At 55.0% G+C, this 54,362-nt stretch carries 63 protein-coding genes, 1 pseudogene and 1 riboswitch (1 of these 65 running past the window's edge); of the genes and pseudogenes, 16 read left to right on the top strand and 48 right to left on the bottom strand.

All coding sequences use genetic code 11. From position 1 onward, the window contains the following. A partial coding sequence (locus tag PFRI_RS08905; RefSeq protein ID WP_139292109.1) for an integrase core domain-containing protein occupies positions 1-357 on the top strand: 357 nt, incomplete at its 5' end. 217 nt (positions 358-574) lie between these two features. On the opposite strand, the gene PFRI_RS08910 is transcribed toward PFRI_RS08905, so the two are convergent. From PFRI_RS08910 to PFRI_RS08935, 6 genes are all read right to left on the bottom strand, one after another. Further along, positions 575-1,525, bottom strand: a complete 951-nt coding sequence (locus PFRI_RS08910; RefSeq protein WP_072630355.1) for an MBL fold metallo-hydrolase — start codon at positions 1,523-1,525, stop codon at positions 575-577. 12 nt (positions 1,526-1,537) lie between these two features. Next, positions 1,538-2,794, bottom strand: a complete 1,257-nt coding sequence (gene fahA / locus PFRI_RS08915; protein ID WP_072630356.1) for a fumarylacetoacetase — start codon at positions 2,792-2,794, stop codon at positions 1,538-1,540. A gap of 101 nt (positions 2,795-2,895) precedes the next feature. After that, positions 2,896-4,257: a homogentisate 1,2-dioxygenase gene (gene hmgA, locus PFRI_RS08920; protein ID WP_072630357.1), complete on the bottom strand. Its 1,362-nt coding sequence runs from the start codon at positions 4,255-4,257 to the stop codon at positions 2,896-2,898. A gap of 106 nt (positions 4,258-4,363) precedes the next feature. Continuing rightward, positions 4,364-5,173, bottom strand: a complete 810-nt coding sequence (locus tag PFRI_RS08925) for a division plane positioning ATPase MipZ (RefSeq protein ID WP_072630358.1) — start codon at positions 5,171-5,173, stop codon at positions 4,364-4,366. A 104-nt stretch (positions 5,174-5,277) separates the two neighbouring features. Beyond that, positions 5,278-5,943 carry a DUF1045 domain-containing protein gene (locus tag PFRI_RS08930; protein ID WP_072630359.1) on the bottom strand — a complete coding sequence of 222 codons (666 nt, stop codon included), beginning with the start codon at positions 5,941-5,943 and terminating at the stop codon, positions 5,278-5,280. After that, positions 5,936-6,817, bottom strand: a complete 882-nt coding sequence (locus PFRI_RS08935) for a DMT family transporter (protein WP_072630360.1) — start codon at positions 6,815-6,817, stop codon at positions 5,936-5,938. The genes PFRI_RS08930 and PFRI_RS08935 overlap by 8 nt, the downstream gene beginning before the upstream one ends. Before the next feature lie 144 nt (positions 6,818-6,961). On the opposite strand from PFRI_RS08935, the gene PFRI_RS08940 reads away from it, so the two are divergent. The 4 genes and pseudogenes from PFRI_RS08940 to PFRI_RS08955 all read left to right on the top strand — a co-directional run bounded on the left by PFRI_RS08940 (position 6,962) and on the right by PFRI_RS08955 (position 9,986). Then, the gene (locus PFRI_RS08940; protein WP_072630361.1) at positions 6,962-7,453 is read left to right on the top strand and encodes an NYN domain-containing protein; all 492 of its coding nucleotides are present in this window, start codon (positions 6,962-6,964) and stop codon (positions 7,451-7,453) included. A gap of 129 nt (positions 7,454-7,582) precedes the next feature. Next, positions 7,583-8,071: pseudogene (locus PFRI_RS08945) on the top strand (twin-arginine translocation pathway signal). A 3-nt stretch (positions 8,072-8,074) separates the two neighbouring features. Further along, complete coding sequence (locus PFRI_RS08950) at positions 8,075-8,686, top strand: ferric reductase-like transmembrane domain-containing protein (protein WP_072630362.1); 612 nt, start codon at positions 8,075-8,077, stop codon at positions 8,684-8,686. 115 nt (positions 8,687-8,801) lie between these two features. Further along, the gene (locus PFRI_RS08955; RefSeq protein ID WP_072630363.1) at positions 8,802-9,986 is read left to right on the top strand and encodes an MFS transporter; all 1,185 of its coding nucleotides are present in this window, start codon (positions 8,802-8,804) and stop codon (positions 9,984-9,986) included. Positions 9,987-10,137: 151 nt separating this feature from the next. Here the strand turns inward: PFRI_RS08955 and rpmE are convergent, their stop codons facing one another. The 14 genes from rpmE to PFRI_RS09025 all read right to left on the bottom strand — a co-directional run bounded on the left by rpmE (position 10,138) and on the right by PFRI_RS09025 (position 18,123). After that, positions 10,138-10,359, bottom strand: a complete 222-nt coding sequence (rpmE, locus tag PFRI_RS08960; RefSeq protein WP_072630364.1) for a 50S ribosomal protein L31 — start codon at positions 10,357-10,359, stop codon at positions 10,138-10,140. 11 nt (positions 10,360-10,370) lie between these two features. Next, complete coding sequence (gene rplS, locus PFRI_RS08965) at positions 10,371-10,745, bottom strand: 50S ribosomal protein L19 (RefSeq protein ID WP_072630365.1); 375 nt, start codon at positions 10,743-10,745, stop codon at positions 10,371-10,373. 51 nt (positions 10,746-10,796) lie between these two features. Beyond that, positions 10,797-11,618, bottom strand: coding sequence for a tRNA (guanosine(37)-N1)-methyltransferase TrmD (trmD, locus tag PFRI_RS08970; RefSeq protein ID WP_072630366.1), 822 nt, complete (start codon positions 11,616-11,618; stop codon positions 10,797-10,799). A gap of 1 nt (position 11,619) precedes the next feature. Further along, positions 11,620-12,303 (bottom strand): pentapeptide repeat-containing protein, encoded by a 684-nt coding sequence (locus PFRI_RS08975; protein ID WP_072630367.1) that lies wholly within the window; start codon positions 12,301-12,303, stop codon positions 11,620-11,622. After that, entirely contained in the window at positions 12,304-12,810 is a 507-nt protein-coding gene (gene rimM / locus PFRI_RS08980) for a ribosome maturation factor RimM (RefSeq protein WP_072630368.1), read from the bottom strand. Between the two features lie 219 nt (positions 12,811-13,029). Further along, positions 13,030-13,431 carry a 30S ribosomal protein S16 gene (rpsP, locus tag PFRI_RS08985; protein ID WP_072630369.1) on the bottom strand — a complete coding sequence of 134 codons (402 nt, stop codon included), beginning with the start codon at positions 13,429-13,431 and terminating at the stop codon, positions 13,030-13,032. A 51-nt stretch (positions 13,432-13,482) separates the two neighbouring features. Next, positions 13,483-13,779 carry a chorismate mutase gene (locus tag PFRI_RS08990; protein WP_072630370.1) on the bottom strand — a complete coding sequence of 99 codons (297 nt, stop codon included), beginning with the start codon at positions 13,777-13,779 and terminating at the stop codon, positions 13,483-13,485. Further along, the gene (locus PFRI_RS08995; RefSeq protein ID WP_072630371.1) at positions 13,776-14,306 is read right to left on the bottom strand and encodes a GNAT family N-acetyltransferase; all 531 of its coding nucleotides are present in this window, start codon (positions 14,304-14,306) and stop codon (positions 13,776-13,778) included. Before PFRI_RS08995 ends, PFRI_RS08990 begins: the two co-directional genes overlap by 4 nt. Continuing rightward, complete coding sequence (locus tag PFRI_RS09000) at positions 14,303-14,863, bottom strand: GNAT family N-acetyltransferase (protein ID WP_072630372.1); 561 nt, start codon at positions 14,861-14,863, stop codon at positions 14,303-14,305. The genes PFRI_RS08995 and PFRI_RS09000 overlap by 4 nt, the downstream gene beginning before the upstream one ends. After that, complete coding sequence (locus PFRI_RS09005; protein ID WP_072630373.1) at positions 14,860-15,387, bottom strand: GNAT family N-acetyltransferase; 528 nt, start codon at positions 15,385-15,387, stop codon at positions 14,860-14,862. Before PFRI_RS09005 ends, PFRI_RS09000 begins: the two co-directional genes overlap by 4 nt. Then, on the bottom strand, positions 15,384-15,899 hold the full coding sequence (locus PFRI_RS09010) for a GNAT family N-acetyltransferase (protein WP_111445371.1): 516 nt from the start codon (positions 15,897-15,899) through the stop codon (positions 15,384-15,386). Before PFRI_RS09010 ends, PFRI_RS09005 begins: the two co-directional genes overlap by 4 nt. Positions 15,900-15,901: 2 nt before the next feature. Then, positions 15,902-17,413 (bottom strand): signal recognition particle protein, encoded by a 1,512-nt coding sequence (gene ffh / locus PFRI_RS09015; protein WP_072630374.1) that lies wholly within the window; start codon positions 17,411-17,413, stop codon positions 15,902-15,904. Between the two features lie 161 nt (positions 17,414-17,574). Next, positions 17,575-17,805, bottom strand: a complete 231-nt coding sequence (locus PFRI_RS09020; RefSeq protein WP_072630375.1) for a hypothetical protein — start codon at positions 17,803-17,805, stop codon at positions 17,575-17,577. Between the two features lie 75 nt (positions 17,806-17,880). After that, positions 17,881-18,123, bottom strand: coding sequence for a hypothetical protein (locus tag PFRI_RS09025; RefSeq protein ID WP_072630376.1), 243 nt, complete (start codon positions 18,121-18,123; stop codon positions 17,881-17,883). 62 nt (positions 18,124-18,185) lie between these two features. On the opposite strand from PFRI_RS09025, the gene PFRI_RS09030 reads away from it, so the two are divergent. Genes PFRI_RS09030 through PFRI_RS09040 form a run of 3 tightly spaced genes read left to right on the top strand, consistent with a single transcriptional unit; the run spans position 18,186 to position 20,879 of the window. Then, positions 18,186-19,067: a LysR family transcriptional regulator gene (locus PFRI_RS09030; protein ID WP_072630377.1), complete on the top strand. Its 882-nt coding sequence runs from the start codon at positions 18,186-18,188 to the stop codon at positions 19,065-19,067. Further along, complete coding sequence (locus tag PFRI_RS09035) at positions 19,064-19,981, top strand: DMT family transporter (protein WP_072630378.1); 918 nt, start codon at positions 19,064-19,066, stop codon at positions 19,979-19,981. Before PFRI_RS09030 ends, PFRI_RS09035 begins: the two co-directional genes overlap by 4 nt. Continuing rightward, on the top strand, positions 19,956-20,879 hold the full coding sequence (locus PFRI_RS09040; protein WP_072630379.1) for an alpha/beta hydrolase: 924 nt from the start codon (positions 19,956-19,958) through the stop codon (positions 20,877-20,879). Before PFRI_RS09035 ends, PFRI_RS09040 begins: the two co-directional genes overlap by 26 nt. A 34-nt stretch (positions 20,880-20,913) precedes the next feature. Here PFRI_RS09040 and PFRI_RS09045 read toward each other — a convergent pair whose 3' ends face one another. The 11 genes from PFRI_RS09045 to PFRI_RS09095 form a co-directional block, all read right to left on the bottom strand. Continuing rightward, positions 20,914-21,753, bottom strand: coding sequence for an alkaline phosphatase family protein (locus PFRI_RS09045; protein ID WP_072630380.1), 840 nt, complete (start codon positions 21,751-21,753; stop codon positions 20,914-20,916). A gap of 54 nt (positions 21,754-21,807) precedes the next feature. Further along, complete coding sequence (locus PFRI_RS09050; protein WP_072630381.1) at positions 21,808-23,442, bottom strand: ABC transporter ATP-binding protein; 1,635 nt, start codon at positions 23,440-23,442, stop codon at positions 21,808-21,810. Next, a complete protein-coding gene (locus PFRI_RS09055) occupies positions 23,442-24,260 on the bottom strand; it encodes an ABC transporter permease (RefSeq protein ID WP_072630382.1) in 819 nt (272 codons plus the stop codon). Before PFRI_RS09055 ends, PFRI_RS09050 begins: the two co-directional genes overlap by 1 nt. Positions 24,261-24,271: 11 nt before the next feature. Further along, positions 24,272-25,228 carry an ABC transporter permease gene (locus PFRI_RS09060; protein WP_072630383.1) on the bottom strand — a complete coding sequence of 319 codons (957 nt, stop codon included), beginning with the start codon at positions 25,226-25,228 and terminating at the stop codon, positions 24,272-24,274. A 14-nt stretch (positions 25,229-25,242) separates the two neighbouring features. Then, positions 25,243-26,826, bottom strand: coding sequence for an ABC transporter substrate-binding protein (locus tag PFRI_RS09065; protein WP_072630384.1), 1,584 nt, complete (start codon positions 26,824-26,826; stop codon positions 25,243-25,245). Positions 26,827-26,956: 130 nt separating this feature from the next. Further along, on the bottom strand, positions 26,957-28,948 hold the full coding sequence (locus tag PFRI_RS09070) for a CocE/NonD family hydrolase (protein ID WP_072630385.1): 1,992 nt from the start codon (positions 28,946-28,948) through the stop codon (positions 26,957-26,959). A gap of 172 nt (positions 28,949-29,120) precedes the next feature. Continuing rightward, positions 29,121-29,681, bottom strand: coding sequence for a F0F1 ATP synthase subunit B (locus PFRI_RS09075; protein ID WP_072630386.1), 561 nt, complete (start codon positions 29,679-29,681; stop codon positions 29,121-29,123). A 3-nt stretch (positions 29,682-29,684) separates the two neighbouring features. Next, the gene (locus tag PFRI_RS09080; protein WP_072630387.1) at positions 29,685-30,230 is read right to left on the bottom strand and encodes a F0F1 ATP synthase subunit B'; all 546 of its coding nucleotides are present in this window, start codon (positions 30,228-30,230) and stop codon (positions 29,685-29,687) included. A gap of 85 nt (positions 30,231-30,315) precedes the next feature. Then, positions 30,316-30,540, bottom strand: a complete 225-nt coding sequence (locus tag PFRI_RS09085) for a F0F1 ATP synthase subunit C (RefSeq protein ID WP_072630388.1) — start codon at positions 30,538-30,540, stop codon at positions 30,316-30,318. Between the two features lie 69 nt (positions 30,541-30,609). Next, positions 30,610-31,353 carry a F0F1 ATP synthase subunit A gene (locus PFRI_RS09090; protein ID WP_072630389.1) on the bottom strand — a complete coding sequence of 248 codons (744 nt, stop codon included), beginning with the start codon at positions 31,351-31,353 and terminating at the stop codon, positions 30,610-30,612. A 3-nt stretch (positions 31,354-31,356) separates the two neighbouring features. Then, positions 31,357-31,686: an AtpZ/AtpI family protein gene (locus PFRI_RS09095; protein WP_072630390.1), complete on the bottom strand. Its 330-nt coding sequence runs from the start codon at positions 31,684-31,686 to the stop codon at positions 31,357-31,359. 220 nt (positions 31,687-31,906) lie between these two features. Between PFRI_RS09095 and PFRI_RS09100 the strand changes: the two genes are divergently transcribed. Further along, positions 31,907-32,230, top strand: coding sequence for an ArsR/SmtB family transcription factor (locus PFRI_RS09100; protein ID WP_072630391.1), 324 nt, complete (start codon positions 31,907-31,909; stop codon positions 32,228-32,230). Positions 32,231-32,250: 20 nt separating this feature from the next. On the opposite strand, the gene PFRI_RS09105 is transcribed toward PFRI_RS09100, so the two are convergent. Further along, positions 32,251-32,859, bottom strand: coding sequence for a hypothetical protein (locus PFRI_RS09105; RefSeq protein ID WP_072630392.1), 609 nt, complete (start codon positions 32,857-32,859; stop codon positions 32,251-32,253). A 12-nt stretch (positions 32,860-32,871) separates the two neighbouring features. Next, entirely contained in the window at positions 32,872-34,182 is a 1,311-nt protein-coding gene (locus PFRI_RS20940; protein WP_170124822.1) for a PIG-L family deacetylase, read from the bottom strand. A 205-nt stretch (positions 34,183-34,387) separates the two neighbouring features. On the opposite strand from PFRI_RS20940, the gene PFRI_RS09120 reads away from it, so the two are divergent. Then, positions 34,388-34,861, top strand: a complete 474-nt coding sequence (locus tag PFRI_RS09120; RefSeq protein WP_072630393.1) for a tRNA (cytidine(34)-2'-O)-methyltransferase — start codon at positions 34,388-34,390, stop codon at positions 34,859-34,861. An 8-nt stretch (positions 34,862-34,869) separates the two neighbouring features. Here PFRI_RS09120 and PFRI_RS09125 read toward each other — a convergent pair whose 3' ends face one another. The 6 genes from PFRI_RS09125 to PFRI_RS09150 form a co-directional block, all read right to left on the bottom strand. Further along, a complete protein-coding gene (locus PFRI_RS09125) occupies positions 34,870-35,364 on the bottom strand; it encodes a GNAT family N-acetyltransferase (RefSeq protein WP_072630394.1) in 495 nt (164 codons plus the stop codon). Beyond that, a complete protein-coding gene (locus tag PFRI_RS09130; RefSeq protein WP_072630395.1) occupies positions 35,361-36,107 on the bottom strand; it encodes an SDR family NAD(P)-dependent oxidoreductase in 747 nt (248 codons plus the stop codon). Before PFRI_RS09130 ends, PFRI_RS09125 begins: the two co-directional genes overlap by 4 nt. Continuing rightward, the gene (locus tag PFRI_RS09135) at positions 36,104-36,880 is read right to left on the bottom strand and encodes a FadR/GntR family transcriptional regulator (RefSeq protein ID WP_072630396.1); all 777 of its coding nucleotides are present in this window, start codon (positions 36,878-36,880) and stop codon (positions 36,104-36,106) included. Before PFRI_RS09135 ends, PFRI_RS09130 begins: the two co-directional genes overlap by 4 nt. A gap of 110 nt (positions 36,881-36,990) precedes the next feature. Beyond that, positions 36,991-37,335: a Lin0512 family protein gene (locus tag PFRI_RS09140; protein WP_072630397.1), complete on the bottom strand. Its 345-nt coding sequence runs from the start codon at positions 37,333-37,335 to the stop codon at positions 36,991-36,993. Further along, on the bottom strand, positions 37,332-37,676 hold the full coding sequence (locus PFRI_RS09145; protein WP_072630398.1) for a Lin0512 family protein: 345 nt from the start codon (positions 37,674-37,676) through the stop codon (positions 37,332-37,334). The genes PFRI_RS09140 and PFRI_RS09145 overlap by 4 nt, the downstream gene beginning before the upstream one ends. Before the next feature lie 14 nt (positions 37,677-37,690). Next, entirely contained in the window at positions 37,691-38,644 is a 954-nt protein-coding gene (locus tag PFRI_RS09150) for a zinc transporter ZntB (RefSeq protein WP_072630399.1), read from the bottom strand. Between the two features lie 73 nt (positions 38,645-38,717). On the opposite strand from PFRI_RS09150, the gene PFRI_RS09155 reads away from it, so the two are divergent. Then, on the top strand, positions 38,718-39,629 hold the full coding sequence (locus PFRI_RS09155) for a DUF4062 domain-containing protein (RefSeq protein ID WP_072630400.1): 912 nt from the start codon (positions 38,718-38,720) through the stop codon (positions 39,627-39,629). Here the strand turns inward: PFRI_RS09155 and cobO are convergent. The 3 genes from cobO to cobN are packed head-to-tail and all read right to left on the bottom strand — an operon-like array spanning position 39,626 to position 44,935. Next, entirely contained in the window at positions 39,626-40,234 is a 609-nt protein-coding gene (gene cobO / locus PFRI_RS09160) for a cob(I)yrinic acid a,c-diamide adenosyltransferase (protein WP_072630401.1), read from the bottom strand. The genes PFRI_RS09155 and cobO overlap by 4 nt on opposite strands. A 27-nt stretch (positions 40,235-40,261) precedes the next feature. Next, positions 40,262-41,173 (bottom strand): endonuclease/exonuclease/phosphatase family protein, encoded by a 912-nt coding sequence (locus PFRI_RS09165; protein ID WP_072630402.1) that lies wholly within the window; start codon positions 41,171-41,173, stop codon positions 40,262-40,264. A 51-nt stretch (positions 41,174-41,224) separates the two neighbouring features. Continuing rightward, positions 41,225-44,935: a cobaltochelatase subunit CobN gene (gene cobN / locus PFRI_RS09170; RefSeq protein ID WP_072630403.1), complete on the bottom strand. Its 3,711-nt coding sequence runs from the start codon at positions 44,933-44,935 to the stop codon at positions 41,225-41,227. 69 nt (positions 44,936-45,004) lie between these two features. Here cobN and PFRI_RS21365 point away from each other — a divergent pair, with 69 nt between their 5' ends. After that, positions 45,005-45,175 (top strand): hypothetical protein, encoded by a 171-nt coding sequence (locus tag PFRI_RS21365; RefSeq protein WP_170124823.1) that lies wholly within the window; start codon positions 45,005-45,007, stop codon positions 45,173-45,175. Positions 45,176-45,177: 2 nt separating this feature from the next. On the opposite strand, the gene PFRI_RS09180 is transcribed toward PFRI_RS21365, so the two are convergent. Beyond that, the gene (locus tag PFRI_RS09180) at positions 45,178-45,642 is read right to left on the bottom strand and encodes a GNAT family N-acetyltransferase (RefSeq protein WP_072630405.1); all 465 of its coding nucleotides are present in this window, start codon (positions 45,640-45,642) and stop codon (positions 45,178-45,180) included. Next, the gene (gene cobW, locus PFRI_RS09185) at positions 45,642-46,721 is read right to left on the bottom strand and encodes a cobalamin biosynthesis protein CobW (protein WP_072630406.1); all 1,080 of its coding nucleotides are present in this window, start codon (positions 46,719-46,721) and stop codon (positions 45,642-45,644) included. Before cobW ends, PFRI_RS09180 begins: the two co-directional genes overlap by 1 nt. 13 nt (positions 46,722-46,734) lie before the next feature. Between cobW and PFRI_RS09190 the strand changes: the two genes are divergently transcribed. Then, the gene (locus PFRI_RS09190) at positions 46,735-47,085 is read left to right on the top strand and encodes a DUF1636 family protein (RefSeq protein ID WP_245812331.1); all 351 of its coding nucleotides are present in this window, start codon (positions 46,735-46,737) and stop codon (positions 47,083-47,085) included. Between the two features lie 4 nt (positions 47,086-47,089). Here PFRI_RS09190 and PFRI_RS09195 read toward each other — a convergent pair whose 3' ends face one another. Together PFRI_RS09195 and PFRI_RS09200 are read right to left on the bottom strand one after the other, a co-directional pair. Beyond that, positions 47,090-47,773 carry a CbtA family protein gene (locus tag PFRI_RS09195; RefSeq protein WP_072630407.1) on the bottom strand — a complete coding sequence of 228 codons (684 nt, stop codon included), beginning with the start codon at positions 47,771-47,773 and terminating at the stop codon, positions 47,090-47,092. A gap of 21 nt (positions 47,774-47,794) precedes the next feature. After that, entirely contained in the window at positions 47,795-47,965 is a 171-nt protein-coding gene (locus PFRI_RS09200; protein WP_072630408.1) for a CbtB domain-containing protein, read from the bottom strand. 42 nt (positions 47,966-48,007) lie between these two features. Beyond that, positions 48,008-48,230: riboswitch (cobalamin riboswitch) on the bottom strand. 205 nt (positions 48,231-48,435) lie between these two features. On the opposite strand from PFRI_RS09200, the gene smc reads away from it, so the two are divergent. Then, complete coding sequence (gene smc / locus PFRI_RS09205; RefSeq protein WP_072630409.1) at positions 48,436-51,891, top strand: chromosome segregation protein SMC; 3,456 nt, start codon at positions 48,436-48,438, stop codon at positions 51,889-51,891. 103 nt (positions 51,892-51,994) lie between these two features. Here smc and PFRI_RS09210 read toward each other — a convergent pair whose 3' ends face one another. Together PFRI_RS09210 and PFRI_RS09215 are read right to left on the bottom strand one after the other, a co-directional pair. Beyond that, positions 51,995-52,321, bottom strand: a complete 327-nt coding sequence (locus tag PFRI_RS09210) for a branched-chain amino acid transport AzlD family protein (RefSeq protein WP_072630410.1) — start codon at positions 52,319-52,321, stop codon at positions 51,995-51,997. Continuing rightward, complete coding sequence (locus tag PFRI_RS09215; RefSeq protein WP_072630411.1) at positions 52,318-53,028, bottom strand: AzlC family ABC transporter permease; 711 nt, start codon at positions 53,026-53,028, stop codon at positions 52,318-52,320. Before PFRI_RS09215 ends, PFRI_RS09210 begins: the two co-directional genes overlap by 4 nt. Before the next feature lie 83 nt (positions 53,029-53,111). On the opposite strand from PFRI_RS09215, the gene PFRI_RS09220 reads away from it, so the two are divergent. Both PFRI_RS09220 and PFRI_RS09225 read left to right on the top strand, forming a co-directional pair. Beyond that, positions 53,112-53,984 (top strand): formate dehydrogenase accessory sulfurtransferase FdhD, encoded by an 873-nt coding sequence (locus tag PFRI_RS09220; RefSeq protein ID WP_072630455.1) that lies wholly within the window; start codon positions 53,112-53,114, stop codon positions 53,982-53,984. 96 nt (positions 53,985-54,080) lie between these two features. Continuing rightward, a protein-coding gene (locus PFRI_RS09225) for a hypothetical protein (protein ID WP_170124824.1) crosses the window boundary here: on the top strand, positions 54,081-54,362 show its 5' portion. Its footprint extends 282 nt past the window's final position; 282 of the gene's 564 nt are visible here — the first part of the coding sequence; the start codon lies at positions 54,081-54,083; its stop codon lies off the right edge, out of view.

Raw genomic sequence — 54,362 nt, forward strand, 5'->3', positions numbered from 1 at the left:
TGTGTAGAGGCCTTGAAAGAGGCCATCGCAAAATACGGCAAGCCCAAGATCATGAATACGGACCAAGGATCGCAATTCACTGGGTCAGCCTGGATCACAACCTTGACCGAGGCTGACGTCAAAATCTCGATGGACGGACGGGGCCGGTATCTCGACAACATATTCATCGAACGGCTGTGGCGGTCGCTCAAACAGGAAGCCGTCTATCTGCACGAATTGCAGGACGGGTTCCAAGCTAAACGCGTGATCAAAGACTGGATTGGGTTCTACAACTCTGAGCGGCCCCACACGGCTCTCGACAAACGATCCCCTGATGACGCATTCTTCGACACAGCACGAACCCAGAAGGCGGCATGAAACCAACCCGATTACATCTTAGCTGAGCCACAAACCTGTCCGAATTAGTAGGACCACTTCAGTATCAGCTTTTTCGGTTTGTGGGCCAAATACAGGTTAAGCCAGAGCATCAAAGCGAAATTGAAGCTCTAAAGCCTACAGAGTGTTTGAAACATCAAAAATGCCCATATCGCGAAAATCACCGCTTGCACGGTCAGCAATATGAGCATCCACAAGGTCACCCTTGAAGGGCGTCCCACATTTCCAGATCGCGTTTGTCGGTCCAGATGCGGGGATGCAAAATGCCACGCGCTTCATCATAAGCCCGCGCGACGTTGAACGGCAGGCAGTGCTCATAAATCGCGTAATCCTTGAACTTGGGATCGCATTCTGCGCGCACAGCGTCCCACGCTTCCTTGAGTGAACCACCACGCGCCGCAACACGCGCCGCTGGGGCATAAGTGGAGTCAACGAAGTCACGTGTGCTCTCAATCGCGCTGGCAACCGCGTCTTTACCCACAAGCGCGCCGCCACGACCGGGCGCAATCGCGTCCACGTCATATGCGATGATATTGTCGAGCGTCTCACCCCAATCACCGAAATATCCGTCACCGCAATAGCAAGCAGAGTGATCTTCGACGATATCGCCCGTGAACATTACATTCTCGTCCGGTACATGGATCACAGCATCGCCAGCGGTATGCGCACGGCCGATTTGCTTGATATCAACGCGCCGCTTGCCAAGGTAAACAGTCATGCTGTCGCTGAAGGTGGTGGTAGGATATGTAAGGCCCGGAATGGATTCAAACCCTTCAAATAAACGCGGGAAGCGTTGGAATTCACTGTCCCAATCTTCTTGGCCGCGCTCCTCGACCATGCCGCGTGCGACGTCGGACATGATGATTTGATCTACGCCGTAAGCAGACGCACCAAGCACGCGCACAGCATGGTAATGTGTCAGCACAAGGTGGCTAATGGGCTTATCCGTAACAGAACGCACCTTTTCGATGACTTTCTCTGCCAGACGCGGTGTCGCCTGTGCTTCAACGATCATCACCGACTCGTCGCCAATGATGACACCCGAGTTTGGATCACCCTCTGCGGTGAACGCCCAAAGGTCGCGACCCACCTCGTCAAAGGTGATCTTCTTTTCGCTCATGTCGCCTTGCGATGCGAATGCTTTTGCCATGGTATCAGTCCTTTAAGCGGGGAATTTGGGGGAAGGTGTGATCGTGCCCATGCAGGACCCAAAGCCGATACGATAGCCATCGCCAATCGCGGCACCGTGCAGACCAAGCGTGTCACCATCTTGAATAAACGTGCGTGTCTCACCGCCCAGATCCATCGGGTTCTTGCCACCCCATGTCATCTCCAGAAGGGAGCCGTAGCTGTCCGGCGTGGCACCAGAAATAGTTCCAGACCCAAGCAAATCACCCGCCGTCATCGCACAACCGGACGAGCTGTGATGCGAAAGCTGTTGCGCCGCAGAATAATACATCTGCGTGTAGTTGGTGTTCGAGATCGTGTGGACCTCGTCGCTGCCAGCTGTTTGCATGGTGACGCTGAGATCAATGTTGAAAAGGCCCGGTTTGTCCTCTGCAAGGTAGGGCAGCAGTTCTTTCTCTCGCTCGGGCGTGCTCTCGCGGAACGGCTCAAGGGCGGCTTTGGTGACGATCCAAGGGCTGATGGACGTCGCAAACGCTTTGGCTTGGAAAGGTCCAAGCGGTTGGTATTCCCACGCCTGAATGTCGCGCGCGGACCAGTCGTTCAAAAGCACATAGCCAAAGATCATCTCTTCCGCTTCGGCCACGCTTACAGGGCGGCCCATGTGCGAGCCAGAACCGACGATTGCGCCCATTTCCAACTCGATGTCGAGACGCTTGCAAGGGCCAAAGCTGGGCATGTCAGCATCCGGTGCTTTGGTTTGGCCGTTGGGCCGAATGATATCTGTGCCGCTGACAACAACCGTGCTCGCGCGACCGTTGTATCCAATCGGGATGTGCAGCCAATTCGGCGGCAGCGCGTTTTCAGCGCCGCGGAACATTGTTCCAACGTTCACGGCGTGCTGTTTGCCTGCGTAGAAATCAGTGTATTCTGCAACAAGGAACGGCATGTGCAATTCCGCATCCACTTGCGCGACGAGGCAGCTCTCTGCGACGGCTTGGTCGTCAAAGCCTTCGCTTAGAATGTCTATGAGACGGCGGCGCAAAGTGGTCCAAACCTGTGAACCCGCTTCCATCACTTCGTTCCAGAATGGCACATCGAATAAGGGATCGTCTGTGATGTCGAGGAGGCCTGCTTCTTCAGCGGCGGCGCAATCAAATATCATATCGCCAATCGCCACACCGCAGCGTGGCTCGAGCGTCTCGGTCGAGAACACGCCGTAAGGCAGGTTGTTCAGCGGGAAGTCTGTCTCGGCGGAATTGGCGGAGGCCACCCAAGAGGTTTGCAGTGTCATTATGGATCCTTTTGGCGGAGGGTGCGCGCACAAGCACGGCACCTTACGGGAATGCGTCAAGTAAGGTGTCGTGCTCTCGCACGCACCCATCGAGGGTTGGTTTACTTCTTACCGGGTGTGCCGTCGAACTTCTTTTCGATATCGTCCCAGCAATCAATGTAGTCGTCCTGAAGCGGCGCTTCATTCGCAGCGAAGCCGGTCAAATGCTGCGGGAAGCGCGTCTCGAACATGAACGACATCGTATTGTCGAGTTTCTGCGGCTGCAAATCAGCATTCGAGGCCCCTTCAAACGCGTTCTTATCCGGCCCATGTGGCAACATCATATTGTGCAGGCTCATACCGCCGGGAATAAATCCTTTGGGTTTCGCGTCGTATTGTCCGTAAATATTGCCCATCAGCTCGGACATGATGTTTTTGTGATACCAAGGCGGGCGGAATGTATCCTCTGCCACCATCCAACGCTCACGGAATAGAACAAAATCGATGTTCGCGGTGCCCTCAACCCCGGAAGGGGCTGTAAGCACAGTGAAAATCGAAGGATCAGGGTGATCGAACAAGATTGACCCAACAGGGCAATAAGTGGTGAGATCATATTTGCAGGGCGCGTAATTACCGTGCCACGCAACCACGTCCAAAGGTGAATGTCCGATCTTTGTCTCGTGAAACTGCCCGCACCATTTGATCGTGACGGTTGAAGACGTTTCGCGGTCCTCGAACGCCGCAACAGGCGTTTTGAAGTCGCGACGGTTCGCCATGCAGTTCGCGCCAATCGGGCCACGGCCCGGCAAATCAAACTTCTGACCGTAATTCTCGCAGACGAAACCGCGTGCTGGACCGCTCAGAACTTCGACGCGATACAGCAAACCACGTGGGATTATTGCGATCTCTTGCGGGGCAACGTCGATTACGCCCAGCTCTGTGATAAATCGTAGATGACCTTCCTGTGGAACAACCAAAAGCTCGGAATCCGCAGAGTAGAAATAGCTATCCACCATGCTCTGCGTTACCAAATAGATATGGCTCGCCATGCCAACTTGCGTGTTCACATCCCCCGCCGTCGTCATCGTGCGCATGCCCGTGAGCCAAGTCAGCGCGGCATCAGAATGCGGAACAGGGTCCCAGCGATACTGGCCAAGGCTGATCACGTCAGGGTCCACATGCGGCGCTGACTTCCAATAGGGCAGGTCAATCTTTGTGTAACGGTGCGAATGCTTTACGGACGGGCGAATGCGGTAGCACCATGTGCGCTCGTTCTGATGGCTCAGCGCGGTGAAGGCGGTGCCGCTCAGTTGCTCGCCATAAAGCCCGTAATTCACCTTTTGTGGGCTGTTCATACCTTGTGGCAATGCACCCGGCAGCGCCTCAGTCTCGAAGTCATTTCCAAAGCCGGGCATATAGCCGGGGTGTGTGCCCATGGGCGTAGCCGCTTGCGTGAGCGGCGAAGGACTGACGTGACGATTCATCTTGAGCTCCCAATGCGTGGTTGGCTGTAGATATTAGTTGGTTTTGTAACTAACAACCATCATCATTGCCAAAGAGATGAAAAATCACGCAACTTATAGGGATGATTTAAAAGTCGACAGTAACGCCCGGAAAATTCAACGATTTCATCAAATCGCGCAATTCCTGACGCGCTGCGACGTTGGAGATATTCATCTGCTTCACGCCGACCTCTTTGAGATCAAGCAACGTCAAACCACGCGGGAACAATTCGCGAAAGATCACACGCTCATTGAAACCCGGAGCGACACGAAAGCCTATGCGTTTTGCGAGTTGCTCAATCGCTGCTTCCATCTTTTGCTTGTTCACCATGTTCTGCGCACCCATGCGATTGCGTAAAACGACCCAGTCGATCGGCGAAAGCTTTGCTTGCGCACGGAGTTGGCGCGCGTTCCAAACCATTTCGGAGTAGACCGAGGGTCCCTCAATCTTCACGCCATCGGTATCTGTATGTGCGAGCAAATCGAAGTCTACAAAACTGTCATTGAGCGGCGTCACCAGAGTATCCGCGAGCGAGTGCGCAACTTGGCTGAGGCGCGTATGCGATCCCGGGCAGTCAATCACGATGAAATCGCAATCAGGCTCGAGCGTGGCCACCGCAGCCGAAAGCCGGTGATCATAAACGTTTTCGCTGGGGCGCAGATTGGCTTGGTCGATCTCTGGCAATTCGCGGTAATCAGGGCAGGGCAGCTCGACACCTTGCTTTTTCAAAAACGCTTTGCGATTGGCCACGTAACGCCCGAATGTTTTCTGCCGCAGGTCCAAATCCAACACGCCGACTTTATGGCCCATGCGCGAAAGCGCTGTTGCCACGTGCATCGAGACAGTGGATTTACCCGCACCGCCCTTTTCGTTTCCGACAACAATAATATGCGCCATGTCTTGAATTCCCCACTTCGGTCTTGAGTTTCGGATTAGAGCATGAGTCTCACAAGGGGAAGAGGGCGCGCGCGGCTATTTAGAAACAGACGCATTGCAGTCACTTATGCGGGCTTACTGCCAGTCAGCGCAAGCCGCGTGATCTGTTCAAAAAAACCATCAGCGCGCTGCCCAACGAGTGTCAGATGCGCCAAGTGAAAGGGGTGCGGGATAAGTGGGGTAAAGGTGCGCGTAACTTCGTCGCGAATCTGCTGCGCGTGAGGTTCTTTCAAAGGTCCTGTCAGCGTCACGTGAAAACGGAACTGTTCCATCACGTGAGGATAGCCCCAGCGATGCACATTGCTGATCTGCTCTGCACTCAACCGCCCTTTAAGTCTTTTCTCTATTTCTGCTTCTGACAAGGGTGCGCGAAAAGCATCAAACTCGCAAACGACTCTGCTCGCTAGGATCTTGAGTGCTGTGTCATCCCCATCAATCGTGAGCGCAAGGAAACGGCCAATGGGTTGGATTTGAAGCCCTTCATGAGCGATAGGCGTTAACGATCCACATAAACGCTTGAACGCTTCCCTCAGTTCATCCTCGGTGCGGCCCTGTGCCAAGTGAAACGGTGCTTTAAGCGTCGCGTGAAACCCGTATTTACGTGGTCGCTTCGTTTCCTCGCGTGCTTCTCGCGTCACAGTCGCGCGCGCAATATCCCAGCCGAGCCACGCGGCACCTGCGGCACCAAACGCGCCATCAAACGTGACATAAATTGCGTAACGCTCAAACATCGCGCACCTTGCGCGTCGCGAGATACACACCGAGTGATGCAGCTGCCAAGCCGAGCCAGGCAATCGGCGGCATCACTTCGCCCAGCATGATCCAGGCCACCATTGCCGCCAAAGGAGGCACCAAGAAAAACAGCGCCGACACGCGGCTCACATCCCCTGCGCGGATCATCGCAAGCAACAGGCCAACAGCGATCAGTGAATTGCCGATGACAAGATAGGCGAGCGCTGCGATGAACGCGCCACTCCATTCCACTTCAAAACTGTCCTGCAAGGCAAGAGCTGGCAGGATGCCAATGAAACCTGCGGTATAACCTATAAGATTTGAGGTCACAGGATGATGGTTCAACCCAAATCGCTTTTCCCAAAGTGAGCCGCTGGTGATGCCGAGCAGTGCTATGGCTGCGCAGGTTAGCCCGAACAAACTGGGCGGCTCGATATCTGTGCGTGACCCGATCACCAAAAGCGTGCCGCACAGCCCAAGCGCCAGTCCAATCCAACTGCGCCGCCCAATGACTTCCGCGCTCCAGACCGGTGCAATAAGTGCGACTAGGATCGGCTGAAACGACATCAAAAGCGCGCCGGTGCCAGCGCCAACGCCCGATTCAAAGGCGAAGTAGTTCATCCCGAAATATACCGCTTGGATCAGGAACCCGACAAAGGCCAGATGCCCCCACTCCGCGGGTGTTTTGGGCAAGGGTGGCCTGACGATCAGGAACAAAATGGTCATAATCACGATGACGCAGCCAAAACGCAGTGCAAGCAATGTCATGGGATCAGTGTAAAGCAGTCCGATTTTAGCGACCGAATAGCCCATGGACCAAAGCCCGAGAAAAATGAATGGCGCAAGTATGAGCCAGAGAGGGCGTTGAGGCATGGGCTGACCACTTAGATTAAAGCCATTTGGCGGACATCCCAAGTCCTGCGCTGATTGCTGCTATATGTCCAGAGTGCTACAAGCTGGCCGGATGCGTCGATGACTTGATTGACCTCTAAAAGGGGCGTGACTAAGGTCTGGATTATGAATGATACTTTGTTAGTTGTTGCCGCAATCGCGCTGTTTATTATCTTTTTCGGATTGCTCTGGTTTGCGAGAAAGCGGTCTGCAAAAGCGCGCAAATGGGTGCTCGTTGACGGCTCAAATGTCATGCACTGGCACAACAACACGCCTAACATTCAGCCCGTTAAAGACGTTTTGAAACTTCTGAAATCGCGCGGTTTTACAGCGATTGTGATGTTTGATGCGAACGCGGGCTACGAGCTTTTTGGCAAGTACAAACACGATGACGCATTCAGCAAACTCTTGGGCCTTCCTGAGAAACACATCATGGTTGTGCCCAAAGGAACGCCTGCCGACCCTTTTCTTTTGAGTGCTGCGCGCAAACAGCGTGCGCAAATCGTGACCAATGATCGTTTCCGCGATTGGGCTGTAAAGTTCCCTGAGGTCCAAGAGCACGGCCTTTTGATCACCGGATGGTACCGTGATGGACGGTTGCACACTTCGCTGCAATAATTGCGTGCACTCACTCATTTGTGTCAGGCTTTGATCCGTGTTCGCTAAGCTTTGCTGGGCGTTTAGTGGAAAGGCATGCTTTTAGGTGCTATATCCTTTCAAACACCCAATTGATCGAAAGGCGCGCTGATGAGCTTGATACACCCTAACCGCAGAACCCTTCTGACGGCCACAGGCGCGGCTTTGGTTACGGGTGTTTCTGGGCTGCGCGTTCCTGCACAGGCCAAGACGATAGCACCAAGCAAAACGATGCTGGGTGGCGCGAACAATTATCGTGCGGGGGCGCCCGTCGTTGACAAGATAGGTGGCGGTGGTTTCTGGATGAGCGGCACAGTGCGTCGCGCGGGCGATGGTGCTCCACTTGCGGGCCAGCGCATCCAGATTTGGGCGCACACCACTGAAGGGCACGAGCGTGATCAACGCTCACATGGTGCGACGCTAAATGATGAGAACGGTGTGTTCCGATTGTAAATGCCGCAAATCGTGCCTGCATTTGGCCAAGCCCACGGGCACTTAACTTACGACAGCGCTGAGTTTAAAAAGGTTTTTCTGCGCCCTGTGATGAAACGCTCGAGCGACACCAGCCTTGAAGCGCATTTCGTGCTGGAGCCCGTCTAGATTTTGCAAGCTAGCCACACCAAGACGCTGCTCATCTGGATCGCGCTGGGCATTGCGGTTTTGGTGCCAATTGTCCTGTCTTTGAATAGCCCACTTTTGGCGTGGCGAGACCCTGTCTACATCGCGGCTGGATTGTCTGGCGCGCTGGCCTTGGCGCTGTTGTTGTTTCAACCACTCTTAGCGATTGGTGCCTTGCCGCGCGTCGGGTTGCTTACAGGCCGTCGCGTTCATCGCTGGCTTGGCGCAGGGCTTACGATCTTTATCGTCCTTCACGTAGCGGGCCTTTGGGTAACCAGTCCTCCTGATGTGATTGATGCCTTGCTGTTCAGATCGCCGACTTCCTTTTCGTTCTGGGGCGTGCTCGCGATGTGGGCCGTTTTTGGCACGGCGTTGTTTGCGTCTTTGCGTCGTATTTTACGAATACGTCCGCGCATATGGGTGCGCGTACATAGCGCGCTGGCTCTGGTGATCGTGGGTGGCACAATCGCGCACGCGCTGCTGATTGAGGGCACTATGGAGACCATCTCCAAAGTGATCCTTTGCGCATATGTTGGCGTCACAACTCTGTTTGCTTTGCGCAAAGCGTTGCGAAAACCTCAAAAGCGGCAAAACTGAGCACCAGACAAGATGACCCGTCACGATAAGTCACCCTTAGGTGCGAGTTCCTTGTTTCAAGCGGGCGCAAGTTAGCGCATCAAGTGAGTCTCATATCTAAACGGGGAACATCATCATGCTCGGATCGATCATTTCACGAAACGGGTCTTATCTCGGCTTGCTCACGGCAAACACGATCCTTGGCTCAGCGATGCCGATGATGATCATTCTTGGTGGCTTGGCGGGTCTGTCTTTGGCCCCCTCGACTGCGCTGGCCACACTGCCTGCATCCCTGTCAACGCTTGCAGGCCTGTTCGCGGCAGCCCCGTTTTCACTGCTTATGGGACGCTATGGTCGCAAGATCGGGTTCCTTGTGGGGATTGCTTGTGCAGTGATTGGCGCTCTGTTGGGGGTTTACGCGCTTTTGATCGGTAGCTTTGTGCTTTTGTGCCTCGGCCATCTCGCGCTTGGTGCTGCGCTCGCGTGTTACCAGTTCTTTAGGTTCGCTGCGGCTGAGACCGTTAGCACCGAATGGCAACCCGTCGCAATCTCTCTGATGCTCACTTCTGGCTTGATCGCGGCCTTTGTCGGCCCGCAAGTTTTTATCCTTGCAAAAGATGCGCTTGCCCCTGTTCCGCTTGCTGGTGCTTACGGGGCGCTTGCGGGGCTTTCCATCGTTGGACTGATCCCCTTGGCTTTGACGCGACTGCCCAAACCCGTCGCTGCGATACCACAAACGCTTAGGCAGAGATTGGCATCTTTGTCGGTGCTAAAAGGCAAATCAATACGCCTTGCAGTTGGGCTTGGGGCGGTTTCCCAAGGGATCATGGTTTTTCTGATGGTGCCGACGCCGCTCGCGATGATCGGCTCTGGTTTTAGCGAAGCACTCGCGGGCGACGTAATCCGTTGGCACGTTGTCGCGATGTTCGCTCCGAGCTTTTTCACAGGCTTCTTGATCAAGACGTTCGGAGGTCAGCGCATCGCCTTCGCAGGTGTCGCGCTTTTGATTCTCGCTTCGCTTGCTGCGATGAGCGGGTTGAGCGCTGCTCACTTTTATAGCTCACTCATCTTGTTGGGTGTTGGTTGGAACTTTGGCTTCATTGGCGCGACGTCGATCCTTGCGACTGCGGTCCCTGAAGCGGACAAAGCCTTGGTGCAAGGCGCGAATGACACTGTGATTGCTTTGGTCTCGACCCTTTGCGCTTTTGCTGCGGGCGCTTTGATCGCAGGGGTTGGCTGGATCGTGCTCTCTGGTGTGTCTGCCCTTCTCTTGGTTTCGGCGTTTGTCGTGCTGCTACGGCAATCGCGCGATGCCTCATGAGGGGGGGCCTGCGTGCTGCTGCACGTAGGGCACGGAAAAAGAACAATCGTCTCAAGCGATCATCCCCATCGGCGCGTCACCCTATCTAAAACGAAAAACGCCGCCCCAAAAGGGAGCGGCGTTTCTGCAATCTTGAAAATAAAAGCCGAGCTTAGAAGCCCAGACCTTCGTATTTCTTCTTAAACTTGGAAACACGTCCGCCAGCATCCATCAAGCGCGAGCTACCACCATTCCACGCAGGGTGCGCAGACGGGTCGATGTCGAGCGCGAGCTGGTCGCCCTCTTTACCGTATGTGGATTTCATCTGGTGGATCGTACCATCCGTCATCTTTACGTTGATGATGTGGTAATCTGGGTGAATATCGTTTTTCATGTGCGCGCTCCTTAGCCCTTGAGTGGCTTATAAGTTGTATCTTCAGCGATACGTGCGGACTTACCGCGACGTGAGCGCAGATAGTAAAGCTTCGCACGACGGACGCGGCCACGGCGCACGACTGTGATGCTGTCTACGTTGGTGGAATGCAGTGGGAACACACGTTCCACGCCTTCACCAAACGAAATCTTGCGAACTGTGAAAGAGCCGGCAACGCCTTTGCCGTTCTTGCGCGCGATGCACACACCTTCGTAGTTCTGAACACGAGAGCGCGTGCCCTCTGTTACTTTATAGCCAACACGAATTGTGTCTCCGGCTTTAAAATCGGGAATATCTTTCCCGAGTGCGGCGACCTGTTCGGCCTCCAATTGTGCGATAAGATTCATGTCTCATCTCCTATGTATGCTCGCGGTTGATCCGCAAAGGTTTACGCGTCCTCAGAGCTCTCGGTCTTCATCCGGGTCCCTGTTGTGCGCCGCACACCAAGCCCGCCAGAGGTCAGGTCGTCTTTCTTTTGTCAGCCTTTCGGCCATGGCCTGCCGCCAGTCAGATATCTTCGCGTGATGGCCGGACTGAAGTATTTCCGGTATCGCGCGATCCTTCCAGACCGCAGGTTTCGTATACTGAGGATGCTCTAGTAACCCATGCGAGAACGATTCGTCCTGCGTGGAATCGTAGTTCCCAAGCACGCGCGGTATAAGCCGCACAGTTGCATCAATCAAGGCCTGCGCTGCAATCTCGCCGCCTGTAAGGATAAAGTCACCTAAGCTGACTTCTTCAATGTCGTATTCTTCGATCACACGCTCATCAACACCCTCAAATCGCCCACACAGCAAGGTAATCCCGTCGCAAGCCGCAAAGCGTTGCGCCATCTTCTGATCAAGGCGTTTGCCGCGTGGAGAAAGATAAACGACGGGCCAGTTCCCACGCGCCGATTCCGCCGCTTTATCCAGCGCTTTGCCCAGCACATCCGCGCGCAAAACCATACCCGCACCGCCACCTGCAGGGGTGTCATCGACATTGCGATGTTTGGTCTCGCCGAAAGGGCGCAGATCAATCGTATCCATCTGCCAAAGCCCTTCCTGCAAGGCTTTGCCCGTGAGGGACGCGCCAAGCACACCGGGGAAGGCATCGGGAAACAACGTAATAATCTGCGCACGCCACACGCCCGCAAGCTCAGGCGTCGGCGTCATCAACTCACGCGGTTTAAACGTCTGGCGGATCGCCTTGCGACCATGGGAACGGGGTTTGTCGGTCATATCAAACCACCTTCAATCCAAGTTGACCCAACAAATCGGCCGCTTGGCTTTTGGAAATGATTGCGCCTTTGAAGCGGCGCGCATCGCTCATTTGCAAACCACCCAGATCACTCGATCGCAAATCTGCACCTTGGAAATTGGCATCCGTGACGATGCTCTCACGCAACGAGCATTCCTCCAGATACGCATTCTCGAACGTCGCATTCGAAAGGTCCGCTTGATCGAAGTTCACCGAATTGAGCGTGGTGTCTTTCATCTCTAGCCCGCGTAGTTGCGCAAGGCCGAGGTTGCATTCAGACAGGCTTATGTCGGCAGTTGCCATGTCGGTCATATTGGCACCGATCATTTTGCAGCCGCCAAAGCTGACATCCGCGAGCTTGCTAAACGTGAAATGCGCATTACTCAGTTCGCAATTTTTGAACTGTACTTGCGACAGCCGCGCAGAGCGGAATGTTGCCTCAGTCGCGCGGCATTCGATGAAATCAGTCTCGTCCAGAATGCAATTATCAAGCCGTGCGCCGCGCAGGTCACATTTCTTGAACGTCCACTCAGTGACCTCCAATTCGTGAAAATCCACACCAACCAATGTGCAATTCTGAAAATGCACGGGCTCGCCAGCAGTGGCGAATTTTGCGAGCTCTTTTGAAGTGATCGCGCGATCTGTGATAAAGTGCTCTTTGCTCATTTATTCAAACAATCCGTGTGGCGGATCGGTGATGATACGCCCGGCTTTCAAATCAACAGTCGGCACCGCTTCTAACGTGAAGGGCAGCAGCACAGCGGTCTTTAATTTAGGTCCGTGAACCTCTAGCAGATCACCTGCGCCGTGGTTTTGTACGTTTTTCACATGCCCCAAAGTGACGCCGCCTGTATCGACAACCTCAAGCCCCTCAAGGTCAGTGTGGTAATATTCATCATCCGGCAACGCTGGCAATTGTTCGCGTCGCGCAAATAGCTTTTCGCCGCTGAGCGCATCTGCGTCCTCTTTGGTCACGACACCAGAGAACCGCGCGGAGTAGCCGTTTTTGACAGGGCCAAGCAGAGTCAGCGTGAAACTACGACCGTCCTCTGTCACCAAAGGACTGTAGTCGGCAATGTCGGAAGGCTGGGCGCAGAAACTTTTGAGACGCACATCGCCTTTGACGCCAAACGCGCCACCGATGGAGCCGACACAAATTAGATCATCACTCATTCAGATACTCCCCGGCAAACGCCGCTTTTCATGGCTCCACCTGCGTCCAAACATTTATCAAGCGCTGCGTTACGCTCGGAAAAAACGCCAAGCACGAAGGCAGCGCCGAACATGATGGGTAGGCGGATGAGGCGGAACATATCAACAAACCTGTCTTAGAAAAGCAAAAGACGGCGCAAGTCCTGCGCCGCCCCTTTTTCATGTCGCTTAAAGAGCAATTTACTCTTCAGCTGCTGCTTCTTCAGCAGGTGCTTCTGCTGGAGCCGCAGCCGCTTCGGCCGCTGCCGCTGCTTTTGCAGCTTTCTCTTCGACGCGTGCAACAGCTTTCTTGCCTGGTGTACCCTTCTTAGGGTTTGCACGGTCTTTCTTTGGCAGCAGGTCAGCCGCTTCGAGCATACGAGACACACGGTCCGTTGTTTGTGCGCCTTCGCCTAACCAGTACTGGATGCGCTCAACGTTCATTTTCACGCGCTCTTCGCTGTCTTTTGGAAGCAGTGGGTTATATGTGCCCAGCTTTTCGATGTAGCGACCATCGCGTGGCATGCGGGAATCCGCTGCAACGATACGGTAAAAAGGACGCTTCTTGGAACCGCCGCGGGCGAGACGAATTTTCATAGCCATGGTGTAGTACTCCTAAGTTTTCTTTTTGGTCGGTGCGTGAAATCACACACCTTACGTTTGGTGTTGTTTATGGTGGTGGATCACTTCCTCAATGATGAAATTGAGGAATTTCTTGGCAAATTCAGGATCAAGATTGGCCCTGTTTGCAAGGTCTTCCAGCCGCGCAATCTGCGTGGCCTCGCGGGTGGGGTCACTTGGCGGCAGATCATGCTCTGCCTTCAGCTTGCCCACAGCTTGTGTGTGTTTGAACCGCTCGCCCAGCGTGTAGACGAGGATCGCATCAAGGCGATCAATACTCTCGCGGTGCTCCAGAAGCACTTCGGCGGCTTTGGTGACTGCATCGCTCATTTGGCATCTCCTGATTTGGGATGGCGGTAGACGTGGACCATCGGCGTTCCAGGCATTCCACCATCACGCTCATACGAAGCGCCTAGGCGGGTCGCAAGTTTTGCGGAACGCATATTGCTGGGATCAATGTAGCTGATAACGCCATCCAGCCCGAAATGCTTTGCGCCATATGCGCGCGCTGCACTTGCGGCTTCAAAGGCGTAGCCTGCACCCTCGTAGCCATCATGAACATGCCAACCGAGTTCGGGTTCATCCCAACCTTCGCGGAAGATAAAGCCACAAGCACCGATCATGCGATCATCGCGTTTATGATGGATGTACCACATGCCAAAGCCACGCATGAGCCAGTGACCAAAATTGCCTGAGATCAGCTTCCAGCTGCTGGCACGATCCAATGGGCCGCCAACAAAATGTGAACGCTCCGATTGCATGAAATCTGCAATCACGTCCAGATCGCTTTCCTGCGCGGCACGCAGCATGAGACGCTCGGTTTCAACCGTTGGAATATCAAAGCTGAACGAGGTCATTGCACGGCCTCATTCGTATGGATGTAGGCGAGCATCGTGTCGTCATGCACCGTGCGTTTCGCCCCAAGGCGTTCCGCCAAAGCGATTGAGCGTGCGTTGTCTTTGTGGATGTAGCTGGCGAGTTCCGACAGGTTAAGCGTGTCGAACGCAAACTCACGCGCCATTTGTGCGGCCTCGAAGGCAATCCCAAGACCTTCGTTCTGCTCTGACACCAAGAAACCCAGTTCGATCTGCGCATCACCCGGCTCAAGGCCAAGGATCACAAAGCCCAAGAGCTCTTCGCTGTCCACGTCAACGATAGACCAGCCGCCATGTCCGTGCAGCATCCACCCAGACGCGAGTTGAACGAAGTCCCACCATGCATCATCACGGCCCAAAGGCCCGCCCATATACTGACCGCGCTCCGTGCACAGGATGTCAGCGTAGAGGGGGAAATCCTCAACAGTCGGCGCGCGCAGCAAGAGCGCGTCGGAAACCAGTGTCGGGATCTGTGCCGCCACATTTGCGGCAACAGCGGATGGAATGCCCGTCGGGGCTTGCTCATGGCGCAGGGTCAATTCAGCGCCTCCGGTGCCGGATGGCGATAGAGGTGATCGAGACCCATTTGCACGTTGTCATATTCACGCTCGAACGTCGCGCCGAGGCGCTTGGCGAGGGCGATAGAACGTGTGTTTGACGGGACGATGTTCGAGGTCATGGTCGTAAAGCCAAGGTCAGAATAGGCCCACGCGCGTGCAGCCAAAGCGGCCTCATATGCGATGCCTTTGCCCTCGTAACCCTCATAAACGACCCAACCGAGTTCTGGCTCTGGCCAGCCCTCAGGGTTCCAAATACCGCAAATGCCAGCAGGCTTGCCCGTGACTTTGTCTTCTATCGTTAGGTAGCCGTAGCCGTGGATGTGCCAATGGCCGATATTCAACGCGAACCAGCGCCAAGCCTCGTCACGTTGAGGAATATAGCCGAAACCAATCGAACGTACTTCGTCCGCAGAGAACGCGATGAAGGTTTCAACGTCGGCCATTTCTGGACCGCGCAGGATCAGGTTGTCTGTTTCAAGACGGGGCGCATTGGTCAAAGTCATGCAGCCCTCCGATGACGGTAAACTGCCGTCTCTTGCGCCGTTTCACCATCCGGAAGAGATCCGTCAGGGTCGATGACGCCGCCAAGGCGCGTCGCCAAAGCAATCGAGCGGACATTCTTTGGATCAATGTAGCTTACTAAGCTTTCAAGCTTCAGTTCTTCAAACGCCCATGCGCGCGCAGCTTGAGCAGCCTCAAACGCAATCCCCATACCTTCAAACTCAGGCATAATCAGATAGCCAAGCTCAACCTCAGGAAAATGGCTTGGCTTATTGATGCCGACTTGGCCAACAAATGAACCGTCATGGGTTTCAATGCCCCAGCTGCCAAAACCCTGCAAAGACCAGCTACCGACTTCACCAGCCACCCAATACCACAGTTTTTGACGATCAATCGGACCACCCATGTAGACCGAACGCTCGGATGCAAATAGCTCACCCAGAGGCGCGAAATCGCTCATCTGGTGGTGCTGTAGCGTGAGACGCTCGGTGCGTATGGTGGGTGCGCGATCCAAAGTTACTTCTTCTTCCCGAAACCAGACAGACCGGGGGGCAGGCCCATGCCGCCGCCCATGCCACCAAGTCCACCGGGGAGCTTGCCGCCCATGGCTTTTGCGGCCGCTTCCATCGCCTTCGGGTCCATTTTGGACGGGTCCATGCCAGCAGGCATCCCAGCGCCGCCGCCTTTGCCGCCCAACATGCCCTTCATCGCTTGCTTGAGCATCCCGCCTTTGCCCATCTTCTTCATCATGTCGCCCATTTGGCGCTGCATTTTGAGAAGCTTGTTCAGCTCGGACACTTCCATGCCTGACCCTTTGGCGATGCGTTTCTTACGGCTCGCCTGCAAAAGCGCGGGGTTCGCGCGTTCGCGCTTTGTCATCGACTGGATCAGGGCGATTTGCTGCTTGAGGATGCGATCATCAATGCCCGCGCCCTCCATCTGTTTGGTCATTTTGCCCATGCCGGGCATCATGCCCATGATACCTTCCATACCACCCATCTTTTGCATTTGCTCAAGCTGGGATTTAAGGTCGTTCATGTTGAACTGACCCTTCTGAAAGCGCTTCATCATGCGCTCGGCTTGTTCAGCCTCAATGGTTTCTTGCGCCTTCTCGACCAGCGCAACAATGTCGCCCATGCCAAGAATACGGCCCGCGACACGCTCAGGCTCGAACGTCTCAAGCGCGTCCATCTTTTCGCCCATGCCGACGAATTTGATGGGCTTGCCCGTGACCGCACGCATAGACAGTGCCGCACCACCGCGACCGTCGCCGTCCATACGGGTAAGGACAACGCCAGTAATACCGATCTTGCCGTCGAACTCTTCTGCAACTTCAACTGCGACCTGACCTGTCAGACCGTCGACCACCAAAAGTGTCTCACGCGGGTTTACCGCATCGCGAACATCTTCGACCTCTTTCATCAAGGTTTCGTCGATCTGCAAACGACCAGCGGTGTCGAGCATGTAGACGTCGTAGCCGCCCAAAGTCGCCTGTTGCTTGGCGCGCTTGGCGATCTGAACCGCGCTCTCGCCCGCAACGATTGGCAGCGTGTCCACGCCGATCTGCGTACCAAGGATTGCCAACTGCTGCTGCGCGGCTGGGCGATAGATATCGAGCGAAGCCATCAAAACGCGCTTGCCATTCTTCTCGGTCAAACGCTTGGCAAGCTTACCTGTCGTGGTCGTTTTACCGCCGCCTTGCAAACCGACCATCAGGATCGGGGCAGGGGCGTTGTCGATCTTTAACTCACCGGGTTCACCTTCACCGCGCAGAATGTGCTGAAGCTCGTCGTGAACGATCTTGACCACTTGTTGGCCGGGGGTGATGGATTTGGTGACCGCTTGGCCTGTGGCCTTTTCCTGTACCGCTTTGACGAAATCACGAGCGACAGGCAAGGAAACGTCCGCCTCCAGCAAAGCAACACGCACTTCGCGCAACGCGGTCTTAACATCCTCATCGGACAATGCACCTTGCTTGGTTAGTCGATCAAAGACTCCGCCAAGGCGTTCGGATAGATTTTCAAACATGCCTAAGTTCCTTTAGTCGACTGCAAGTTTAGACCTATGTAGGAAGGCCCAGCGAATGTTCCAAACGACAATCGCACCAGTGGGCGCAACGCGCTGACTGATGGCGATCCTCGTATGATCGAGGACCGGAAGAGTTTTTGCTTCCGGATATGTCCCAGCGTTTAGGCTTTGGGTGGTTCAGAGTCAACAGGCGCAGGCGGTTTCAACCATGCGTTTATGGCGTCCGTGATTTGTTTGGGCGCAAGGCCGCTGGTTGAGTATTGCGTGATCGGATGATCCCCTTGGCTCATCCCTTTATCAAAGACCAAAACGCAGCGCGCGGTGTCGTGGCCTTCTTTTTTCGCATGACTGAGATCGCTGAGCATGTGCACGATTTCACTATAGCCACGCATGTTACGCGCACGAAAAGTGATCGTGTTATTCGGCCGATCAAAAATTACCTGAACACGACGCACAAAAAGACGGATTCACAGCGTGATGAAAGCGGTAGCGAAGGTCAACACAAGGGCGACAAGCCACTCACTCGCAATCCATCCCGAAACAGCGCCTGCAAAGGATGCAAGAAAAAAGAAGCCAAGCAAAGCCGTCACCAACACTGGGCGATCCTCGATGATCAAGATTTGATCGGTATTGCGCGCGACTTTCATAAAAAGAGTTTGTGGCAAGCGATGCGAATTTCCAAGTGTTTTGCCGTGCAAGCGGCGTTGCAATTTCGAACACTTAGGGCGAAAGTACAGTCACTGCGTTGATGAATGCACAAAAGGCTAGATGAATGGACAACTGGGACGAAGTGCGCACGGCCTATCAAGTGGCCAAAATGGGCACCGTGAGTGGTGCGGCAGACGTGCTCGGCGTGCATCATGCGACGGTCATTCGCCATGTGGATGCTCTCGAAGCGCGCCTTGGGGTGAAGCTGTTTCAACGTCACGCGCGCGGGTATACGGCGACGGAAGCAGGCGAGGACCTATGCCGCGTGGCGCAGGCCACGGACGAGCAATTCAGCCAGCTTGCAGGGCGCGTAAAGGGCAAAGGTGATGAAGTCTCAGGCGAACTGGTGGTGACATCACTCATCGGCCTTGCGCCGATGATGGCACCGGCGCTCACCGCATTTCAACAAACCTACCCTGATGTCACTCTTCGCTATCTAACGGGTGAACGCTTGTTCCGGCTTGAATACGGCGAGGCGCATATCGCGGTACGCGCAGGAAGCGTGCCGGACCAACCGGACAATGTCGTGCAAGCTTTTGTCAAACAACCCATCGGGCTTTATGCTTCGCAAAGCTATATCGACCGCTATGGCATGCCCAAGGATGAAAGCGAATATAACAAACATCGTTTTGTCGGGCACGATTCCGAGAGTAACGGATCACCGTTTTTCCAATGGCTGATCAAGAATGTTCCGCGTGAAAACGTTGTGTTCCGCTCCACCGATAACCGCGCGATGGAACTTGCCATTCGTGCAGGCGCGGGCATCGGGTTCATGAATGCCCATGATGCTGCGGCCCATAAAGGCATGGTGCAAGTCGCGCCTGCGCGTGATGATTGGAATGCACAGCTTTGGCTGGTCACGCATGTCGATCTACACCGAACGGCTAAGGTCCAAGCCTTTTTGCGCTTTGTAAAAGAACAGGCGAAAAGTTGGGATATGTCATGAACGATGCTCTGCGCGGACATGGTGCGATGCTGTTGTTCTCCATGTTGGTTGCGGGGTCGTTTTCGCTCGGCGCACTTGCCTCGCCGTTCATTGCGCCGGAACTTGTGACAGTCTTGCGCTTTGGCATCGCGACTCTCGTGCTTGGTGCGCTTTGTGGTTTTCGGGGCGAGCTTAAAGCAGAAAATGTGACGGCTGTTTGGCGGTATGTTCTGTTGGGTGGTGTGTTTGCGACCTACTTTGTGCTTATGTTTGCAGGCTTGAAAACAGCGCCAGCTGTTTCTGCGGCAGCAGTGTTTACGCTGACACCGATTTTGACGGCGCTGGCCTCTTACGTGTTGCTACGACAAATCACGACGCCGCGCATCGCGGGCGGTCTCGCCATTGGTGCGCTCGGCGCGCTTTGGGTGATTTTTCGCGCCGATTGGTCTGCTTTCATGCTCTTTGAAGTCGGAAAGGGCGAGATCATCTATTTTTGGGGCTGCATTTGCCACGCGATTTACATCCCGCTTGTGCGTTTACTGAACCGAGGCGAGAGCGCGATCCTGTTTTCATTCGGAACGACAATTGGCGGTATTTTGGTGCTTTTGGTGTGGAGCTGGTCCGCACTTTGGAGCACCGATTACGCGGCTCTGCCCAACATCGTCTGGATCACCATCCTGTATGTGTCGATTTTCGCGACAGCGGCGACCTTTGTTCTGGGCCAATTCGCTTCTCTCAGATTGCCGGGTGCAAAGGTGATGGCCTACACCTATCTCATCCCGTCGTGGGTGATTTTATGGGAAATTGCATTGGGGCACGGCGCGCCGCGCGGCCTCATTCTTGGTGGGGTTGGCTTGACTATGTTCGCTTTGGTGGTCTTGCTGAAACATGAAGAAACGGGAGGGCGTGATGGCCGATTATCAAAAGCTAATTGATGCAGAGATTTGGGCGTTCATCGAGAAAACCAATAGTTTTTACCCACCCGACACAGCCACTTACGGTGTTGAGGACCAGCGCCGCATTTATGACGGCATGTGCGCTGCGTTTCGCGTGGACTACCCCGATGGCGTGAGCACGACGGATCGCGTCTATGGTGGCGTGCCGTGCCGACATTATACGAATAGTGGCAGCGATGTTGTGGTCATGTATTTCCACGGTGGCGGGTTCGTTGTTGGCGGCTTGGAGAGCCATGATGATGTGTGCGCCGAGATTTGCGCGGCGACGGGTTTGGATGTGGTATCTGTCGATTACCGCATGGCCCCAGAGCATAAACATCCCGCAATGTTTGACGATGCAATGGCCGCGACGCGGGCTGTTTTTGCTGAAACAGGCAAAGCTGTTGTGCTGTGCGGCGATAGCGCAGGGGGCAACTTGGCCGCTTGTGTCTCACATATGGCACGTGGCTCTGAGGTGGCGATTAAAGGACAGGTGTTGGTTTATCCGGGTCTGGGCGGTGATTTCGACAAAGGCTCTTACATGGTGTTTGCGGATGCACCTATGCTGACGCGTGATGATATTATGATTTACCGCAATGTGCGACTTGCAGGGGACGAGCCTGTTGGTGATCCGCGCTATGCGCCGCTTCATGATACCACGTTTGACGGATTGCCGCCGACAGTGATCAACACGGCGCAATGCGATCCATTGAGCGATGATGGTATTGATTACGAAGAAGCTCTGAGAGCCGCAGGCGTGCCTGTCCACCGCGTTGATGAGGCTGGACTGGTGCATGGCCATTTGCGCGCGCGCCACACGTCCGAGCGATCAAGCGCGAGTTTCACCCGTATTACGCAAGCGATCTCTGCATTGGCTGCAGGTGAGTGGCCTTACTAACGGCGCGCGCGATTTTTCTAGAAAAATCGGGGCGTCACGCAGGGAGGAAAGGGTCTGCCTTCATGCTGGCAGGGATCGGTGCGCCAAGTCGATTTAGGATGCTTGGAGCAAGCTGTAGCTGGTGTAGTGGCGTCTGTGCGTCTGGACCTTGCGCATCACCAAAATAATAGAGCGCAAATTCCTGTTGCAGTGGGTTGTTCCCGCCATGATGCCCACGCGCGTCTTGTCCATGATCTGCGGTCACGATCACCTCGTATCCCATGTCGCGCCAACGCGGAATGAAAGGGGCGAGCATCTCATCCATCACAAAACACGCGTGATCCATTTCATGGCTTTCATGTTGAAAGCGGTGCCCCATGCTATCGAGCGTGCACGTGTGCAAGATCCCGTAGTTCAAATCAAACCGACCCGCGAGATTGGTGAGCGTGGCGAAGAGATCAAGATCAGACGGTGTCATCTGATTGGCCTGCCCATAACCCGTCATTGAATGAAAACGACCGTGGTTTATCGTATTGCTTTCGGGTTCATCGTACTCGATGTCGCGCACGTAATCGAAAGGATGGCGGTTGAAAAATTCTGACCAGAATGAATGCGTGACAGCCCCAGTTGTGCCACCCGCCTTTCTGATTTCGGAAAAGAGATCAGGTTGCGTTATGCGAAAGACGTTTCCGTTGCCGGTACAGCCATGTTCCTGCGGTGTGACACCTGTGTGGATCGACGCGTAGCAGCTGGCCGAAATAGACGGAAGCACGCTGGTCATTGTCCATTTTTGTGCGGTTCCGTTTGCCACCCAGCCCTCAAGATTACCAAACAAACGCGCCCAATTGCGCAGGGGGACACCATCAAGGATGATGAGGAGCAATTTGCGATCCATAGGAGCCTCCGGCAGAAGTTTATTTAGAAAGATGAAGCAGTGGGTCGTTTCTTGTTAGTTCCCAGCGCTTTCCATTTTACGGGTTGCAATGACGTTCTCAAGCCAGCCGATTTTCATTTCAGGGACTGAGCTGAGCAAAAGATCGGTGTAATCATCAAACGGAGGACTCAGGACCTCGGACTTGGTGCCGTAGCGCACAACTTTGCCTTGGTACATTACCGCGATGCTATCGGCGATTGCGCGCACTGTCGCGAGATCGTGTGTGATGAACAGATAAGCCACATCCTCGCGCTTTTGCAGATTGAGCAGCAGTTTAAGGATGCCATCAGCGACCAACGGATCGAGCGCGGATGTAACTTCATCACAGATGATAAGCTTGGGCTTGGCTGCCAGCGCGCGCGCAATGCAGACTCGTTGTTTTTGACCGCCTGAGAGTTCAGCAGGGTAACGATCGATGAAGCCATCGCCCATCTCAATTTCTTCCAAGAGCTCCGCGATACGCTTGCGTTTCTCTTCGCCCTTCATGCCGAAGTAGAATTCCAGCGGGCGTCCGATTATCGTGCCAACTGTTTGGCGTGGATTCATGGCAACATCGGCCATTTGGTAGATCATCTGAAGCTCACGCAGATCCTCGCGTGAGCGGCTTGGTTGATCCGGTGTCAAAGTACGACCCGCGAAATCCGTACTGCCGCCCTTTGGTGGAAGCAGGCCAGTGATCACACGCGCGAGTGTGGATTTACCAGAGCCGGATTCCCCAACAACGGCCAAAGTTTGACCCGGTGAAATATCAATGCTCACGTCATGCAGAACGTCGAATTTCGTACCCTTGTAGCGCGCTGTAATGTTCTTGGCGCTCAGGATCGGCTGGGTTGGTGTCTTTTCTTCATGATTGATCGAGCGCACGGAAACGAGCGCTTTGGTATAGTCTTCTTGCGGGTGGTTGATGATCTGATCGACCGTGCCGTATTCGACCATATTGCCCATCTTCAGCACCATGATTTCATCACTCACCTGCGCAACGACAGCAAGGTCATGCGTGATATATAAAGCAGCGACACCTGTATCGCGGATCGCTTCTTTGATCGCTGCAAGCACGTCGATTTGGGTGGTTACATCAAGCGCTGTTGTTGGTTCATCAAACACCACCAAGTCAGGCTCTGGGCAGAGCGCGAGCGCGGTCATGCAGCGTTGAAGCTGACCGCCTGAGACTTGGTGCGGATAGCGAGAGCCAATGTTGTCAGGATCGGGCAGACCAAGCTTGTCAAAGAGCAAACGCGCTTTGGCTTCCGCATCCGCGCGGCTGAATTTGCCTTGGCTCACGGAGGCCTCAACAACCTGATCCATGATCTTCTTGGCAGGGTTGAAGCTGGCAGCGGCGGATTGGGCCACATAGGTCACCTCTGCGCCGCGCAGTTTGCGCAAATCGCCAATGCCACCTTTGAGGATGTCACGTCCGTTGACCCAGACTTCGCCGTCCGTCAGTTCCACACCGCCACGCCCGTAGCCTAGAGCCGAAAGTCCAATGGTGGATTTTCCGGCACCGGATTCACCGATCAGGCCAAGCACTTTGCCCTTTTGCAGCTCGAAATCGACGCCATGCACAATCTTGATCTTATGGGGTTTGGCATCGGGGGGATAAACCGTTGCGCCAATTTTCAGACCGCGTACTTTGAGGAGTGGATCGCTCATTATCCGCGTCCTCCTTTGAGAGAGGTGGTTCTGTTGAGCACCCAATCCGCCACGAGGTTCACAGAGATTGCGAGGGTTGCAATCGCAAAAGCGGGGACCAGCGCAGCAGGGATGCCGTAAACGATGCCATCTTTGTTTTCTTTGACGATGCCGCCCCAGTCTGCGCCGGGGGGTTGCACGCCAAGGCCCAAGAACGACAGGGTCGAGACGAAAAGGACCGCAAAAATAAAGCGCAGGCCCATTTCAGCGACCAAGGGGCTAAGAGCGTTGGGGAGGATCTCGCGGAAGATTATCCAAGATTTTCCCTCACCGCGCAGTGTCGCGGCTTCGACGTAATCCATCACGTTGATGTCCACAGCGACCGCGCGTGAAAGACGGTAAACGCGTGTGGAATCCAAGAGGCCCATCACAACGATCAAAACTGGAATGGTCACAGGCATCACGGACAAAACAACCAATGCAAAGATCAAAGACGGGATCGACATGATCAAATCCACAAAGCGCGAAATTGCCTGATCGACCCAACCGCCCATCACGGCTGCCAATAGTCCAAGACAGGACCCGAGCGTGAAACTAAGGATCGTTGCAGCCGTCGCGATAAAGATTGTCGTGCGCCCGCCGTAGATCATACGGCTCAGCAGGTCGCGCCCGATGCTGTCAGTGCCCAGCCAATGCTTGGAAGAGGCTGGCTCCCATACGTCGCCTACCGCTTCGGCCATGCCATAAGGGGCAAGCCAGGGCGCAAAGATTGCGATGAAGAAATAAAGACCTGTAAAGAACAGACCGATGAGGGCGGAAATTGGGATATTCTTGAACATGTCCGCTCCTCCTATTTCGGGTGCCGCAAGCGCGGGTTGGCAAGGATAGAAACAATGTCAGCAACCATGTTGAGCAAAATATAAACGGCCGCGAACACAAGGCCGCAGGCTTGCACAACAGGGACATCACGCTTGGCGACGTGATCGACCAGATACTGCCCCATGCCGGGATAAACGAACACCACTTCGACGACGACTACGCCCACAACGAGATAAGCAAGGTTGAGCATGACAACATTCACGATCGGTGCAATCGCATTCGGGAAAGCGTGACGCGAAATGACTTGAAAGCTGCTCAGACCTTTGAGTTCAGCCGTCTCGATATAAGCGGATTGCATCACATTCAGAATTGCCGCGCGGGTCATGCGCATCATATGCGCAAGCACGACAAGCGTTAGAACCGTCACAGGCAAGGCGATCGCATGCAGCTTTTGGCCAAGGCTCATGCTGTCGTTAATCATCGCCACTGAGGGTGCCCAGCCCAGCTTTACGCCGACAAAATACATCAAAACGTAGCCGATCAGGAATTCTGGAATGGAAATCGAGGTCAAGGTGACGGCTGAAATCATCTTGTCAGGCCAGCGGTCTTTGTAACGAACGGCCACTAAACCAAGGAAAATCGCCAACGGTACGGACACAACAGCGGCCCAGAACGCAAGGAACAACGTGTTACCCAACCGTTTGCCCATGGAGGTTGCAATATCCTGACCATTGGTCAGGGCTGTACCGAGATCGCCTTGAATCGCACCGCCAAGCCAACTGAAATAGCGGCTCAAAGCAGGTTCGTTCAGGCCTAAATCTTTTCGTAGATTAGCCAATGCTTCGGGGGTCGCCGATTGGCCTAAAATGGATTGTGCAACGTCGCCGGGAAGAATTTGTGTTCCCACAAAAATCAACGCAGACGCTGCGAGGAGGAGCAGGAGCCCCAGCGCTAAGCGCTGGGACACCAATTTCAAAATCGGGTGCATTTGCGTTCCCGACCTTACGCGAAGGACAGCTTGCGTGTGACCTGACCGTTCATCAGCTCGCCGTTTGGATCGGTTTCCCATCCAACCAGCTTGTCGCTGACGCCGTCGATGAAGTCGTTGAACATTGGGCAGATGAGACCACCCTCGTCACGCACGATGTTACCCATCTCGGAATAAAGCGCTTTGCGCTTCGTGAGGTCGAGCTCTGCCTTGGCTGCGAGCAGCTTGGCGTCAAACTCAGGGTTGTTGAACTTCGTGTCGTTCCAATCCGCAGAAGACAGATACGCAGTCGAGTACATTTGATCCTGAACCGGACGGCCACCCCAATAGGATGCACAGAACGGCTGCTTGTTCCAAACTTCAGACCAGTAACCATCATTTGGCTCGCGCTTGATTTCAAGCGGGATACCTGCGGCTTGTGCAGACTGTTGGAACAACTGCGCTGCTTCAACCGCACCCGGGAAGGCACCGTCAGCTGTGCGCAGAATAATGGGTGAGCCATCATGACCGGATTTCGCGTAATGCTCTTTCGCTTTATCCACATCATACATGCGCTGTGGGATCGAGCTGTCGAACAAAGGATAAGCTGCGTTGATTGGCATGTCGTTGCCGACAGAACCGTATCCGCGCAGGATCTTCTCAACCATTTCTTCACGATTGATCGCGTATTTCAGCGCAAGGCGCAGTTCTTTGGAATCGAACGGTGCAGTGTTTGTGTGCATGATGAACACATAGTGACCACGGCCCGGCGTAGACTGAACCGACACACCAGGTGCGCGCGACAGAAGGCCAGCAATCTTAGGCTCAAGACGGTTAATCAGGTGAACCTGACCGGACTGAAGTGCTGCTGTACGTGCAGTTGCGTCGTTGATCGCGAGGATTTCGACGGAATCAAAGTGACCATCATCACCCCAATAGTTCGCGAACTTGGAGTACATGTGACGCACACCCGGCTCGTCAACTTCCATCTTATATGGGCCTGTGCCAACGCCTTCGGCAGGGTTGTCCATGCCACCGTTTGGCTGAATGATCAGGTGATAATCCGCCATCAGGTACGGAAGGTCAGCGTTTGCATTCTTCAGCGTGACGGAGAACGTGTCGCCCTCAACCTTCATGCTTTCGATGTTTTTCATCACACCCAGTGCGCCGGACTTTGAATCTTCGTTGGAGTGACGCTCCATCGTTTTCATGACGTCTTCGCCGGTCATTGTCTTGCCGTTATGGAATTCAACGCCTTGGCGCAGTTTGAACATCCATGTTTTTGCGTCTGGCGTGCTCTCTACGCTCGTTGCGAGACGGCCTTCGATGTCGCCCGTCGCAGACACTTCTACCAATGTGTCACCGAACTGACGACCATTGTGATACGGTACTTGGCTTGCATATGTCGCTGGATCGAGCGAGTTCGTGCTCTCACCGCCTGTGGAGCCGATCTTTAGATCGCCACCTTTTTTGTGGCTTGCAGCTTTCGCAGCAGTTGCGAACATCGTGCTCGCAGCTGCGGCGCTGACGCCGAGTGCAGACGCTTTGCCCATAAAGTCGCGGCGTGACAGTTTGCCTGCGCTCGCACGTTTTGCGAGGTAGTCGAGTTGATCTTGCATAAGAAGTCTCCCAGTTAGCTATTTTGATCCGCCGTCGTTTTAAAGCAGGCGGTTTTCATATTAGTGTCATTAACAATGCGGATTGCAGCGCACCTCGCAAGGGTTAATTGCTTTTTTCGCCATCACGCTTTTACAAGTTGTCGCGCAAAGTGCTGCGTTGCACGTCTTTTTCGAAGATAAGTTCATCGTTTTCAAAGGCCTCCAAGCGAGCCTTGAGATGGAAATGAGTAGCGTCTGATGCCATTTCTGACGTTGCTTCGGTCCGCAAAGTGATTCCCTCGCGCTCTAGCTCGTCAGTCCAATGCGTGCGGCCATGCGCACTCAGCGGATCATCAGGATGGATGGACCACCATTCGCGCGCAACAGAGCCGTTGATCAGCCCATGATCGCCGTCTTTGACTTTGCCGAAGTCATCCACAATTTCGAGAGTGACAATACCCGTGGTCCAATCGGTGACGGTTTTACGGCTGTTTGACCCTTCGCGGATGGTTTCAACTTGCCAAGGCGTGTCCGCTTCTGGAGCCTCGAACGTCCACTCATCCGTGTCGTCGCTTGGGCGAAGCGGCAGGCTCAGCGATCCTTGGGTTAGCGTTAGCGTGCTTGCCACTGGGCTGGGCCAAATGAGGGGCCAATAGGCAGTGGAAATCGCGATGCCTAGCCGGTGACCTTTTGGCAAACGATAAGCAATATGATCAAGATCGAGCGTGACCTCTTCCGCCCTCTCAGGCGTCATCGGGCTGGGGGTTGCATGGCTGATACGATGTGAAAGATTGAGCACCCCATAAGTGATACGCGCGCTGGCACCATTGGGTTGAATGTCGAGCAAGCGCACGGCGATTTGGCCTTGCGGCGTATCGCTGCTCAGCGTGAGTGTAATCTGTGGTGCACCGACGATATCGCGCTGCGCGTTGAGCGGTTCAGATTTGAATACAACCGACATTGCATCATCGCTGCGTTGATCGTCCGGCAGTTCCGGCCCCAGCCAGATCGCGCAATATTCGCCCGAATGGGCCCCGCAAGTTTGGGGCGAACTGATCGTTGCCTCGAACGGCTCAGCTGTGTCTTGAAGCGTGTGATCCCCAAGATGCCACGTCTCGCGCGCAAGGTCTGACGGCTTTTCATTGATCGCAAGCCAAGTGCCTGCACGCTCGGTGTACCATGACTTTGGCGTAACAGAGTCCATCAGGTAGGGTCGGTAGAGCGGGTCATTCTCAACCCCAGTATCGATCCCTTTCAACCAGTGATCCCACCAGCGCAGGGCTTCTTGCAGGAAGCCAATACGTGGCTCTGGAATCGCAAAATGCGGATACTTGTGGACCCACGGCCCGATGATCGCTTTCGCAGGTGCATCGAGGTTTTCAATCAAAGCAGGTGGTGCATTTTTATAGGCGTCGCCCCAACCCCCAACGGCAAGCGTTGCGGCTTTGATTGCAGTGTAGTCTTCGCAGACTGAGCCGTGCTGCCAATAGGCATCGCGTCGTTGATGATCGAGCCATGTCGCCGCTAGGAATGGCTCATTCTCAAGCCGGTCAAGCCAGATTTCGCGCCAATCATCAGGGCGCAACGCAGGATCAGGCGCGCGCGAGGAATAAGACCACATCGTCCCGCTCCACCCAAGGTTTTCATTCAGCAGGCAGCCGCCTTTGTAATGGATGTCGTCGGCGTAGCGATCCACTGTGGAACACAGCGTGATGATCGCTTTCAGCGCATCGGGCTGGAGGGCTGCGACCTGTAGCGCGTTAAAACCTCCCCAAGAGATTCCCATCATCCCGACATTGCCGTTGCACCACGGTTGTGTGGCGAGCCATTTGATTGTTTCGACGGCATCATCGAGTTCTTGAGCGCTATATTCGTCCGCCATCAGCCCTTCGCTATCCCCATTCCCGCGCATGTCGACGCGGATGCAGGCATAGCCGCGCTTGGCAAAGTAAGGATGCGTCAGGCAATCGCGCGCGGTCGTACCATCGCGTTTGCGGTAGGGTAGAAATTCGAGGATCGCAGGGACGGGGGCGTCTGTTGCGTTGTCCGGTATCCAAGTACGCGCAGAAAGGCGCGTGCCATCGGGCATCGTGATACCAAGATCGGGGTTCTCGGTGATCGGGCGGAGGGAGTTTGATGTCATTTAGGCATCGTTGTGTGGGAAGCGTTAAGAGTCAAGATGAGCGTGCAATTACATACGCTTAATGAGCGGCTAAAGCGGCTCGAACCCTCAGGCTATTTCTGAAAACAGGAAGATGAAAAAGAAAAAGCCCGGCGCGAAGGCCGGGCGAATTCAAAACTGTTTGTAAAAGTGCTTAGTGCAGCTTGCTGGATACTTCGCCAATCGCGTCATCGATAAGCGCGGAACCGTCTTTTGCAGTCATCTGCTTCGCGATCACGTCATTCGCAGCTGCAATTGCAACGCCAATGGCTGTGTCACGCACTTCTTTGATGGCACCTGCTTCAGCAGAAGCGATCTGGTCTGTTGCCGCCGTGAGACGACGCGCGATGGAGGCTTTGAGATCCTCTTTCGCTTGATCCGCAGCGACAGCCGCGTCCTTTTTGGCCGCTTCGACGATGCGATCTGCTTGCTCTTGCACTTCTTTTTGCTTGCGCTCGTAAGAGGCGAGCAATTTCTGTGCATCTTCACGCAAGGCTTTCGCTTCATCCAATTCGTCGCGAATGTCAGTAGCGCGCTTATCAAGCATGCCGCCAAGAAGCGCAGGGATTTTGAAGTAAGCGATGATCGCGAGGAATAGCAAGAAACCGAGCAATACGACGAAGTCTGTGTTGCCGAGCGAAAAGAACGGACCAGACGCTGCGAAAGCAGGCTGCGCCGTTACTGCGGTGAGCAGTGCAAGTGATGTAATGCGCATGACTTACCCTTTCATGCGGGCAGCGACAGCCGCGCCCACGTCTTTTGCTGTTGCTTTGCCGCCCAGCGCAGAGACGATCTCTGCGGCTGTGTCTTTGGCGACTTCTTCAACGCTTGCCATTGCGCCGGCACGGATCTCGGCGATTGCCTTCTCCGATTCAGCAGCTTTCGCGGAAATCTCTGCGTCTGCTTTCGCAATCGCCACGTCGAGATCAGCTTGAATCTCTGCTTTGGCACCTGCCACGATGTTTTGCGCTTCTGCGCGTGCATCTGCAAGGGCCTTGTTGTACGCATCTTCCGCTTCGCCTGCTTTGTTTTTCAACATTTCAGCGGCGGCGATGTCATTGGTGATCGTCCCTGAACGCTCTGCCAGAACCGCAGCGATGCGCGGAAGCGCGATGCGGGACAGGACAAGAAAGATCACTACAAGAGTGAGAACGAGCCAGAAAATCTGGTTTGGGAACCATTCAAAGCAAAGCTGCGGCATGCCGATGGCTGAGCCATCGGGACCTACGCATGAGCTGACGGCACCTGTTGTTTCGGTAGCCATGTCGTCCTCCGTCGGAACTTTTCTCTACATCGGGCGGCCTGAACGTTTGCCAAGCCGCCCGCGCGTAAGGATTAGATCAGTCGGCTTAGACTGCGAACATAAGCAGAAGGGAGACTAGGAATGCAAAGATGCCCAGTGCTTCTGCGAACGCGATGCCGATGAAGAGTGTTGCTGTCTGACCAGCAGCAGCGGATGGGTTGCGCAATGCGCCAGCCAAGAAGTTGCCTGCTACGTTACCAACACCGATAGCGGCTGCGCCGGAACCGATTGCTGCAAGTCCTGCGCCGATGTGTGCGAGATCGCCTTCCATAGTATTTCTCCTTACGATTGGAAGTTTAGGTAGATGTGTAGAGTGCGTGATGTCACGCACCCACATTAGTTAGTGAGACGGGTGCAATGCGTCCTTTAGGTAAACGCATGTCAGGATAGTAAAGACGTAGGCCTGGATCGCGGACACCAGCACTTCGAGGCCGTAAATCGCGACAACACCAAGGATCGACAATGGCGCGACTGCTGTCAGCGCAGCGAAACCTGCAAAAACCTTCAGAACCGCGTGGCCCGCCATGACGTTGCCAGCCAAACGAATGGAGTGGCTTACAGGGCGAACAAAGTAAGAGATAACCTCGATCAGTGCGAGAACCGGACGCAGAGCAAGCGGTGCGCTAGACACCCAGAACAGACCCAAAAAGCCTACGCCATTCTTGATAAAGCCGATGGCTGTCACAACGAAGAAGACGCCGAAACCCAGAACCGCTGTAACCGCGATGTGTGATGTTGGTGAAAACGACATCGGGATCAGAGCAAGGAAGTTAGAAAAAAGAATGAAGATGAACAGTGTAAAGATATATGGGAAGTATTTGATCCCGTCTTTGCCTGTTACGTCTTCGACCATCTTGTAGACGAAACCGTACATCATCTCTGCGATCGATTGTGCACGACCAGGGATGACCGCGCGGCGCGATGTGCCGATGACCAACAAGCCGATGACGCATACCGCAGCGAGCGCCAGCCAGAGCGTCATGTTCGTGATTGTGAACATACCAATCGGGCCATCGCCAAACAAAGGTTTGATGATGAACTGATCCATTGGGTGGAAAACAAGTCCGCCTTTTTCCTCAGCCATGCTTCAGTCCTCTTTCTGCGCGTCCGCTTGAGCAGACATTTGTTGGTCTTGGATCTCTTGTGCGGTGCGCATCATCGTTTTGATACCGGCCGCGAGACCCAACATTATAAACAGCACCATGAAAATCGGCAGCGTGCCAAAGAGCACATCCAATCCGTATCCGATGCCAAAACCGATCCCAAGACCGGCTACGAGCTCTGTCACCATGCGCCAGCCTTGTTGAGCCTGACTATAGTGCTCCTCCGAGGCAGGTTTTGGCGTGCTCGCTGCTTTCACCTTGGCGATCCGGTCGTCCAATTGCTTGAGACGGTCTTGATTGTCAGGTTCGGTCAACGGGTCAAATCCTACCCACGAAGTTCTAGTGAGTGCTATGTCTGGTAGCGCTCCGAGTCAAGAGAGCGGATGCGTTATGTAAGTCTCTGTTAAGTTTAAGAAATTCAATAATTTTCCGGCCTGCGACAGTTCTGCACACCCTCAGTATTGGCCAATTCAGCGCCTTATCCATATTCAACCATTTGGTTGACGAATATCGCCGCTTTGCGTTTATGGCTGCATGAGCCAAACTCTCGACACCACCTTCGCTGCCCTTGCTGACCCCACCCGCCGCGCGATCCTGTCGATGCTGCTAGAGGATGACATGGCTGTCACCGATGTGGCCGAGCCTTTCGAGATGTCCCTGACCGCTATTTCCAAACACCTTGGTATCTTGTCGAAAGCCGGCCTGATCACCCAAGAAAAGCGCGGCCGCGTGAAATGGTGCAAGATTGAACCCAACGCTATGAAAGACGCATCCGTGTGGATGCAAAGCTTTGGTCAGTTCGAAGAGCTGGACATGGATGCGTTCGAGCGGTTCTTGGCGGCGGAGTTGGAGGGGTGAGCAGGCCTGTTGAATGCGTCCTATGCGTCGAGCAGCTCTTGAACGTCGTCCAATTCTGCTTGGTCAGGACTATCCTCCGCGTACCCTCCCATCAAAGGCAACAAAATATCATCATCGCTTGAAACCAGTATCAACTCATTTGTGCGTAACACTTCGTAGCGGATGAATTCACGGGATGCGACAGTGTCCGTCTGATCGAAACCTGTGCGGGTGATCTCGTAGATGTTGTTCTCATCTTGATCCCATGCATCGGCAAAATCGGGGGTGAACCAGTCTTTCGTGCTGACATCGCCGTTCGTGCTATCCATCTCAAACAAAAAGGCGTCAGAGCCGGAAAGTTGATACGTAAGCGTCGGTGTTGGATCATCGCCAGTTGGTTCGTCGTCAGCTGGGTCTTCTCCTGTCGTATCATCCTCGGTTGGATCCGTTGGATCTGTATCGTCATCCATCGGATCCTCGTCGACGTCGGGATCACCGGTTGGCAAAGACTCGTCCAGTATTGTCAGAACGCCCTCAGCTTCGGTGTCGTATTGAACAAGCTCGGTTGTAGGCGGGCTGCCATCGTTCGGGGTTTCGATGCGTGTGACGTCGTAGATGTAATCTTCATCCGCGTCCCATGCATCTAGCAAACTCGGAGAGAATCACCCTTTAGTCGTGATTTCCCCTGTTTCAGTGTCGATGTTGAAATAGAAATTGTCCGGGTGATCGCCCAAAGAAAAGCTCGATTGCGCTGGTTGAGGATCCTCATCAGCAGGACCTTCGTCATCTGGCTCATCCTCGATAGGGTCGTCTTCCTCAGGATCACTATCGGTGGGATCATCCTCAATTGGATCGTCTTCGCTTGGATCATCCTCTGCAGGCCCGTCATCTTCGGGCTCGTCATCTACATCTGCATCGCCCAGCAGGACCAAAGGCCCATCCGATTGTTCTTCATACCGGAGCAATTCTGTTGTTGCTGGACTTCCATCGCTCGGAGTTGTGATGCGCGTCACATTGTAGATGAAATCTTCATCTTCGTCCCAAGCGTCGGTTCGATTTGCAGTGAACCAGTCTTTTGGCGTGAGCTCACCTGTTTGTGGATCAATCTCAAAGTAAAAATTGTCAGGCTCATCACCCAGTGAAAACGAGCTTTCAGTGTCCGGCTCATTGTCTGAAACAACATAGGTCTCGTCCACATATTGGCGCATCGTCCATGCGACGTAGATTGGCAGCAAATTTCCGTCTGCATCCAGAACGGCAGGATCATGTGCCGCGTAGGCTTGCATGATTTCCATAGAATAGGCGGCTTCTTCGGGCGTAAGGTTCGGCGCGAGGGTCTCTGTCTGGTAGTTCACATAGTGGGCGACGCTGTAGGTATCACCGCTGAACTCATCCATAGCTTCGAGCGCGAATTCGGTGGCGTGAACATGATCGGTGTGTTCGCCGTTTGCGCCGTCACCTTCAGCCACTTGCAAGCGAAACGCTGTAGGGTCATGTGCTTCCATCAATCCTGCAAGAACATTCACCACATCAGCGCGCGTATAGGTGGTTGCTTCATCAATCGTGTCGACGGACAAGCGCGTCCCATCTTCAAGCCGCGCAAGTGTTTCAAAATCTAGCGGATCTTCGATGAACCCGCCCCCGTCAGGAATACGCATAAAGTACAGCCGCACCTCTGGCGCGCTCTCCAAGAATGAGGAAGCAATGTTGTAGTCAGCGCCGTTCTGCTCAATCGGCACAACTTCATCGACCCAATCATCTTCGCCAGCCATGACGGCATAGGCGGCTTTGATCCCTTCTTCGCGTCCTTGCCAGTACCAATCATCTAGCCCCGCATCACCGGCAGTTACAAAAACGGTCGTTGCAACATTCCCGTCCGCGATAGAGGTGGCAATGTCGGGGTTCATAAACAACAAGTCGTCGTCAGTGTGCGCGACAATTGTCATAAAGCCGTTCAGTAGCAGGATGGGCATAGCACTTCCTTGCGATTGGACATCGTGGCACCCTCTACTAACAGACGGCATCATACAACCCAAAGTAAAGTGTTTCTCCTATTGGCGGTTGGTTCAAAGCGTTGAGGCTGATGTAATTTGCAGGGCTGGTATGGTTTTGCCGTTGAGCTAAAGCAGCAATGGGTTAAGACGAAGTACCTTCGCGCTCTAGAAAGTCGCTTTCAATATGTCCCAACCCAACATGAAAATCGTGCTCGTCACGCCAGAAATCCCATGGAACACAGGGGCCATCGGACGAACGTGTGTGGCACTGAACCTAGAGCTGATCTTGATCAAACCACTGGGTTTCTCGCTCGACGAAAAATCCGTACGCCGCGCGGGGACGGATTATTGGAAACACGTGAACCTCACGCAGTACGATGATTGGCAGAGCTTCTTAAACGCGCGCCAGCCTAAGCGGGATCAGCTTTATTTCTTTGAAGAACACGGTGAACAGAGCCTTTATGAACCCGACTATGACCCGGATGGCTATCTTATCTTCGGCTGTGAATCCGCAGGCCTGCCGCCCTCAATCTTAGACGATATGAAAGACCGCACCTTCCATCTGCCGATGCTCAGCGAAAAAGTCCGTTCGCTCAATCTCGCCAATGTTGCGACAGCTGTGATCTTCCAAGCGATGAAACCGCAGCTGGGCGGCTAAGCCTCTGACTAAGCCCCGCCGAATGCATCGTCGTAGCCAATCTCACCACGCGGTTCGGACCCACGTAGCACCACGAACTGCACGTATTTTGTGGGTGTGTCGAAATAAGTCAGCGCGCCGTTCGATGCGAACCCAAAACGTCTGTAATAGTCGGGATTGCCGACCAACACACAGCCACACGCGTCAATCGCTTCCAGCTCAGCGAGAGCGTGTTTCATCAATGCGCTACCTATCCCTTGTTTTTGACGTTCAGGGTGCACCGCGATAGGGCCAAGGCCGAACCAATTGCTGTGTCCCTTAATTGTGACAGGCGATAATGCGCCATGTCCGACAATCTTACCGTCTTCTTCAGCTACCAATGAAACGCGCAAGGCACCGTTGTCGCGTAAACCGTTGATGATGTCCGGCTCGGATCCATCACTCATCGCGAGCGGCGCAAAGGCGTCGGCGGTCAGTCGATAGATCGCGTCGATATCTTGCGGCGTTTCGCGGCGAATGATCATGTGCGCAACGCTGGCAGGCCAACGCCTGTGCTTTCAAAACCGCCATCGGATGCGATGATCTGACCCGTCACGTAAGACGCTTCAGCCGAGCAAAGGAAGGTGATCACAGACGCGATTTCGTCCTCTGTTCCATAGCGATTGAGCGGAATCGCGTCGTGATAACTGTCAATGATCACTTGCGTATGAACAGCCATTGCGAGTTTGGTGCGCACAGGTCCGGGGCAGACGCAATTGGCGCGGATGCCGTATTCGCCAAGTTCTGCGGCTTGCTGCTTGGTTAGGTGGATCACGGCCGCTTTGGAAGTGCCGTAAGCGACCCGCAACGTGGACGCACGTAGACCAGAGATAGAGCCGATATTTACAATCGCCCCTTTGGTCACCTTGAGCGCATCCGTGGCTGCTTGGGAGAGCAAAAATGTGCCATCGAGGTTGATGGACATGATCCTGCGCCAGCGCTCGTAATCGGTCTCTTCAATAGGTCCAAAATCCGCGACGCCTGCGTTGTTGACCAATGCGTCGATCTGGCCAAAAGCCTCGAGCGTTTTGGAAACGATGCGCGCCACGTCCTGCGTTTGCGCGATATCGTGATCGAGTGTTATGACGTTCTCGAGGCTCTTCGCGCTTAACGCCAGCTCATCGCCATCCCAATCCACCATCGCAACACGCCAGCCTTTCGCGAGGAATTGTTTCGTGGTGGCAAGGCCAATCCCGCGTGCGGCACCTGTGACGAGAGCTACTTTCATTTACGACCTCTTGCGTTTTCGTGTTCATATCGCTGCTGCGCGATAATCTCGTTTGCTTGGGCTTTCACATCGTCGCGTAATGATCCCTCAACGAAGGTCAAATGCGCTACGATGGCATTACGCGCGCTCTGTGGATCGCGCGCTTGGAGGGCTGCGTTTATCTTGGCATGCTGTTCTAAAAGCGCATCGCGCGTCGTGCGTTGTTTGAAAATAATTTGGCGATTGTAAAACACGCCTTCGCGCAACAATTGATACATAGAGCGCATCATGTGCAGCATGATCACGTTATGGCTCGCCTCGATAATGGCCAAGTGAAAGTCCGCATCAAGCTGGGCTTCTTCTTCGGGAATGTTCTTTTCATGGGCGCTTTGCATCTTGATGAAAACGGTGTTGATCACGTCAAGATCAGTCTGTGAGCCAAGTTTTGCGGCGCGCTCTGCCGCGAGCCCCTCCATGTCACGCCGAAACGATAGGTAATCGAACACCGCATCGTCATGGCGCGCAAACAGGCTGGTGAGCGCAGGCGAAAACGCCGAACCAAGCACGTCTGCGACGAAAACACCTGCACCGGCTTTGCTGGTGAGAAGGCCGTCGTCTTGCAAACTCGCAATCGCGTCGCGCAAAGAGGGGCGCGAGACGCTGAGACGTTCGGAGAGTTCACGCTCCGAAGGAAGTCGCTCGCCTGGGCGCAAAATTCCGCGCAGGATCAGGTCTTCGATCTGGCGAATGACAGCAGTTGAGAGTTTCTCTGGTTCAACGGGGCGGAAGGGCATGCGCGGCTTTCTTGCTGATTGGTCAAGTTATATGACCGCAATGTATGTGCAGCAAGCGTTGGATGGGGGCCAGCCCCCAAACCCCCGAAGTTTATCTGGAAAGATGAAGATTAAGTTTGTTTCGGAAGGAAAGCTTCGACGGCAGCGGTGGCGATGACGATCGTGTCGCCAGTGTCTGGGTTGGTGACATTGAGGCCGCCGTGGGTGGCAGTGATCGTCGTGGTGCCGCGTGGGAGCTTGTCTTTGAGAGCGTCGGTGTCGAGCTTGTCAGGTTCTTGTACACCAATGGTAACTTGTACGCGCATGTCGGTGTGAGGGATGCCGCGCGCCGCGAGCATGGGGATGGAGGAGTGGCGGATCGCATCCTCGATCGCGCGGGCGGCGGCTTTGGTGTAGTCCATCCCGTATTGATCGTTGCCGGAACCCATTTCGATGATGAAGCGTTGATCGGTCATGTGGCTGGCTCCAAATCGAGAGACACGTTGATCGCGACAGTGGCGATGACGGTCGGGTTGCCATCAGGGCGCGGCACATCAAGGCCGCCTTTGGTCACGTTGATAGAGATTTGACCATATGGAAAGATGTCTTTGAGCGCGTCTGTGTCGAGTTGCTCGGGCTGTTGCACGCCCACTTCTACATCAATTAGCATCGCTTCTTTTTCTTTGCCGAAGAGTTCCGCGAGGTTGATGGAATTGTGCCAAAGCGCATCTTGGAGGGCTCGGCGCGCAGCTTGGGTATAGTCTTGCCGACGCAGAGATGCGCCTTGGCCGAATTCAGTGAGGAGGCGTTGTTTCATCGTATCATCCTTGTTCAGAGCCAGCCGCGCCAGCGAAAGACGGCGTAAAGTGCGATACCAATCGCGGTGGATAGTGCTGTGAGGGCCGCGAAAGCCCAGATCCATTCTGTCCCTGGCATGCCCGCGACGTTCACGCCGAACAGGCCGGTTAAAAACCCGAGCGGCAGGAAGATCGCGGCCATAACCGAGAGCACGTAGCTGTTACGCCCAAGGGTCATCGCGCTGTGGGCATCGACGTGTTCTTGGATCGCCATCAGCCTGTCGCGGGATGCATCTAACGCCTCGACCGTGCGCGCGGTTCTGTTGGCGGCTTCGCGCAGGTGGTTTGAATGCGTGGCCTGCAATATGCCTGTCACATCCGTGGCGAGACGTTCGACTGCCTCGCGTTGTGGCCCAACAAATCGGCGTAGTTTGATGATAGATTGGCGCAGAGCGAGGCACTCTTTTGACGTGTTTTGATCCGCGTTGAGCGAGCTTTCCTCAAGCGCGTCCACCATTTCCTCGAACTGTAGCGAGACCACTTCGATCCTGTGGCATAATCCATCGACTAACGCTGACAGGAAGGCCGCGGGTGATGCGGGGGCTGTGCCCTTTTCGGCCTGTTGGCGCAGCGCGTCGAGCGCCATCAAGCGACGTTTGCGCACAGTGATTATCTGCGTTGGCGTCACCCACAAACGTAGAGACACCATGTCCTCTGGGTCCGCGTCAGGGTTCAAATTGACGCCCCTTAACGTGACAATCAAACCCTCGTCGAACGCATCAACCCTCGGGCGCGTTTCGGCGGCAAGTAGGGCTTTGGCGATCAATGGATCAACTTGGGTTGTGAGCCAGTCTGCGAGATGGGGGTCTGCCAGATCAAAGTGCGTCCAGCGCCAACAACGCTTAGACGCGCGCGCCGAAAGGTCGATAGCCTGCGCGGAGCCGTCGGGGTCGATATCAAACGCAGCTATGGGTATGGGGGGTGGCATGCGGGTCGCTCATTCCTTGTCTCTGCTCGAGGTTGTGTGCATCTTGTCGTAAATGCGTTTGAGGGCAAGTGATTTGGAAAAGCGGTATCAGGTTTTTATCAGTTCGACGTTTCAGGATTTGCAGGGCGCGCGCCAAGAGGTGTCGCAGGCTTTGCTGAGGGCGGATTGCTTTCCCGCTGGGATGGAGCTGTTTCCGGCTGCGGATGAAGAGCAGTTCGAGTTCATCAAGACGGTGATTGATCAGTCGGATTACTACATTTTGATATCCGCTGGGCGCTATGGCTCGATCCATCCTGACACGGGGTTGAGCTATACGGAGATGGAGTATGACTATGCGGTGGAGACGGGCAAGCCTGTTATTCGGTTGCTGCATAAGGATCCGTTCAATGAGTTGAAAGGGGAGTTTATTGAGCAGACGGATGTCGGGCGGGAAAAGCTAGAAGCGTTTCGCACAAAGTTGATGAAGGGCAAATTGGTCAAATTTTGGACTTCGCCGCAAGACATTTTGATAGAAACGGTATTTGCATTGCAAGATGCGCAACGAAGGTTTCCAAAAGATGGTTGGGTTCGAGGCGATAAAGTAATGAACAGTCAGACTCTTAAGGAACTAGAAACTCTACGTGGAAAGGTGAGCAATGCAGAGAAGGAATCATCAAATCCATCGAATATTCTAGAGAAAAAAATAAAAGCTCCAGTGACAATAGGTTTGTTGAAAAAGCTTTCTGGCGAAATCGAACGCAACATTGAATTGGTTGATTTGCTGGTAGCTTTGAAGAATAGTTCTGATGACGACGATGATTTGAGAAAATCAGACATAGCTTCGATTGCAGGTAAGTTAAAAATAAATTCCAATGTTGCAACAATTATGCTGAATGCGTGCGCTTTAGACGGTCTGGTTTCTGAAGGCAGCACCTATTTCTCTTCAACATCAAAGTTTAAAGATGCTTTCCAAGCCGCGACTGTTTTGAAGGCGTTAAATACTTAAAACTCCACCCCAATCTGCGCCTTAACCCCTGATCTGAACGGATGCTTCACCAGCTCCATCTCTGTCACCAGATCGGCAATCTCGATCAAGTCATCCTTCGCATTGCGGCCTGTCATCACAACGTGGGTCATCGGTGGTTTCTCTTCCACCAAGAACGTCACCACGTCGTTCACGTCGATATAATCATAGCGTAGTGCGATGTTGATCTCGTCGAGTAACACCATTTTGTTGCTCTCGTCGCGGATCAGCTCTTTGGCTTTTTCCCAAGCGGCCTGCGCCATTTCGGTGTCCCGATCGCGGTCTTGGGTTTCCCATGTGAACCCTTCGCCCATCGTGTGGAACGAGCAAATGTCGGAAAATTTGCCAAGGATCAGATCACGCTCGCCCGTGCTCATCCCGCCCTTGATGAACTGCACCACGGCGCATTGCATGTCATGGGCGATGTGGCGGAAGATCATCCCGAAGGCGGCTGAACTTTTGCCCTTACCTTTACCCGTATGAATGACGATCAGACCTTTTTCATCGGTCTTGGTGGCCATGATTTTGTCGCGTGCGGCCTTCTTCTTGGCCATCTTCATCGCGTGACGTTCGCTATCAGCACTCATCGGGAAATCCTTTTCGTTTTGGTCAACTTAGGGCAAGCGCAGGTCTAGCGCGACAGGATAATGATCCGAGGGCCACACGCCATCGAATGTCTCACGCAATACCATTGGGGCGCTTAGGGGTGTCGTGCCGTTTGCGACGCCGATGTGATCGATTGCACCAAACAGGTTTGCGCCGCGATTAAGGTGATAGGTCGCGCCTTTGACAGGGGCGAAGGTGATGCCAGCGGCCCCAAGAATTTGCAGCGTTTTGGCCCCTTTGCGTGCGTTGAGATCGCCAAGCAAGATCACGGGCGTACCTTCGCTAATCCAAGGTGCAATGCGTTTGGCAACGAGCGCTGCGGATAGCTGGCGGTTGGTGGCGCTTTTGAACTCGAAATGAAGATTGATGGCGTAGAACTGTGCGCCACTTTTGCGATCTTGCATCATGGCCCAAGACGCGAAGGCGGGGAACGAGCCGTTGAACGTGCGCGAATATATCACGTCTGGTGTGTCCGAGAAAAAGAACCAGCCTTGGTCCAACATGTTCAAGCGATCCTTGCGGTAGAAGATCGGCTGAGTTGGGGGGAAGGTTTCGGCAGGGCCGTGCGCTGCCAGCGCGTAATCCGAGTTTTGCGAAGTGAGCCAATCGCGTGTCAGATTGATATTTCGGTCACTGCCAAAATCAAAGCTTTCCATCTCCTGAAAGGCGATCAGATCCGCATCGATGGTTTTGAACGCGGCGTCCATCGCGGCTTTGCGTCGCTCCCAATCGGCCACGGACCACGCGCCGTCGTCTTTACCTAGCCAGATGTAGTGTACGTTATGTGTCGCAACACGCAGGGCACCCTCTGGTTTTGAGGCAAGTCCTGAGCTTCCCGAATTGCGCACATGTTGCGCGCAGGCGACCAGCGCAGTAAGCGCGAAAAGCACAAAGATGATTTTGGTCAAAGATGCGAGCATACAGGCCCCTTTTGATGTGCGCATTTTTGCGACGAGAGTGCTGTGGCTACCTTAGTCAAAAGAGGGCTCGGAGGGGGCTAAAATTTCTGTGATGCGGGCGCGGGCCGAGTTTGATCGGGGGATCCAGAGGCCACGATCAATCGCCTCTTGAAAGCGTTCGGCCATTTCTATCAACGCCGATGGGTTATGATCGGCGATGAATTCGCGGGTCTCATCGTCCTCTAGGAAGGCGGAGTCAACCAGATCGAAGTGGTGGTTTTTCACGGCCCCAGTCGTGGCGGCGAAGGCGAAAAGATAGTCGACTGTTGCTGCCATTTCGAACGCGCCTTTATAGCCGTGGCGTTTGACGCCGTCGATCCACTTGGGGTTCACCACGCGCGAGCGCACGACACGGCCGATCTCTTCATCCAACGTGCGGATCACGGGGCGCTCAGGGCGGGAATGATCGTTGTGATAGATCGGGCGGTCTTGGCCTTGAAGCGTGCTGACGGCTGCTGCGGCACCGCCCTCAAATTGATAATAATCGTCGCTATCGAGAATGTCGTGTTCGCGGTTGTCTTGGTTCTGCACGATGGCTTCTGTTTGTTTGAGGCGTGTTTCGAACCCAGCGCGATCCCGCTCGCCCTCAACACCTGCGCCATAAGCGTAGCTGCCCCATTCCAGATAAGCTTCGGCGAGGTCGGCTTTGTCGGCCCAAAGGCGTTCGTCGATCATGGCTTGCAAGCCTGCACCATATGCGCCGGGTTTGGAGCCGAACACGCGCGATGTGTTGCCCTCTGCCTTCGCGCGCGCAGCGGCTGGGTTTTGACCCTCGGATTCATCAAGCGCCATGACGGCTTTGGCTACGCTATCGACAAGGGAGATAAGCTGTGGAAACGCATCGCGAAAAAAGCCCGAAATACGCAACGTAACGTCCACGCGGGGGCGCCCGAGCACGCCTTCGGGAAGGACTTCAAACCCTGTCACACGGCGGTTGGCGCTGTCCCATTTCGGCTTTACTCCCATAAGTGCAAGGGCCTGCGCGATGTCGTCGCCACCTGTACGCATGTTGGCAGTGCCCCAAGCGGTCAGCAGCATTGTGCGCGGCCAATCGCCGTGGGTTTGCAGGTGCTTTTCGATGAGCAGATTGGCGGACTTCCACCCGAGCGCCCATGCGGTCGGGGTCGGCACCGCGCGGCTATCAACGGAAAAGAAATTGCGCCCTGTTGGGAGAACATCAAGACGTCCGCGCGTCGGTGCACCAGATGGGGCTGGCGCTACGAATTTACCGTTGAGTGCGGTCAGAAGGCCGTTCATTTCGGCAGGGCCGCAAGAGCGGAGGTTGGGCATCACTTCATTGTGCAGGGTTTCAAGAACCAATGCGGTGGCTTTGAAATGCTCAGGTGTTTCTGACCACTGGATTGCGTTTTGTGCGAGCATTTCGAGGCGTTCAATCGTGTCGCCATTTGAGCGCCATGTGTCAGTGCCCATGCTTTCAAGAAACTTGTGACGTGGGCCAGTGTAGGCTGTTCCCATGTCGCAATCGAGCGGGTCGATATCGACGCCGCAATCTGTAGCAAGGGCGCGGATCAAAGACGCGTCTCCATCTTTGCCATCCCCACGCGGAACACGCACTAAGGCGATAGCGAGGTCGCGTTCTAGATCGCCCAATGGAGAGCTGCCAAAGATGTGCAAACCATCCCTGATCTGCGCTTCTTTGAGTTCACAGAGATAAGAGTCGAGCTTGGCCAGATCGCCGTCTTCGTCGTCGCCCGATAGTCCCGCGTCTTTGTCGAGACCCGTGGAGGAGGTCATGCTGAGGATTTCACGGCGGAGATACGCGATGCGGCGGGGGTCGATGCCCGCGGCTTCATAGTATTCGTCGACGAGGGCTTCGAGGTCTTTGAGCGGACCGTAAGTTTCGGCGCGCCCTAAAGGGGGTGTCAGGTGGTCGATGATCACGGCCTGCGCACGGCGCTTGGCTTGGGTGCCTTCCCCGGGATCGTTGACGATGAATGGATAGATGTGGGGCGTGGGGCCAAAGACGGCTTCGGGCATGCAGTTCTCAGAGAGCGCAATCGCTTTGCCAGGAAGCCATTCGAGGTTGCCGTGTTTGCCCATGTGGACAATCGCGTGGGCACCTTGGACGTGGCGCAGCCAGATGTAAAAGGCGAGATAATTGTGCGGCGGCGCGAGGTCGGGCGAGTGATATGTGTCTGTCGGATCAATGTTGTAGCCGCGCGCGGGTTGCACACCCACGGTGGCATTGCCGAGTTTGAAGATAGAGAGTTTGAAGCCATCGGGTGTGAGGAATGGATCATCTTCAGGCGCGCCCCAGCGGGTTGTGATCTGCTCCTTCACATCGAAAGGGAGGGCGTCGAAATGCTTTTGGTAAATGTCCAAAGGCAGCGTTTCGCCACCCTCTTTATCGGCGCGATCCGTGAGCCAATTGGTTGGTCCAGACATGATCGTTTTCATCAGCACGTCGCTATCGCTCGGCGCATCTTCAACGCTGTAGCCCGCATCGGCTAGAGCGTTCAGCGTGTTAACCGTTGCTTGAGGAGTGTCGAGACCGACGCCATTCGCAAGACGGCCATCTTTGTTGGGATAATTTGCGAGGACCAAAGCGACATTTCGATCTGCCGCAGATACCCCACGTAGCTTGGCCCAATTGGCGGCAAGTTTCGCGGCGAAACCTATCCGGTCGCCTTGTGCGCGATATGTGGCGATGGGGCACTCGGTTGCTTCGTCGAAATAGGCCTCGCCTTTGAAAGAGATCGCTCTGGAAAGGATACGTCCATCTACTTCTGGTAGCGCCACGTTCATCGCGATGTCACGACCCGAGAGGCCGGTTAGGCCAGAGGCCCATGCTTCTTCGGTCGATCCTGCGAGCACGGTTTGAAAGATTGGCGCGTCGTTGGCGGCGGGCATGGTGAGTGGGTTCTTCGGGCTGTTGTCGCCTGCGTGAGGTGAGCCAACCGCGAAGGACGTGCAGTTGAGGATGACGGAGGGCGGCGCTGCGGTGAAGACTTGTTCGAGCGTGGCGACACTGACGGGGTCTTTGAGCGAAGCCACGAAGAGGGGGAGGGGGTTGAGACCTTCTTTGAGCAGCGCTTTGGTCAAGCGGTTGATGGGATGTAGGCCTGCGCCTTGGACAAGCGCACGGTAGAAGATGATGGGGACGATTGGGGCACCGTCTGTCCAGCCGTCTTGGGCGGCGGACAAGCCGGAAATGCCAGCGCCCGGCCAATAGACGCCTGCGCGTAACAGCGGGGATGCCGCGCTGGGTTTGTCGGAGCCGTCGAGCATGGATTTTGCGTAGCGCAGCAGGTTTTGCGCGTTCTCGGGGCCGCCCTCGACGCAGTAGGCCCAGAGCGCGTCGTAATCTTCGTCCGAGACTGTGCTGAGGCGGCGCAGTTCCTCGTCGGGCTTGTCGTCACCGGGAAGCAGCGCCAAAGGAACGCCAGCGTCATGGAGGCGCGCAGCGTATTGTTCGGCCCCGTATTTCCAGTAGCCAACACCGCCAAGTACCCGCGCGATGACAAGTTTGGATTTGGATGCGCATTCGCCGATATGCAGGTCCACTGACATGGGGTGCATCAGGTGCATCATCGAAGCGAGGCGCAGGGTGGGCGGCGCATCGATTTGCGCACGCGCGTCCGAGAGCGCGGCGAGTTCCGTGTCGGCCGCAGAAATGATCACTACATCGGCAGGGGTTTGGCCCAGATCAACAGGTTCTTTACCATCATCAATAGAACCGGGGGTGGCGGCGAGCAGGTGCATGATTGAGACCTATGAGTTGTGCGCGGGCCGCGCTTGGTGCATTGGGGGCGCAAGCAAAAGGAAATTGAGATGAACAGCAACAAACCCGACACGTCGAATTTTGGCAACAGCACGTATAACAAGCATGACGATCACAAAGGTCACGCGCCCCGCCGTGCGCGAGGCAAGACCCGTTTGACCAAGGAAGAAATGCTTGAGCAGATGAAGAAAAACGCAGCTGAAAAGGCTGGCAAGGCGTAAGCTCACGGGGTTTCTTCCGTAAGGGTTTTTTCCATGAACAGGCTTTCGGGGGCGGCGACATAGTCCCCGAACGGGCCACAGAATGTGAAGCCGTGGCGCTCATAAAGACGGTGTGCAGCGTGCAAAGTATCACCTGTTTCGAGCTTGAGCGCGAGTAGGTCATGTTCGCGCGCTGTGTCTTCGATCTGACGCAAAAGGGCGGCGGCGACGCCTTTGCCGCGTGCTGCTTCTAGGGTGAACATCGATTTCACCTCGCCGTATCCATCTTTGATCGCAATCGCGCCTGTGCCAAGGATGTCTTGGCCGATCCGCGCGGCGAACAGGTGGATGTTGTCTGCTTCCAGCGCGTCCAAATCCAAGAAATGACAGGACTCAGGCGAGAAGAGCGAGAGCATGAGCGCATGGCTCAGTTCTAGCAAGTCTTGCGTGCCATTGGCGCGTGGCGAGGTGGGTTCGACGACGACCATTATGCTTTGAGAGCTGTTTCGATGGCAGTGTGATCAAGGCCCGCTTGGCCGATGACGACAAGACGGGTGATGCGCGGGTCGCTGCCAAAGGGCTTGTCAAAATAGGTGTCAACGCGCGGACCAACAGCTTGTAGAGTGAGGCGCATGGGCTTGCCTGTGACAGCTGCGAAACCTTTAAGGCGCAAAATGTCGTGGGCGCGAATAATGTCGGCGACTTGTTCAGCAAACGCGGCTGCATCGGTGATTTCACCGCGCTCCACGACGAAACTTTCGAAAGCGTCGTGATCGTGGTCATGGTGGTGGTGATCATCCTCGTGGTGGTCGTCATGGTGATCGTCGTCGTGATCATGATGGTGGTGATGCACTTCATGTCGTGCGTCCATGTCACCTTCGGCGCTGTTGCCTTGGCCAAGTAGGACGTCAACAGGCAACGCGCCCATTGTGGATTTGACGACCTGAACGCCTTTGCGAGATTCAGATTTGAGTTTCGCGGCAAGCGCGTCCACTTCATCAGGGCTGAGAAGGTCGGATTTATTCACCACGATCATGTCAGCGCAGGCGATCTGGTCTTCGAACAACTCAGAGAGCGGTGTCTCGTGATCGAGGTTCTCGTCCAACTTGCGCTGGGCGTCGACTGCGGCAACGTTATGGGCGAAACGGCCCTCGGTCACGGCTTTGCCATCCACCACGGTCACAACGCCATCGACGGTAACTTGGGTGGAGATTTCGGGCCAGTTGAACGCGCGGATAAGCGGCTGGGGCAGGGCAAGACCGGAGGTTTCGATGACGATGTGATCCGGCTTGTTCTCGCGGGCGAGCAGCTTTTCGATTGTGGGGACAAAATCATCCGCGACAGTGCAACAGATGCATCCGTTTGACAGCTCCATGATGTCATCCTCGGTGCAAGTCTCGTCGCCGCAGCCTTTGAGGATGTCGCCATCCACGCCAAGGTCGCCAAATTCGTTAATGATAAGCGCGATGCGCTTGCCTTTGGCGTTTTCTAGCATGTGACGGATCAGCGTGGTCTTGCCCGCGCCGAGAAAACCAGTGATGACGGTGGCAGGAATTTTAGCAGGCATAAGAGGTCTCCGATTGGACGACGAATGGCGAGAAGTGACCCGCGTTATCATTTGCGACACATGTGCCGTTGCGGGCGAGGCTCCACAAGGGGAAGCCTTTGCGCAAGCGTTGCGCGGGCGTGTGGGCGAGGGTGTGTGCGTTGAAACGACGTCCTGCATGAACCAATGCGACACGCCGGTTTCTTTGGCTTTGCGGAGCGAGGGCAAGGATGTGTATCTGTTCCACTCGGTCGATCCTGCGCGCGATCTTGACGACACTTTGGCTCTGATCGAGCTTTATAGAACCGCCGAGGGGGGCACTATCGAAGATGCGCGCCCAGCGGGACGGTTGCGCCATTGCCTGAGCGGGCGTGTACCTAAATGAACGCTTAAGCGTCATCGGATCGGGTCCAGAACCATGCGGCGAGGAAGCCAAGACTTGTCCACCCGGCGAGTGCAGTTCCTAAGCTGAGCATTGCGAAACGCGCTGCAAGTTCAGGAGGGGCGACGCCGAAATATGTGTCGAGATAGGGCGCGCCTACGATGTGCGGGGCGAGCAACAGCGGAATGCTTAGAAGAGCCGTCCAGCCTTTGCCAAACGCGATGAGCGCAAGTGCGATGGCGGTGATAATGATGGTTAAAGCCCACCATGCTTGGCGCGGGCCGACTTCGGAACCGATTGCACCGGGCAGCACAGGAGGCTGACCGATACCGGGTGCGAGTTGCACGGCGATGAAACCCGCAACACCCCAGATGAGCCCTGTGCGCGGGGTCAGTGTATGACCTTTGTCATGTGCGAAAATCATCAGCGCAAGCAGGATCAAACCATAACCCGTATATGTGATCATGTTGAAGGCAACCGTCATGCCATGGCGCGCGAAATCCGTCCCGATCGCAGGCTGCGCGCGGTCCGACTGGGTCGAGCCGTCGATGGCGAAATGTATGCGTTCGCCTGTCTCGTAAAGCTCACCCTCAAGCAAATGAGGGATAACAAACGTAAATTGCAGCAGAGCGGCAATCAACCCTGCGGCAACACCAGCGAGCACCGCGCTGGTAAACAAATTTTTGGTCATTGGGCGGTTAAGCCCCCGCCGTTAGTGGCAGGGAAACGCCATCGCGTGGCGCTGATCGTGCGCTGCGTCGTGCAAAACTGTTGCTTGTGCAATGCCGGACGCCATCAACAGGAAAACACCTGCAAGAACTGCGATTGCGAGGCCCATTGCTGAGCTGTCAGAGCGGTCGATTGTTGCCGTTTGAGTCGTCATAGTCTTTTCTCCTTTGTGCCGTCACACCCGACGGCAAATATCGGTCTTCACATATGCAAGGCTGGTCTCCTGGCTCGCGGGTCGCAGCGTTTTGACGTCTTCCCAGATCAGATGATCCAGTGACTTGGTGCCAAACGCTCGCCGCTTACAGTCGCGGGGGCGGCTGCGGCTTTGGGTCCCTGATTGGATCCCCCATCTCCGCATTCCCATTTTACCCAATGACGCTTTGCGCCGAAGTTCGGGTACCATGCATGCGATCACTTGGCCCTGAATCAGCTTGGCCGTCAAGGTCGATAGCGACATAGCGCGTCGGTAATACGAAGTGGTTAATCTGGTGAAAGTCACAGGTTTAACGCAATATCTTGTGGATAACTCGCTTAGTTCGCCCAGATAGGGCCTGCTTGCGTTGACTCATTCAATGACGCTGATCACAGTCAATTACCGAAGAATCAACTGTGAGAGCAGCGAACGTGCGCTTTTCCAAACTCAAATTGCAAGGCTTCAAGAGTTTCGTGGATCCCACGGACCTGATTATTGCTGACGGTTTGACGGGGGTTGTTGGGCCCAATGGCTGCGGTAAATCCAATCTGCTTGAAGCACTGCGTTGGGTGATGGGCGAAAACCGCCCCACGGCGATGCGTGGTGGTGGTATGGAAGACGTGATCTTTGCAGGGGCGGCGACGCGACCTGCGCGCAACTTTGCGGAAGTGAGCTTGCAGATTGATAACTCCGAGCGGCTCGCGCCGGCGGGGTTTAACGATTTGGATACTCTTGATGTTGTTAGACGGATCACGCGCGATGTGGGCAGTGCGTATAAGACCAACGGCAAAGACGTGCGCGCACGAGATGTGCAGATGTTGTTCGCCGATGCCTCGACGGGGGCGCATTCGCCTGCGTTGGTGCGCCAAGGTCAAATTGCAGAGTTGATCAACGCCAAGCCGAAGAACCGTCGTCGTATTTTAGAAGAGGCGGCAGGAATTTCTGGACTTTATCAGCGTCGTCATGAGGCGGAATTAAAGCTGAAAGGCGCGGAAACCAATCTTGCGCGCGTTGATGATGTGATCGAGCAGTTGGCGTCTCAGTTAAGTCAGCTTGCACGGCAAGCCCGTCAAGCGGCGCGTTACCGTGCGATTGGCGATGAGTTGCGTCAGGCTGAGGGGATGCTTTTATACCGTCGCTGGCGCGAGGCGGATGACGCGCGTTTGAGTGCTGAGGAAGAGTTGCGCGGGCGCACCACAGCGGCGTCGCAGGCGGAAAGTGCCGCGCGTTTGGCTGCGAAATTACGTTTGGAAAGCGAAGGGTTTTTGCCGCCTTTGCGTGAAGAAGAAGCGATTGCTGCGGCTGTTTTGCAGCGGCTGATCGTGCAACGTGATACGCTCAATGATCAAGAAAGCCGCGCGCTGCAAACGATTGAGACGCTGCAAAACCGGATTATTCAGCTCGATAAGGATATCGAGCGCGAAGGTGCGTTGAACCGCGACGCGGGCGAGACGATTGAGCGTTTGGAGTGGGAAGCGCGCGAACTTGCAAAGGCGTCTGAGGGTCAAGAGGATCGCTTGGAAGCGGCGGCCGCGGAATCGCGCTCTGCTGCGGCGATCTTGCAAGAGCGTGAAGCGGACCTGTCCGAACGCACAGAAGATGTCGCACGTTTGGCGGCGCGCCATCAGTCGGCATACCGCGTTTTGACGGACAGTCGTAAGATGCTTGAGCGCAGTGAAGGTGACGCTGCGCGCGCGCGCGAGGCGGTTGAAGGCAGTCGCGCAGCGTTGGCGCAGGCCGAGACAGATATGCAAACGGCTGCTGGTAAAGAGAGCCAAGCGATTGCAACGGCGGAACGCGCGGATGCGGCTTTGACGGCGGCGGAACTGGCGCGAACGGAAACGCAATCGCTTGAGGCAGACGCGCGCGCGGAACGATCCGAGGCGGAAGGCGAGGCGAATGCGCTGCGCGCTGAGGTTACGGCGCTCGCGAAACTGTTGGATCGCGACACGGCTGAGGGCGGTCAGATTTTAGATCGCTTGCAGGTTGAGCAAGGGTTTGAAAAAGCGCTGGGTGCTGCGTTGGCCGATGATTTGCGTGCGCCTGAGGTAGAGAGCGATGGACCGTCTGGCTGGCGCATTTTGCCAAGTTATGAGGATCGCCAACCTTTGCCGGAAGGTGTGACGTCGTTGGCACGGCATGTGTCTGTGCCTGATGTTTTAGAACGCCGCGCGAGCCAGATTGGCCTGGTCGATGCGGATGACGGGCAGCGTTTACAAGCGTCTTTAAAGCCGGGCCAACGGCTTGTTTCGCTTGAAGGGGATTTATGGCGTTGGGACGGTTATCGCGCTTGGGCGGAGGATGCGCCCTCGGCTGCTGCTTTGCGCTTGGAGCAGCTCAACCGTCTTGAGGTCTTGAAGCAGGAAATGGAGCGCGCGACAACGCGGGTTGAGGCGGCGCAGCGGGCGCACGAGAGTTTGACCAATCGTTTAGCAGAGTTGACGCGTGCAGATCGTGATGCGCGCGATGCACGTAAAGAAGCGGATCGTTTGGTAAATGACGCTGCGCGCGCGCTGAGCCGCGCGGAAGCGGATCGCAATTTAGCGGAAGGTAAGCTCGAGAGCCTTGGTCTGGCTGTCACGCGCCACGAAGAAGATGCGATGGCCGCGCGCAAACAGGTGCAAGAGGCGGAAACGGCTGTCGCGCAGCTTGGCGATTTGGAAGAGGCGCGCGCAGGTGTTGAAGACGTCAAGATGACCGTCGAAGCGTCGCGCATGACGATGATGGCGCGGCGTTCTCAGCATGACGAATTGCGCCGCGAAGGGGATGCGCGGATCAAGCGTTCACAAGAAGTGACCAAGGAAGTCAGCGGTTGGCGGCATCGTTTGGAGACGGCTGAAAAGCGGATCGCTGAATTGGCGGAGCGCAAGGTAAATTCCGAAGTTGAGTTGAAGGATGCAAGCGCGGCACCTGCAGAGATTACCGCCAAGCGCGAAGAATTGACGGATGCGATCGCTGATGCGGAAGGTCGCCGCAATAAAGCGGGCGATGCTTTGGCACAGGCAGAGAGCGCGTTGCGTGAAGCTGTACAGGCAGAGCGTGATGCGGAGCGTGCAGCGTCCGAAGCGCGTGAGGCGCGTGCGCGCTCGGAAGCACGATCAGATGCAGCTCGTGAGACGGTGGCTTATGCAGCGGAGCGTATTTCGGAAGAGATGGAGACGTCGCCTGCGGACTTGCTCGAAAGTTTGCAAATTGATGTGGAGAAGATGCCAGCCTCCGGTGCGATTGAAGCGGATGTGAACCGCTTGAAACGTCAGCGCGATGCTTTGGGCGCGGTGAATCTGCGCGCTGAGGAAGATTCTGTGGAAGTACAGGTCGAGCATGACACTTTGGTGAGTGAAAAGGCTGATCTGGAAGAGGCAATCAAGACTTTGCGCGGCGGCATTGCGAGCTTGAACCGCGAAGGGCGCGAGCGGCTTTTGACGGCGTTTGAGCAAGTGAACAGCAATTTCTCGCTTTTGTTTACGCATTTGTTTGGCGGCGGTGAGGCAAATTTGGTGCTGGTTGAAAGTGACGATCCGCTTGAAGCTGGCTTGGAGATCATGTGCCAACCGCCCGGTAAAAAGTTGTCGACGCTGTCGCTGTTGTCCGGTGGCGAGCAAACATTGACGGCGATGGCGCTGATTTTCGCGGTGTTCTTGGCGAACCCTGCGCCCATTTGTGTGCTCGACGAGGTGGACGCGCCTTTGGACGATGCAAACGTGACGCGTTTTTGTGATCTGCTTGACGAGATGTGTCGTCGCACCGATACGCGGTTCTTGATCATAACCCACCACGCAGTCACGATGGCGCGGATGGATCGTTTGTTTGGCGTTACAATGGCTGAGCAGGGTGTGAGCCAGTTGGTGTCTGTTGATTTGAAGAACGCTGAGACTTTGGTGGCTTGATTAAAGTTGGCGGCCAGCCCCCAAACGAAGGTTAAACTGGGGGCCAGCCCCCAGACCCCCGGGATATTTGGAAAGAGAGGAATAGGGGCGTTAAGCTTGGTGGTTAGCTGAGTAAGAATTGTAGTATATAGAGCGTAGCGCCGCCGCCGATGATCGAGCCGACGACGTTTTTCCAGATGAGACCGAGTGTCAGAGTGATGATGGCTGCGGATACACGCGGGATGTCGAAATCGCCGTTGGTGGCCGCGGGCCAAAGGACGGCGGGGGCGATGATTGCAGGTAGAATACCGACCGCTGTGTATCGCAAGTGCCGCATGAGCCATATTGGGAGTTGGCGGTCGCCTACAAGGCCCGTAAAAGCAAACCGCAGCGCAAAGCTGCCGATGCCAAGGCCGATGATAACGATCCAGAGTTCTGTTTTATCGATCATGATGTGGCCTCCTCTGTCATGGCTTCGATGCGCGCGCCGACCATCATGCCGCCCATGCCTGCGAGCAAAATGCCAAGGTTAAAAGGCACAGAAAACAGTAAAAGCGACAGGAAAGCAGCGGTGATCGCGGCACCAATATGCGCGCGGGTGCGCAAGGCGGGAGCGACGATGGCGAGAAATGTGATGGGCACTGCGAAATCGAGCGCGAAAGAGGCTGGAATTGCTTCGCCAACCAGTGCGCCAATGAGCGTGAATATCCACCAAAGGGGGCAAACGGGCGTGACGGTTCCAAAGAAATAGGCGATCTTTTCTTGCGGCGACATATCCGGTGCCGCCTCGTATTTTGTGACCGAGACCGCGTAGCTTTGATCAACCGTAAAATATGCGGCGATGGCGCGTTGCAACAAAGGAGCGCCACCAATGTGGGGCGTGAGGGACGCCGAATACATCGCCATGCGCAGGTTAACCGCAAGTGCGGAAGCAAGCACGACAAGGGTCGGTGCCTCTTCCGCCATCAGTTGCAGCGCGGTGAATTGAGCGGCCCCCGCGATGACAACCACGGAAAAGGAGAGCGTTTCGAAGACACTTAGCCCCGCTTCCGTCGCGAGCACGCCGAAAAGCATGGCGAAGGGTGCAATCACCAACATAAAAGGTGCGCCGTCGCGAATGCCCGCGTGATAGGCTGATTTGACGCTAGTGGATGCCATGGGCTACCTTTACATTGAGGCTGTGCAAATGCAGCTATCTTGCAAAGCGCAGTTTTGCAATCTTGAGCGCCAAGGAGCGGACGTTGGACGAACAGAGTGGATATATCATTGCGCCTGACCCGAGCCACACAAGGCTGACGCGTCGTGTCGTAGGCTTTGATCAGACAGGCGCTGAGGTTGCGCAGGATGTGATCGAAGAACGGCCTTTGACGATTTATCTCAATGCGCAGGAAATCGTGACGGCGATGACGATCGGGGATTATCCCGAGTATCTCGCGCTAGGCTTTTTGCGCAATCAAGGGATGCTTGAGGGTGCCGGTGCGATCACGCGGATTGAGTACGACGCCGAGCTTGAGGTTGTTGTCGTGCGCACCGACGGGCCGACCAATCATGAAGAAAAGTTGAAGAAGAAGACGCGCACATCGGGCTGTGCGGTTGGGACTGTGTTTGGCGATATGATGGAGGGGCTTGAGGGGGTTATTTTGCCTCAGGCGGAATTGCGCACCTCTTGGCTTTATGAACTAGCGCGCAAGATCAATACGACGCCCTCGCTTTATCTGAATGCCGGGGCGATCCATGGCACGGTGCTTTGTAAAGGCGATCAGCCGTTGGTCTATATGGAAGATGTGGGGCGTCATAATGCCGTCGACAAGATCGCAGGTTGGATGATGCAAGAACAAGCGAGTAGCGCTGATAAGATCCTTTACACGACAGGGCGATTGACGTCTGAGATGGTGATCAAATGTGCACACATGGGGATCCCTGCGCTGGTGTCACGCTCCGGTTTTACCGCTTGGGGGGTCGAGTTGGCACAGCAAGTCGGGCTGACCTTGATCGGACGTATGCGCGGCAAGCGGTTTCAATGTCTGGCGGGTGCGGAGCGGATAACGTGGGACGCTGATCTAGCGCAAATCAAGGATGAGCCGAAGAAATCAGGTCGGAAGGGCAGCGCATGACAGTTATAAAAGATGACCTTAGCGATTTGCCGCACCGCTTGCCGGAACAGACAAGAGGAAGTGAAAAAATCATCGAGGCAGTACGTGGTTGGTTTGATGGACGCTGACAACACAAACACCGTAAGCTTCGATTTCGAACTGGATCCAAAGAGCGCCTATGAAGGCATGTTGCTGGGCGGGCAGCGGGTTTATCGCGGTGGCGGAAGGTTGATTTTGCTTGGGCTTTACTTGGAGCTTTTTGTTCTGATCCCATTCGGCTGTGTTGCCATCTATGTTACCACTGCCACGCTGGTGTTTGATAAACTTCCCGATGGCGCGCATTGGTTGCTGATTGCGAGCTTGCCCGGATTTTTCCTGGGTTGGTACCTTAATCAATCT

Origin of the sequence: Planktotalea frisia, from assembly GCF_001890925.1 — a bacterium.
In the GTDB taxonomy this organism is placed as follows: Bacteria; Pseudomonadota; Alphaproteobacteria; order Rhodobacterales; family Rhodobacteraceae; genus Planktotalea; species Planktotalea frisia.

Excerpts from the sequence above, each read along its gene's own strand:
- PFRI_RS08910 (WP_072630355.1), bottom strand. The coding sequence starts at position 1,525 with ATGGCAAAAGCATTCGCATCGCAAGGCGACATGAGCGAAAAGAAGATC.
- fahA (WP_072630356.1), bottom strand. The coding sequence starts at position 2,794 with ATGACACTGCAAACCTCTTGGGTGGCCTCCGCCAATTCCGCCGAGACA.
- hmgA (WP_072630357.1), bottom strand. The coding sequence starts at position 4,257 with ATGAATCGTCACGTCAGTCCTTCGCCGCTCACGCAAGCGGCTACGCCC.
- PFRI_RS08925 (WP_072630358.1), bottom strand. The coding sequence starts at position 5,173 with ATGGCGCATATTATTGTTGTCGGAAACGAAAAGGGCGGTGCGGGTAAA.
- PFRI_RS08930 (WP_072630359.1), bottom strand. The coding sequence starts at position 5,943 with ATGTTTGAGCGTTACGCAATTTATGTCACGTTTGATGGCGCGTTTGGT.
- PFRI_RS08935 (WP_072630360.1), bottom strand. The coding sequence starts at position 6,817 with ATGCCTCAACGCCCTCTCTGGCTCATACTTGCGCCATTCATTTTTCTC.
- PFRI_RS08940 (WP_072630361.1), top strand. The coding sequence starts at position 6,962 with ATGAATGATACTTTGTTAGTTGTTGCCGCAATCGCGCTGTTTATTATC.
- PFRI_RS08955 (WP_072630363.1), top strand. The coding sequence starts at position 8,802 with ATGCTCGGATCGATCATTTCACGAAACGGGTCTTATCTCGGCTTGCTC.
- rpmE (WP_072630364.1), bottom strand. The coding sequence starts at position 10,359 with ATGAAAAACGATATTCACCCAGATTACCACATCATCAACGTAAAGATG.
- rplS (WP_072630365.1), bottom strand. The coding sequence starts at position 10,745 with ATGAATCTTATCGCACAATTGGAGGCCGAACAGGTCGCCGCACTCGGG.
- trmD (WP_072630366.1), bottom strand. The coding sequence starts at position 11,618 with ATGACCGACAAACCCCGTTCCCATGGTCGCAAGGCGATCCGCCAGACG.
- PFRI_RS08975 (WP_072630367.1), bottom strand. The coding sequence starts at position 12,303 with ATGAGCAAAGAGCACTTTATCACAGATCGCGCGATCACTTCAAAAGAG.
- rimM (WP_072630368.1), bottom strand. The coding sequence starts at position 12,810 with ATGAGTGATGATCTAATTTGTGTCGGCTCCATCGGTGGCGCGTTTGGC.
- rpsP (WP_072630369.1), bottom strand. The coding sequence starts at position 13,431 with ATGGCTATGAAAATTCGTCTCGCCCGCGGCGGTTCCAAGAAGCGTCCT.
- PFRI_RS08990 (WP_072630370.1), bottom strand. The coding sequence starts at position 13,779 with ATGAGCGATGCAGTCACCAAAGCCGCCGAAGTGCTTCTGGAGCACCGC.
- PFRI_RS08995 (WP_072630371.1), bottom strand. The coding sequence starts at position 14,306 with ATGACCTCGTTCAGCTTTGATATTCCAACGGTTGAAACCGAGCGTCTC.
- PFRI_RS09005 (WP_072630373.1), bottom strand. The coding sequence starts at position 15,387 with ATGACTTTGACCAATGCGCCCCGTCTTGAAACAGACAACCTGATCCTG.
- ffh (WP_072630374.1), bottom strand. The coding sequence starts at position 17,413 with ATGTTTGAAAATCTATCCGAACGCCTTGGCGGAGTCTTTGATCGACTA.
- PFRI_RS09020 (WP_072630375.1), bottom strand. The coding sequence starts at position 17,805 with ATGCGTGGCTATAGTGAAATCGTGCACATGCTCAGCGATCTCAGTCAT.
- PFRI_RS09030 (WP_072630377.1), top strand. The coding sequence starts at position 18,186 with ATGGACAACTGGGACGAAGTGCGCACGGCCTATCAAGTGGCCAAAATG.
- PFRI_RS09035 (WP_072630378.1), top strand. The coding sequence starts at position 19,064 with ATGAACGATGCTCTGCGCGGACATGGTGCGATGCTGTTGTTCTCCATG.
- PFRI_RS09040 (WP_072630379.1), top strand. The coding sequence starts at position 19,956 with ATGGCCGATTATCAAAAGCTAATTGATGCAGAGATTTGGGCGTTCATC.
- PFRI_RS09045 (WP_072630380.1), bottom strand. The coding sequence starts at position 21,753 with ATGGATCGCAAATTGCTCCTCATCATCCTTGATGGTGTCCCCCTGCGC.
- PFRI_RS09050 (WP_072630381.1), bottom strand. The coding sequence starts at position 23,442 with ATGAGCGATCCACTCCTCAAAGTACGCGGTCTGAAAATTGGCGCAACG.
- PFRI_RS09055 (WP_072630382.1), bottom strand. The coding sequence starts at position 24,260 with ATGTTCAAGAATATCCCAATTTCCGCCCTCATCGGTCTGTTCTTTACA.
- PFRI_RS09060 (WP_072630383.1), bottom strand. The coding sequence starts at position 25,228 with ATGCACCCGATTTTGAAATTGGTGTCCCAGCGCTTAGCGCTGGGGCTC.
- PFRI_RS09065 (WP_072630384.1), bottom strand. The coding sequence starts at position 26,826 with ATGCAAGATCAACTCGACTACCTCGCAAAACGTGCGAGCGCAGGCAAA.
- PFRI_RS09070 (WP_072630385.1), bottom strand. The coding sequence starts at position 28,948 with ATGACATCAAACTCCCTCCGCCCGATCACCGAGAACCCCGATCTTGGT.
- PFRI_RS09075 (WP_072630386.1), bottom strand. The coding sequence starts at position 29,681 with ATGCGCATTACATCACTTGCACTGCTCACCGCAGTAACGGCGCAGCCT.
- PFRI_RS09080 (WP_072630387.1), bottom strand. The coding sequence starts at position 30,230 with ATGGCTACCGAAACAACAGGTGCCGTCAGCTCATGCGTAGGTCCCGAT.
- PFRI_RS09085 (WP_072630388.1), bottom strand. The coding sequence starts at position 30,540 with ATGGAAGGCGATCTCGCACACATCGGCGCAGGACTTGCAGCAATCGGT.
- PFRI_RS09090 (WP_072630389.1), bottom strand. The coding sequence starts at position 31,353 with ATGGCTGAGGAAAAAGGCGGACTTGTTTTCCACCCAATGGATCAGTTC.
- PFRI_RS09100 (WP_072630391.1), top strand. The coding sequence starts at position 31,907 with ATGAGCCAAACTCTCGACACCACCTTCGCTGCCCTTGCTGACCCCACC.
- PFRI_RS20940 (WP_170124822.1), bottom strand. The coding sequence starts at position 34,182 with ATGCCCATCCTGCTACTGAACGGCTTTATGACAATTGTCGCGCACACT.
- PFRI_RS09120 (WP_072630393.1), top strand. The coding sequence starts at position 34,388 with ATGTCCCAACCCAACATGAAAATCGTGCTCGTCACGCCAGAAATCCCA.
- PFRI_RS09125 (WP_072630394.1), bottom strand. The coding sequence starts at position 35,364 with ATGATCATTCGCCGCGAAACGCCGCAAGATATCGACGCGATCTATCGA.
- PFRI_RS09130 (WP_072630395.1), bottom strand. The coding sequence starts at position 36,107 with ATGAAAGTAGCTCTCGTCACAGGTGCCGCACGCGGGATTGGCCTTGCC.
- PFRI_RS09135 (WP_072630396.1), bottom strand. The coding sequence starts at position 36,880 with ATGCCCTTCCGCCCCGTTGAACCAGAGAAACTCTCAACTGCTGTCATT.
- PFRI_RS09140 (WP_072630397.1), bottom strand. The coding sequence starts at position 37,335 with ATGACCGATCAACGCTTCATCATCGAAATGGGTTCCGGCAACGATCAA.
- PFRI_RS09145 (WP_072630398.1), bottom strand. The coding sequence starts at position 37,676 with ATGAAACAACGCCTCCTCACTGAATTCGGCCAAGGCGCATCTCTGCGT.
- PFRI_RS09150 (WP_072630399.1), bottom strand. The coding sequence starts at position 38,644 with ATGCCACCCCCCATACCCATAGCTGCGTTTGATATCGACCCCGACGGC.
- cobO (WP_072630401.1), bottom strand. The coding sequence starts at position 40,234 with ATGAGTGCTGATAGCGAACGTCACGCGATGAAGATGGCCAAGAAGAAG.
- PFRI_RS09165 (WP_072630402.1), bottom strand. The coding sequence starts at position 41,173 with ATGCTCGCATCTTTGACCAAAATCATCTTTGTGCTTTTCGCGCTTACT.
- cobN (WP_072630403.1), bottom strand. The coding sequence starts at position 44,935 with ATGCACCTGCTCGCCGCCACCCCCGGTTCTATTGATGATGGTAAAGAA.
- PFRI_RS21365 (WP_170124823.1), top strand. The coding sequence starts at position 45,005 with ATGAACAGCAACAAACCCGACACGTCGAATTTTGGCAACAGCACGTAT.
- PFRI_RS09180 (WP_072630405.1), bottom strand. The coding sequence starts at position 45,642 with ATGGTCGTCGTCGAACCCACCTCGCCACGCGCCAATGGCACGCAAGAC.
- cobW (WP_072630406.1), bottom strand. The coding sequence starts at position 46,721 with ATGCCTGCTAAAATTCCTGCCACCGTCATCACTGGTTTTCTCGGCGCG.
- PFRI_RS09195 (WP_072630407.1), bottom strand. The coding sequence starts at position 47,773 with ATGACCAAAAATTTGTTTACCAGCGCGGTGCTCGCTGGTGTTGCCGCA.
- PFRI_RS09200 (WP_072630408.1), bottom strand. The coding sequence starts at position 47,965 with ATGACGACTCAAACGGCAACAATCGACCGCTCTGACAGCTCAGCAATG.
- PFRI_RS09210 (WP_072630410.1), bottom strand. The coding sequence starts at position 52,321 with ATGATCGATAAAACAGAACTCTGGATCGTTATCATCGGCCTTGGCATC.
- PFRI_RS09215 (WP_072630411.1), bottom strand. The coding sequence starts at position 53,028 with ATGGCATCCACTAGCGTCAAATCAGCCTATCACGCGGGCATTCGCGAC.